This window comes from Mesorhizobium sp. M0244 (assembly GCF_040321795.1).
Lineage (GTDB): Bacteria > Pseudomonadota > Alphaproteobacteria > Rhizobiales > Rhizobiaceae > Mesorhizobium.
Map to the genome: position 1 here is coordinate 1 of NZ_JAMYSE010000042.1, position 55507 is coordinate 55507.

The window sequence follows — 55507 nt, forward strand, 5'->3', positions numbered from 1 at the left end:
CCCCCCCCCCCCCCAGGGGGGTGGGTGGGACCCGGCGCTGGGGGCTGCACCCCGCCGGCGGGGGGGGGGGGGGGTGCAAAATGTCCGGCGGGGGGGGTTTTGGGGGGGGGGGGGGGGCCGCGGTGCACCCTCGCCGACCCCACCCCGTCTCGCAGTCTCCGCTTCGCTCCGACTACTCGCCGACCCTCCCCTCGAGGGGGAGGGTTAGGAGCCGCCTCTCAAATTGCCGCGGTGACGATGATCTCGACCAGATATTCCGGTCCGGCAAGCTTGGCCTCGCCGGTGGCGCGAGCCGGCGTGTGGCCCTGCGGCACCCATTTGTCCCATTCCGCATTCATCTCGGCAAAGGTGCTCATGTCGGCCAGCCAGATGATCGCCTGCAGGATCTTGGTCTTGTCGGTGCCGGCCTTGGCCAGCAATTCGTCGATCGCCGCCAGGATGTCCCTGGTCTGGGCGCCGACGTTTCCGCCCGGCTCGCCGACCTGACCGGCCAGATAGACGGTGTTGCCGTGGATGACGATCTGGCTCATGCGCGGGCCTACATCGATGCGACGAATGCTCATTGGATATTCCTTCTCTTGTCCGGCCTTCTCTTGTCGGCTGCGCCTGTTTAGGGTCCGGGTTCGCCGGGGGCAAGGCCGCTCGAGCGGAACTTCTTGAGCCAAGCCAAAGCACACAAGACGACGGCCCGGTCGCAATTCCGCCCGATTGGCTTGTTGACTAATGTAATAACATCACATATCGAATCGGCCGCTGCCCCGCCGCACCGATCATCGTTCCAACGGGTCGTCACATGAGCCAAACCTGCCTGACCTTCCGCGACCTGACGCTCGGCTATAACAGCCACCCGGCCATCCATCACCTCGACGGCACGATCCGCAAGGGATCGCTGACGGCGATAGTCGGCGCCAACGGCTCCGGCAAGTCGACCCTGATGAAGGGCATCGTTGGCGTTCTGAAGCCGATGGCCGGCGCGGTGATCCGGGCGCCCGGCGTGCGCGCCGCCTATCTGCCGCAGCAATCCGAGCTCGACCGTTCCTTTCCGGCCCGGGTCGTCGATCTGGTTTCGCTTGGGCTGTGGCCACGGCGCGGGCTGCTCGGCCGCTACACCAGGGAAGATCGCGATTCGGTCAGCAAGGCGCTGATGGCCGTCGGCCTCGGCGGCTTCGAGAAGCGCCCGATCGACACCTTGTCGGGCGGCCAGCTGCAGCGCACGCTGTTTGCCCGCGTGCTGTTGCAGGATGCCGAGCTCATCCTGCTCGATGAGCCGTTCAACGCCGTCGACTCGAAGACGGTCGGCGACCTGATCGCGCTGATCAAGCGCTGGCATGGCGAGGAACGCACCATCATGGTCGTCGTCCACGATCTCGACCTGGTGCGGCAGAATTTCCCCGAAACACTGCTTCTGGCACGCCAGCCGATCGCCTGGGGCGAGACCAAGGAGACGTTGCGGCCAGAGAATTTGTTGCGCGCGCGCCGCTTCCACGAAGCCTGGGAAGACAACGCGCCGTGGTGTGAGCCTGGCGAACACGATCTTGGGCACAGTGGGCACGAGCACAGTGGCCACGAACATCCCCATGACCACGACCATCATCACGGCTCCGGGCCGAGGGCGGCATGATGGACGTGCTTTACGGTCTGTTCGTCGCCCCTTTCGCCGACTACGCCTTCATGCAGCGGGCGCTCGCCGGCTCACTGATGCTGTCGCTCGGCGCCTGCCCGGTCGGCGTGTTCCTGATGCTGCGGCGCATGAGCCTTTCCGGCGACGCCATGGCCCATGCCATCCTGCCGGGCGCCGCCGCCGGCTTCCTGTTCTATGGCCTGGAGATCCTGCCGATGACCGTCGGCGGACTGATCGCCGGCATCATCGTGGCGCTCGGCGCCGGCGCCGTCTCGCGCTTCACGATCCAGCGCGAGGACGCCTCGATGGCGGCCTTCTATCTGATTTCGCTGGCCATCGGCGTGCTGATGGTGTCGATCCGCGGCTCCAGCGTCGATCTCATGCACGTGCTGTTCGGCACCGTGCTGGCGCTCAACAACGAGGCGCTGACGCTGATCGGCGGCATCGTCGTGGTGACGCTGGTCAGTCTCGCCATCTTCTGGCGGGCGCTGGTCGCCGAATGCCTCGACCCGCTGTTCCTGCGCTCGGTCAGCCGGCTGGGCAGCCCGGTGCATTTCATTTTTCTCGGCCTCGTCGTGCTCAACCTCGTCGGCGGCTTCCAGGCGCTCGGCACATTGCTGTCGGTCGGGCTGATGATGCTGCCTGCGGCGGCGGCCCGTTTCTGGACCATGCGCGTCGAACCGATGTGCGTGCTGGCGGTGCTGATCGGCTTTGCCTCATGCGTAGCCGGGCTGTTGTTGTCCTACCATGCATCGCTGCCCTCCGGCCCGGCCATTATCCTGTCCGCCGGCGTCGTCTATTTCGCCTCGATCCTGTTCGGCACGCGCGGCATCCTGCGCGCCCGCATCGTCCATCACCGCCACAGAACCGCCTGATCCCAACAAAGGAGACCTGTCCATGCTGAAATCGATCCGCGCCGCTTTGGCCGTGAGCGTTATAACATTAACCGCCTTTAGCGCATCGTCGGCCTTCGCAGAGCCGTTGAAAGTGGTCGCCAGCTTCACGATCATCGCCGATTTCGCCAAAAACGTCGGCGGCGACCGGATCGATTTGACCACCATCGTCGGGCCGGACGGCGACGCCCATGTCTACGAGCCGAGCCCAGCCGATGCGGTGGCGATGGCCAAGGCCGACATCGTGCTGGTCAACGGCCTGCATTTCGAAGGTTTTCTGCAGCGCCTGGTCGACGCCAGCGCCACCAAGGCGACTGTCGCCGTGCTGACCAAGGGGGTCACGCCGATCAATTTCAAACCCGAATTCGCCGAGGCCGACGCCGCCGAAGGCGCGGATGCCGGTGGCGGCAAGACGGTCACCGATCCGCACGCCTTCCAGTCGATCGCCAATGCGAAAATCTATGTGAAGAACATCGCCGATGCCTTTTGCACGGCCGACGCTGCGGGTTGCGACAGCTACAAGGCCAATGCAGCCGCCTATACGCAAAAGCTCGATGCGCTCGAGGGCGAAGTGCAGGCCGCAATCCAGTCGATTCCGCAAGAGAAGCGCGTCGTCATCACCTCGCATGATGCCTTCGGCTATTTCGAGCAGGCCTACGGCTTGACCTTCCTGGCCCCGGAAGGAGTGTCGACTGAGTCGGAGCCCTCGGCCGCCGACGTCGCCAAGCTGGTCAGACAAGTAAAGCAGGACAAGGCGGCTGCGATCTTCGTCGAGAACATCACCAATCCACGGCTGATCGAGCAGATCGCCAGCGAGACCGGCATCAAGGTAGGCGGCACGCTCTATTCCGATGCGCTGTCGCGGCCCGACGGCCCGGCCTCGACCTATATCGACCTGATGCACAACAACATCGCCCAGATCAAAGGCGCGATCCTCGGAAGCTGAGCGGTCCAGTCACTCCATCCGGTCGGGCTGAAATAGCCCGGCCGGATTTCTATCTAATGGCGGTTGCCGACCGGGTCCGGGAGTGGCAAGACTGCCGCTAGCCAGATTGCGAGGACACAGCTATGGAATATCGTCAGATCAGCGAGGACTATTCGGTCTCCGGCCAGATCCAGCCCGAGGATGTCGCCACCATCAAGGCGGCAGGCTTCAAGAGCGTGATCTGCAACCGGCCGGACGACGAGCAGCCGGGCCAGCCATCGGCCGACACCGTCAAGGCGGCGGTCGAGGGCGCTGGGCTTGCTTTCCGCTACATCCCGGTCATCAGCGGCCAGATCACCGCAGAGAATGTCGAGGACCAGGCCGAAGCGCTCGACGAACTCGAAGGCCCGGTCTTCGCCTATTGCCGTTCCGGCGCCCGCTGCACAAATCTGTATGGACTGATCCAGCAGCAAAAGGGGTGACGTAAGTCCGGTCTTGGAATCCGTCAGCCGGCTGGCTAGCGACGTCGCCTTGCTATGAGTTCATGCAGGCCGAAGAAGGCTCCAAACAAAGCGGTGTATAGGGCGAGATCACCGAGCGGGATCGTGCTGACCAACAGCAGGATGAAGCCCGCGAGACACGTTGGAAAGCCGATGCCACACCACCAGCGCGACTTCGGATGAGTGAGTTCGACCCAGCCATAGGGCCACGAAGGCCAAGGATTAACCCGAAAGCTCAGGTCCAAGGCCTCCGGATTATGCGCGATGTGGATTAAGCTACCAATGGCGTAAGGAACCATCCCGCCTATAAAAATGATGAAACCAGCGATCTGAAAGGTGGTCATGGCTTGAACTCAAATCGGCAGCGCGCCGGTTTCCTTCAGCGTCTCCAGCACGATCGCGGTCTTTACGTGCTGCACCGATTCGTGCGGCAGGAGCACGCCGTTGACGAACTCCGACAATGATTTGAGATCGGGCGTCACCACTTTCAATATGTAGTCCATCTCGCCGGTCAGCGCGTGCGCTTCCTGCACCTGCGGCAGTCGCGCTACCAACTCGCCGAAACGCCGCGCATTGTCGCGGTTGTGGGTGGCGAGCGTCACCGAGATGACGTTGACGAGGGAAAAACCGAGCTTGTCGCGGTCGAGCACCGCCCGGTAACCCTTGATATAGCCGTCCTCCTCCAGCCGCTGGCGACGACGCGAGCACTGCGACGCGGACAGGTTCACCCGTTCCGACAGATCGTTGTTGGTCAGCCGCGCATCACCTTGCAGCAGAGCCATTATCTTGCGGTCAAACTGATCAATGCGCGCGTCATCCATAAATTTCCGCTCCACTATGCACAACTTGCGCATGATCAGATCATTTCAAGTGTTTGAATGCAAGCAATGTGCGCTCGCTCCGCGCTATAATTGGGCTCAGATATGGCCGACGCAGCCAATGCCAGATTTCGGAGCAATGCCATGGGTCCCTTCCCGCACGACGCACCGCCCGCCAAGATCAGCAAAGCCAATCCCGCCGGTACCGACGGCTTCGAGTTCGTCGAGTTCGCGCATGCCGAGCCGGAAAAGCTCGCCGAGCTTTTCACCCGCATGGGCTATGTGCGGGTGGCCAAGCACCGCAGCAAGAACATCACCGTCTGGCGGCAGGGCGACATCAACTATGTCGTCAATGCCGAACCCGGTTCGCATGCAATGAAATTCGTCGACAAGCACGGCCCTTGCGCGGCCTCGATGGCATGGCGGGTGGTCGATGCCAGGCACGCGTTCGACCATGCCGTTGCCAAGGGCGCGACGCCTTATGAAGGCGCCGACAAGACACTCGATGTGCCGGCGATCGTCGGTATCGGCGGTTCGCTGCTCTATTTCATCGAAACTTACGGCGAGAAGGGCTCGGCTTATGACGCCGAGTTTGACTGGCTCAGCAAGCGCGACCCCAGGCCGGAAGGCGTCGGGTTCTATTATCTCGACCACCTGACCCACAATGTCTATCGCGGCCAGATGGACAAATGGTGGGATTTCTACCGCGACCTGTTCGGCTTCAAGCAGATCCATTTCTTCGACATCGACGGCAAGATTACCGGGCTGGTCAGCCGCGCCATCACCTCGCCTTGCGGCAAGATCCGCATCCCGCTCAACGAGTCCAAGGACGAGACCAGCCAGATCGCCGAATATCTGAAGAAGTACAATGGCGAGGGCATCCAGCACATCGCCGTCGGCACCGACGACATCTACGGCGCCACCGACAGGCTGGCCGCCAACGGGCTGAAGTTCATGCCGGGCCCGCCCGAGACCTATTACGACATGTCCTTCGCCCGCGTGAATGGGCACGAAGAGCCGATCGAGCGCATGAAAAAGCACGGCATCCTGATCGACGGCGAGGGCGTGGTCGACGGCGGCACGACCAAGATCCTGCTGCAGATTTTTTCGAAAACCGTGATCGGGCCGATCTTCTTCGAATTCATCCAGAGGAAGGGCGACGAAGGTTTTGGCGAGGGCAATTTCCGCGCCTTGTTCGAATCGATCGAGCAGGACCAGATCAAGCGCGGCGTGCTGAAGGTGCAGGCGGCGGAGTAGGCCGCACCGGACTTCTTGCGATTCGGTCAGTAATAGCTGAGACTCTGGCCATGAGCATTCCGATCGCAGAGGCCAAGGCAAGACTGTCGGAACTCGTCAGCCGCGCGGAAGCCGGCGAAGAGATCGTGATTACCCGTCACGGCAAAGTCGCGGCTCGCCTCGTAGCGCCCGCGAAGCCCGACCGCTTGCCTCGCATCGCTGCTTTGAAGGGCAAAATCCGGATCGCAGACGATTTTGACGAACTGAGTCGCGAATGGGACGGATGTGCCAAGTGACGGTTTTGGGTAGCTGTCCGTTGCTACGATGTCGCGTTAGCCTGACTGCCCAAACATAGCCTTTCCACCTCCGCTTTCCTGAGTTTCAGATCATAATCGAGGAAGAATTCGTCGAGTTGCGGCGGCTTCACCGACGTGCCGGACAGCATGGCGTGCACCTGCCCGCGATGATGGATGTCGTGGATGAAGAGATGGGCGAGCAGGTCGCCAATGCGCTCCGGTATTTTTCCATCCTCGCGCCGGTCGGTGGCGACGCGGCGATCGAGATCGTCTGCCGACAGCCCGGCGCAAAAGGCGATCAGACGCCGGTCGGTCGCCACCCGCTTGCCAAAGAGCGCGTCCGCTTCGTCGAAGAGCATGAACTCATCATAGGCGGCGGCGCCGACGCCACCCTCTTCGAGAAAATCGAGATAGAGATGATCGACCGCCAGGATGTGATTGAGCGTTGCCTTGATCGACGGAAAGAAGCCGGTTCTTTCAGCCTCGAATTCACCGGGCTCAAGCTGCAGCACGGCGCGGTAGAGCCGGTCGTTCGACCAGAGATTGTTGGCTGCCATGCGGCGGAAATGGTTCAGCAGGTCCATGACTTCACGCCGCTGACCGGATCAAATACAAGCCCGCCCGCCCACATGAGCACGAATCCGGCGATGACGATCAGCAGAAGCCGGATCATGCGCCGCCGCATGCCTTGCGTTTCCTGGTCCCGTGCGACATTCGTGTTGGTGACGGCATGGAACATCATTGCCTTGCGTGGCAGGCCGCTGCGGTTGGTCACGTCGGGCGAGCGGGCCTCGATGCGGTAGCTCAGCCTGATTGCCTGAATGAAGACCGCCAGCATGGCAAGAGCCCAGACACCGCACAGCAGATAGAATGTCTGGCCTGTCATTTCCTCATCGCCTCCATTTAGCCCGCGTATTTCTCGACCTTCTGCTCGATGGCGCCGAAGATCGAATGCCCGCCCCTGTCCTTCATCTCGATACGCACGGTATCACCAAAGCGCAGGAACGGAGTTTTCGGTTCGCCGGCTTCGATGGTTTCGATCATACGCAACTCGGCGATGCAGGAATAGCCGGCGCCGCCCGCCGAGACAGGCTTGCCCGGCCCGCCGTCGAGCTTGTTGGAGATGGTGCCCGAACCGACGATGGTGCCGGCGGCCAGCGGCCGCGTCTTGGCGGCGTGGGCAATCAGCGCCGGAAAATCGAAGGTCATGTCGATGCCGGCGTTCGCGCGGCCAAACGGCTTGCCGTTGAGGTCGACCAGGAGCGGCAGGCTGACCTTGCCACCGTCCCACGCGTCGCCTAGTTCGTCCGGCGTCACTGCTACCGGCGAAAAGGCCGATGACGGTTTCGACTGGAAGAAGCCGAACCCCTTGGCAAGCTCAGGTCCGGTCAAGCCGCGCAGCGTCACGTCGTTGACCAGCATGACCAGCCGGATCGCCGCACGCGCCTCATCGAGGCTTGCGCCCATCGGCACATCGTCGACTATGACCGCGACCTCTCCTTCCATGTCAATGCCAGATGCCTCATCGGCCATCGGGATCGGGTCGCGCGGCGCGAGGAAGGCGTCCGAGCCGCCTTGGTAGATCAGCGGATCGGTCCAGAACCTTGCCGGCATCTCGGCGCCGCGCGCTTTCCGCACCAGCTCGACATGGTTCACATAGGCCGAGCCATCGGCCCATTGGTAGGCGCGCGGCAGCGGTGAATGGGCGTCATGCTCGTGAAAACGGGCCGACGGCACCGCATTGTTCTCCAGCGATTCGGCCATGGCAGCGAGATGCAGCGCGATTCGACGCCAGTCGTCGAGCGCGGCCTGCAGCGTCCGCACTAGGAACGAAGCATCGGTAAACCGCGTCAGGTCGCGCGAGACAACGACGAGCTTTCCGTCGCGCGTCCCGTCCTTCAATGTGGCAAGCTTCATGCGGTTTCCTCTCCTGGTGCAGCTTTGGCGCTGCTTAATCCCACAACAAGGCCGTCGCGGGCGATCGTCAAGTCGCCGACCCATGTTTTCCTGACGGCGGCAATCCAGTCGGCCTCGCCGATCTCGGGATCGTCGGCCGGAATGAGGTGGTTGAGGACCAGTCTTTTGACGCCTGCATCACTGGCGATGCGCCCCGCCTCCCCAGCAAAACTATGGCTGGCAAGCAGGTGTTCTCTCAGCCTTGCACCATTGCCGGTCTTCGCAACCAGCCGCTCGATGCCCTCTTCCAACATGGCCTCGTGGACCAGTATGTCGGCGCCTTCGGCGAAATCCGCCAATGGCGGAAAGAACGCCGTATCAGACGAGAAGACGATGCTTTGCCCCGCATGATCGAAGCGCAGCGCAAAGCAATCTGTCACCGGCGGGTGGTCGACGCGCAAGGCCGAAACCTTGAGGCCGCGCTCTTCGGTCACTCGGCCTCCGCCAAACTCGACGATCGAGACCAGGTCGCGGATATCCGGCCGGCCTTCGTCGGCGATGCGGATCTCGATGTCGAATTCCATCGCCTGACAAAAGCGCTGCCAATAGTAGCCGATGCCGGGCGGGCCGAACACGGTGACCTTTGTCCCCAGACCGGTCGTCCATGCGGTGTGGATCAACGGTCCGAGTTCCAGCACATGATCGGAATGCAAATGCGTGATGAAGATCAGGTCGAGCGCTTTCAGGCTGATGCCGGCGTCCGTCAGCCCGCGCGTCACGCCAAGTCCGCAATCGACGACGATGTTGCGGCCGCCGAATTCCAGCAGCGACGAATTCGGCCACGGCCCTCCCGGCCGCAGCGCCGGACCTCCCTTCGAGCCGAGAAGCACCAGACGATCCGTCATGCGACGGCGCTCAAGACCAGTCGCCCTCGGGCGTGCCGTTGAAGCGTTTCTTCAGATCGGCCCAGCAGTCGATGTAATCGTCCTGCCGGGTTTCGAGCTCGGCGCCATAGCGTGTCACCATCTGCGGAAAGCGTGTCTCGAACATGAAGGCCATGGTGTTGTCGAGCTTGACCGGTTTCAGCTCCGCGCGCGAGGCCTTTTCGAAGCCAGGCGCATCGGGCCCGTGGGCCAGCATCATGTTGTGCAGGCTGATGCCGCCGGGCACAAAGCCCTCCTCCTTGGCGTCGTACTGGCCATGGATCAGGCCCATGAACTCGCTCATGATGTTGCGGTGATACCAGGGCGGGCGGAACGTATCTTCGGCAACCAGCCAGCGCGGCGGGAAGATGACGAAGTCGATATTGGCCGTGCCTTCCTCGCCGCTTGGCGCGGTCAGCACGGTGAAGATCGATGGGTCGGGATGATCGAACAGGATCGCTCCGACCGGCGAAAAGGTCGCAAGATCATATTTGTAGGGCGAATAATTGCCGTGCCACGCCACCACATCCAGCGGTGAATGATCAATCTCGGTGACATGGAACTGGCCACACCATTTCGCGATCAGCCGGCAGGGCGTCTCCTTGTCCTCGAACCACGCACAGGGCGTCTTGAAATCGCGCGGATTGGCCAGGCAATTGGCGCCGATCGGGCCGCGATCCGGCAGCGTCAGCTTGGCGCCGTAATTCTCGCAGACATAGCCGCGCACTTCGGCGTCCACCAGTTCGACCTTGAACACCAAGCCGCGCGGCAGCACGGCGATCTCGCCCGGCCGCAATTCGATGACGCCCATCTCGGTGACGAAGCGCAAGGCTCCAACCTGCGGCACGACCAGCAACTCGCCGTCGGCGTTGAAGAAATGATCGTCGACCATCGAGCGGTTGGCGACATAGACATGTGCCGCCATGCCGGTCTGGCCAAGCACGTCGCCGGCGGTGGTGATGGAGCGCATGCCGGCGATGAAGTCGGTTGGCTCCTTCGGCATCGGCACCGGGCTCCAGCGATACTGGCCGAGCGCCAGTTCGTGATCGCCGAGATTAGGCGCGCTCTTCCACAGCGGACAATTCACCGGCTTGAAGCGGCCGGTGTGCCTGACGCTCGGCCTGATGCGATAGAGCCAGGAGCGTTCATTGGTGCCTCGCGGCGCTGTGAAAGGAGAGCCCGAAAGCTGCTCGGCATAGAGGCCGTAGGCTGGCCGCTGCGGCGAGTTTCGCCCTTGCGGCAGCGAGCCCGGCAAAGTCTCGGTCTCGAAGTCATTGCCGAAACCCGGCATGTAGGAAAAAGCCATCGCATCCTCCCGAATTAAGTTCCGGAGCATCCCTTTGCACTTCGAAAGGTGCCTCGGATTGACCAAACTGGTTTCATTTGTAACCATCGAAAATGTAACCATCAAACGGTGATTTCGGCATGACCCGCCAGCCTGCTCCGTCTGGGCCAACCAGGGAACCGGAAATCCTGGAGCTGGAATCGTTCCTGCCCTACCGGCTCTACCGTCTCTCCGATGCCGTCAGCCGCGAATTCTCGAGGGTCTACAAGGACCGTCACGGCCTGACCCGGCCCGAATGGCGCACGTTGGCCGGGCTCGGCCAGCACGGCACGATGACGGCCACGGCACTTGGCGAGCAATCGGCCATGCACAAGACCAAGGTCTCGCGCGCCGTCTCCGAACTCGAGCGCCGGCGCTGGCTGACCCGCACGCCCGATGAAAAGGATCGGCGGGTCGAGCATCTGGTGTTGACCAAGGCAGGCCTTGCCGCCTATTGCGAAATGGTGCCGTTGGCTAAGGCGTTTGAAAGGGAATTGCTGGCGAGACTTGGTGCGGAAGAGCGGGCGGCGATTGTCGGTGGGGTAGCGGCGCTGGAGGCAAAACTCACCTTGGGTTGAAAATCCTCCCTCAGCTTCGACCGTCGCAGAAATCAGGAGGCTACGGCGGCAGGCGACGCTCCTAAACCGTAATAGGCGCGCTCGGCTTCAATGATGCCTCTGACATAGCTTCGAAATGCTACCGGATCATCAATGTAAGTCAGGATCACCTGCGCCTGCGAAGCCGCGTGTCTTCGAGCGCTTTCAAACAGCCGCCTCGCTGTTTCAAAATCACCTGCCAAGCCGGCCGCCACCCCGGCATTGAGAGCGGGCCATTCGCCGTACGCACCCGGCTGCAATTCATTCACGAGGATCGTCGCCGCCGCATGGACGGAAGGGAACATCGATCGGTGAGCCTGATCGATTTCGACTGCCTCCCTGGCCATTTGACCTACCAAGGGGAAAACTGCTCTGGGCTCTCGAACTCAACAAAGGAGCCAACGCGCTCAACCCGATCGAATGTCAATGTGTATGGCGGCAAACTCCAAAGCCAGTGAACCGCCACGTTCAGGTAAGTGCCTTTGGACCAAGAGCTGGGCTGAAATTCGACCACACTCAGCCAGAAGCCACGATCAGCGATCCAGACACGTGACCGTCCCCTTCGCCGAAATCCGGCCGGCTGCAATGCAGTTTTTGCCTCCGAAGCAATGATACGTCCGTGCTCGTTTTCCGCCATTTTGGGACTCGCGTGACTCACATAAAGGCAGCAAGCTTGGCGCTCACCAATCCATCACCACCTTGCCCGAATTGCCGCTCTTCATTGCCTCGAAGCCGGAAATATAGTCGTCGATGCCGATGCGGTGGGTGATCAGGCCACTGACATCGAGAGGACCCTGCACCAGCGCAATCATCTTGTACCAGGTCTCGAACATTTCGCGGCCGTAGATACCCTTCAGATGCAGCATCTTGAAGATGACCTTGTTCCAGTCGATCTCGAAGCCGGTCGGCGCGATGCCGAGAATGGCGATCTTGCCGCCATTGTTCATGCTGTCGATCATGTCGCGAAAGGCGGGCGCTGCGCCCGACATTTCAAGGCCGACGTCAAAGCCCTCGGTCATGCCGAGCGCCGGCATCACGTCGCGCAGCTTTTCCTTCGATGCGTCGACGACATGCTGAACGCCGAGCTTTTTCGCCAGTGCCAGGCGTACCGGGTTGATGTCGGTGATGACCACTTTTCGCGCACCGACGCATTGCGCCACCAGTGCGCCCATGATGCCGATCGGCCCGGCGCCAGTGACCAGCACGTCTTCGCCGACGAGGTCGAAGGACAGTGCGGTGTGAACGGCATTGCCTAAGGGATCGAAGATCGCCGCGATCTCGTCCGGCACGTCGTCGGGGATCGGCACGACATTGTGCTGCGGGATCGCCAGATATTCACCGAAGGCGCCCGGCCGGTTGACACCGACGCCAAGCGTGTTGCGGCAAAGGTGCCCCCTGCCCGCCCGGCAGTTGCGGCAATGGCCGCAAACGATATGGCCCTCGCCGGATACGCGCTGGCCGACCTTGTACTCGGTCACCGCCGCGCCGAAATCGGCGACGGTGCCGACGAATTCGTGGCCGGTCACCATCGGCACCGGCACGGTCTTTTGCGCCCACTGGTCCCAATTATAGATGTGAACATCTGTGCCGCAGATCGCGGTCTTCCTGATCTTGATCAGCACGTCGTTGGGGCCGATCTCCGGCACCGGCACCTCTTCCATCCAGATGCCCGGCTCGGCGCGGGCTTTGACGAGGGCCTTCATCATGTTCGACATTCTGTAGTCCCTTGAAAGTCTTGATCGGGGATGGCTTTTCGATTCCGGCCGTTCAGGAAATCACGCCGAGTTCGCGACCGACTGCGGCGAACGCCTCAACCGCACGATCGATGTCGGCGCTGGAATGGGCGGCCGACATCTGCGCGCGGATGCGCGCCTGGCCCTTCGGCACCACCGGGAAGGAGAAGCCGATGACATAGATGCCGCGCTTCAGCATGCGCGCCGCCATCTCCTGCGCAAGCGTCGCGTCGCCCAGCATCACCGGGATGATCGGATGGTCGGCGCCGGCCAGCGTAAAGCCGAGCCTGCCCATCTCGGAGCGAAACCGCGCTGCATTGGCATATAGGCGCTGACGCAACGCATCGCCATTGCGGATCAGCTCGAAAACCCGGATCGAGGCGCCGGCGATCGCCGGCATCAGCGTGTTGGAAAACAGATAGGGGCGCGAGCGCTGGCGTAGCCAGTCGACCACCGGCTTCCTGCCCGACGTGTAGCCGCCCGACGCGCCGCCCAATGCCTTGCCGAGCGTGCCGGTGATGATGTCCACCCTGCCCTCGACGCCGCAATGTTCGGCCGAGCCGCGGCCGTTCTTGCCGACGAAGCCGACCGCATGGCTGTCGTCGACCATCACCATTGCGTCGTACTTCTCGGCGAGATCGCAGACGCCCTTCAGATTGGCAATGATGCCGTCCATGGAAAATACACCATCGGTAGCGATCAGCCGAAAACGGCAATCCATTGCCTCCTTCAGCCGCGCTTCCAGATCGGCCATGTCGTTGTTGGCGTAGCGGAAGCGCTTTGCCTTCGACAGCCGCACGCCGTCGATGATCGAAGCGTGGTTCAGCGCATCGGAGATGACCGCATCCTCCTCGCCGAGCAGCGTCTCGAACAGGCCGCCATTGGCGTCGAAGCAGGAGCCGTAGAGGATCGTGTCCTCCATGCCGAGGAAGCCAGAAATCGTCGCCTCGAGCTGCTTGTGTTCTTCCTGTGTGCCGCAGATAAAACGCACCGACGCCATGCCGTAGCCGTAGCGGTCGAGCGCCTGCTTGGCCGCGTCGCGCAATTCGGCACTGTCGGCGAGGCCGAGATAGTTGTTGGCGCAGAAATTCAGCACCTTCTCGCCGCTCACCTCGATCTCGGCCGACTGCGTCGAGGTGATCACCCGCTCGGATTTGTAGAGACCGGCCGATTTCAGCCCTTCAAGCTCGCTGTCGATGTGGGAGAGGAATGCTGTGGTCATGACCAGGCCCTGTTGAGATCGATGAGGACTGTCGCGCCGCGCGGACGAAAAATCCATCGCAAAAGCGACCGCTTCGGTGGCGCGGCAATGGCACGGCAGCGGCAACGATGTTCAAATGCAGAGGTGCCGCGAAAGATCGCAATAACCATTTTGCGAGCTTTCAACCGTCGCCGCTGCTGCCGGCCTGTTGCTTTCCCGAACCTGTTAACACTTTGAAGCCAAGGTTCTCGCACAAGAATTCGTTAGCGAGAGGGGCCGCCTCAAAAATGTCGCAGCAGCCGGTGCACGCCGTTTCGGGCAGGCTCATGCTCCTGATCAAGTCCGGCTACTGGCTGGCTCTGCTGATCATCGCCGCCATGGTAGTGGCCTCCTTCATCCTGCTGCAACAGATGATGGCGGCCCAGCAGCACAACCAGGCACTGCTCGATGTGGTCAGCACACAAAAAGCCCTGTCGCAACGCATCGTCTTCCTTGCCGGCGCGACCGGCACCGCCTCACGCGACCAGCAGCCGGCCCTGGTTAGCGCGCTTAAGCAAGCGACGGTGGAGTTCGAGAAGAACTACGATCTTCTGCTCGAACGGACCGCCGCCGATCCGGCGTCGCCGGCAAAGTTCGATCCGAAATCGATCGAGAGCGTGCTTTTCGCCAAGCCGTACCATCTCGACTATTTCTCGGTCGGGCTTATCGCCAACGGCGAACGTCTGATCTCGTCATTCGAATCGCGGCTCAACATGGCCGGCAATGGTGGCTACAAGGGCGGAGAGGAGCGCGTCAACCTGAACGCTTCCGTTGCCAACGCAACATTGTCGGGCTATGCCGCACTTGGCCAGCACATCAGCGCCTTTGCAGACCAGCGATCCGAAACACTTCTCGATCTTAACCGCACATTGTTCTACTCGACCATCGGCGTCATCCTGCTGGTGGCGCTTTTCATTTTCAGGCCGATGTCGAATGCCATCCTGCGCAGGACGCGCGAGCTGGTCGATGCGCGCAATTCCATGGCCTTTATTGCCGTGCATGACGGGCTGACCGGCCTCCACAACCGCACCTTCCTGACCGAGCATTTCGATACGCTGATCAATGCCGCGCAGCGACGGCGTGAACGGGTTGCCGTGGTGCAGTTCGATCTCGACCGGTTCAAGCAGATCAACGACACGTTCGGCCACGCCGCTGGCGATTATGTGCTGGTGGCGGCTGCGCAACGCATGCGTGATTCGTGCCGTACGTCGGATCTCAACGTGCGTCTCGGCGGCGATGAATTCGTCATGATTCTCAACGGCACCGGCAGCACCGAGGACATCGATACCGTCGCCAGGCGCATCCTGACCAAGCTCAACAAGCCGATCGTCTTTCGAGGCACGACGATCCGGGCGTAAGTGCCGGGATTGCGGTCTATCCGGTCGACGCCGATAATGCGCAGGATCTGCTCGTCCATGCCGATCTGGCGCTGTATTCCGCCAAGAAGCACGGCGGCGGCAGCTTGTCGTTCTTCTCCGAGGAGCTGAGACGCGAACTCGATTATCGCAAGCAGCTCGAGCTCGACATCAGGACCGCCATCTCGGAGAAGGCGTTCGAAGTCTATTTCCAGCCGCAGGTGTCGCTGTCGAACGGCGCCATCAGCGGCATCGAGGCTCTGGTTCGCTGGAGACATGCCGAGCGCGGCATGATCGCGCCGGGCGAGTTCATTCCGGTCGCGGAAAAATGCGGTCTGATGCCCGAGATCGGCCGGATCGTCATTGCCAAGGCGATCAACGAAGCAGCCGAATGGAACCGCGCAGGCATCGGCTTCGGACGGATCGCCGTCAACGTGTCCGGTTCGGAGCTGCGCGAGACAGATTTCGAAGTCTTCCTGTTCGGTACGCTGGAAAGGGCCGGCCTGCCCGCGCACAAACTATCGCTGGAGATCGTCGAATCCGTCATTCTCGACGACGAGAAGACCGGTATCGCGGCAAAGCTGCGGCACATCCGCGCCGCCGGCATCCATCTTGAGCTCGATGATTTCGGCACCGGCTACGCATCGCTCAGCCATGTCAATCCAAATGAGATCGACCGGCTGAAGATCGACCGCCGCTTCGTCCAGAACATCAACGAGAACAGCGGCAACACCAAGATCGTGCGTGCCCTCACCGAGCTCGCTCGCGGTCTCGGCATCTCGATCGTTGCCGAGGGCGCCGAAACCGAAGCCGAGCTCGACTCACTGATGGCGATCGGCTGCGACCAGGTGCAAGGCTATTCCATCGCTTTCCCGATGCCGCCGGACAGCGTGCGCGAATGGCTGGTGGCACGAGCACCGAAGAAGGCCAAGCTGACGGTTCTGCAGGGCCGCCTGGCGTAGATCCGTCACAGGCTGGCTTTGCGAACCGACCCGACGAGCCGAGGCGGAAGGTAGTCCCTGTCAGCGGGAAAAGCCGCCAGCACTGGGCGCACGTGCCAGGCTTTCATAGTCCTGGAACGACAAAATGTCCGCCTGCTTGCGGCCATGCCGCGTTATGTGGCCGGCTCTCCCGCGGACGACCTGATCGAGCATCGCCGAGAGTGTAGCCCTGGCATCCTTCAGCGAAATTTCGCGCACGGCGTTTTCCTAGCCTAAATTTCTAGCCTTCGACATTGGCCCGCAGCGCAGCCAGCACCTCTGCAAATTCCGCCAGCCTTTCGTCGGACAATCCCTTCCGCAGCCGTTTGTCGAAGGCGAACGCGGCGGTGCGCAATTTCAGGAACAACGCCTCTCCGGCTGGGGTCAGCTCCACCTGGTGAACCCGGCGGTTCTCGGGATCGCGGCGCCGGATCAGCAGGCCTTGCGTCTCCATGGCGTTGAGGTGGTGGGTCAGCGTTGCGCCCCGGATGCCGATCATGCCGGCGAGCTCGCGTTGGTTGGCCAGCTCCCGCGACTTGACCGACAGCAGCGTGACCCAGACCGGCAGCGTGCCGCCGACCTCGACGAGGGCAGCGTCGAAGGCCTGCGCGACCAGCTTGGCGGTGCGGGCGAGATTCATCCCGATCGGCGGACGGTCAAAGGGCGTCATGATCCGACACTAGAACAAGGGCAAAGCCTATGGAACCGGCTCGAGCTTATACATTGACATCTAATCATTTGATATCTATCCATATGGTTAGCGGTGGGCAAGAGAGGAAATGCGGTCATGCAATATGTCTACATCATCGTCCTCGGCCTTCACGTCATGGCGGGTGTGTTCTGGGCCGGCACCACCATCGCGGTTGCCCGCGAACCGGAGATCCGGGCGGAACGTTTCTTCCGGCCGCAAATGGGCGCGGCCGGCGTGGTTTTCCTCACTGGTTTGCTGCTCTGGTATTTCTTCCACAACGGCTCTTTCGGCTCGATGGAGAAGGTCCTGGCGCTGGGCATCTTGACTGCCTTGATTGCCGCCGGAGTTCAGGGCGCACTGGTAGGTTCCGCCATCAGGCGGCTGGCTAGCGCTGATGTGGCGACGCAAACCCAGTTGCGCGCGAAGATGACAAAAGGCGAACGCATCGCCGGCGGGCTGCTGGTCATCACCGTGTTCTGCATGGCCACCGCCAGAATGTTTTGAGCGGGGCTGCCAACAACAATCGCCAGATCGTACGGTGCCCGGCGGTAGCCGGCGGCGTGCGCGGCGCGCAGAACGAGCCAAAGTACCGTGGTGGCTCTCCGTACGGAGGTTCGGCTGCGCGCCACCAACCAATCCAAAATATTCTTCAGATCCGCAAGCCGAACCTGATGCCGTCATAAATCGCAGCGTGGATATTGCGTGAGGCTACCGCGTCGCCGATGCGAAAGACCACGAAACCGCCTTGCGGATTGCGCGCAGGAAAGATGTCACCGCCATTGACCAGCCGCTCGTAATCGATCGCGCCGCCGTTCTTCGACAGCGGCTTCAGCGCCAGGTAGAGATCGTCGAGCGGCAGCGTGCCGTGCTCGACCACCACCTGGTCGACCCGCCGCTCTCCGCGCCAGCCATCGGCGAAGTCGGAGCCGAGCTCCGCAACCAGCTGATTGCCCTCGCGCCGCACCGAATGCAGCCGCGTGTTGATGGTTATGGTGACGCCTTTTTCCTGGAAGGCGCGCATATAGGGCACATGGTTCATGCCGCCCATTTCCGGGGCGAAGAAGCGCTCTGGTGAAACCAGCTCCAGCCTGGCGCCGCTATTGGCGATCAGTTCGGCAGCACCCATGCCCTGATGGCCGCCATTGTCGTCATAGAGCAGTACATTCTCGGCCGGCTTGATGCTGCCGGCCATGATGTCCCAGCTCGAGGTGACGAGATGGTCGCCCGCCGTTAGAGGCGGGTTCTGCGGCAGCCCGCCGGTGGCGATCACCACCACGTCCGGCGACAACGCCAGCACGTCGTCCTTCTCCGCCCAGCTGTCGTAGCGGATCTCGACGCCGAGCCGGTCGAGTTCGGCCAGCCGCCAGTCGATGATGCCGATCAATTCCTTGCGGCGCGGGTTCTGCGTTGCCAGCCGCACTTGCCCTCCGGCTTGGCTCGATGCTTCCAGCATTGTCACCTGGTGCCCGCGCTCGGCCGCGACACGCGCCGCCTCCAGCCCGCCGGCGCCTGCGCCGACCACGATCACCTTCCGCTTTGGTCCCTGGGTCCTCGGGATGATGTGCGGGATATCAGCCTCGCGGCCCGTTGCCGCATTGTGGATGCACAGCGCCTCGCCGCCCTCATAGATGCGGTCGAGGCAATAGGTGGCGCCGACGCAAGGGCGGATCTCGTGCTCGCGGCCCTCCATCACTTTTTTGACGATGTGTGGGTCGGCGATGTGGGCACGCGTCATGCCGACCATGTCCAGCTTGCCGGTGGCGATGGCGTGACGCGCGGTGGCGACGTCGGAAATCCGCGCCGCATGGAAGGTCGGGAATTTCGTCGCCGCCCTGATCTCGCCGGCAAAGTCGAGATGCGGCGACGAGCGCATGCCGGTCACCGGAATGACTTTGGTCAGCGCCGCGTCGGTCTCGATCGAGCCGCGGATGATGTTAAGGAAATCGACCTTGCCGGAACCAGCCAGCCGCCTGGCGATTTCGACACCCTCCTCTTTCGACAGGCCTTTCTCGAAATCCTCGTCGGCGACCATGCGGATGCCGACGACGAATTTTTGGCCGACCGCCGCCCGCACCGCGTCGAGCACCATGCCGGTGAAGCGCAAGCGGTTGTCGAGCGAGCCGCCGAAATCATCGTCGCGCTGGTTGGTGGCCGGCGACCAGAAGCCATCCATCAGATGGCCGTAGGCCTCGAACTCGATGCCGTCGAGGCCAGCGGCCTGGCAGCGCTGGGCGGCCGCGGCGTAGTCGACGACGATGCGCTCGATGTCCCAGTCCTCGATGGTCTTGGGGAAGGCGCGATGCGCCGGCTCGCGCACCGGCGAGGCCGACAGCACCGGCAGCCAGTCGGCCTTGTTCCAGCCGGTGCGGCGGCCGAGATGGGTGATCTGGATCATCACCTTGCAGTCATGCTCGTGGCAGGCGTCGGTCAGCTCGGCGAGCCACGGCACGATGCGGTCGTCATAGACATGCAGGTTGCCGAAGGCAGCCGGACTGTCGCGCGAGACGATCGCCGAGCCGGCGGTCATGGTCAGCGCCATGCCGCCCTTGGCCTTTTCGGCATGATAGAGCCGGTAGCGCTCTTTCGGCATGCCGTCCTCGGAATAGGCCGGCTCATGGCTGGTCGACATGACCCGGTTCTTCAGCGTCAGATGCTTGAGCTGATAGGGCTGGAGAAGCGGATCGTTGCTGGTCATCGTCTTCCTGCTGTTTCAAATTGTGCTAATGAGCGGCAAATTTTGTTTTTACGCATGTCGCTGTCCCAAATCCGCTGCACAGTTTTGGGCGACATGCAGCAAGGAACCTGCTCATGACCGATACGAAAAACCTCACCCAGCTCGGCGCCAACGTCGAGGCGCCACAGAGCCCTGAAGCGGCCGTCCTGGAAACCGTCCCGTTTTCGCGCGGCGACGGCCCGCCCGCCATCGTTCGCTTCACCTGCCCGGAATTCACCTCGCTGTGCCCGGTCACCGGCCAGCCGGACTTCGCCCATATCGTCATCGACTACGCACCCGATGCGCTGCTGGTGGAATCGAAGTCGCTCAAGCTGTTCATGACCTCGTTTCGCAACCATGGCGCCTTCCACGAAGAATGCACCGTCATGATCGGCCGCCGCATCATCGCCGCAACCAAGCCATTGTGGTTGCGCATCGGCGGCTACTGGTATCCGCGCGGCGGCATTCCGATCGACGTGTTCTGGCAAACCGGCGCGCCGCCGGAAGGTGTGTGGCTGCCCGACACCGGCGTCGCCCCCTATCGCGGGCGCGGGTGAGCCTGAGTTTCTAAGGAAAATACGTTGCATCAGTTGAGCGGCAGCCGCCGGTAGCGGCTAGGGTTGTTCGGGTCGCTGAAATGGTGCATCGGCCCGTGTTCGGCGAAGTGCGCTGACCAGCGTTTCATTGCCGCCGGGGCGAGCTCGACACCCAGCCCGTCACCTTCCGGCACGCGCACCGTGTTGGCGATCTGTTTGAACGGGCCGTCCTTGATCACGTCGCCGATCTGCCAGCGAAACAGCGATTGCGACGCCTCGCTGATCCATGGCGTTGCCGCCACGACGTGCAGATAAGCCGATGTCATGATGCCGAGATCGTTCGAATAGCACCAGAACCCCTTGCCCATCGCCTCACAGGCGGCGATGAATTTCAGAGTTTTCGACAATCCGCCGAGTGCTGCGAAATTGCAGACGAAGTAATCCGGCGCACCGAGCGCGACTGCCCGTCTGAGATCCGGGATGTGCGTCGAGAACGGAATGCGCGAATGCTGGCGCAGCGCAGCCATCTCCTCGAAGGTCGCGACCGGATCCTCGTAGTTGCGGATGTTGAACGGCTCAATCTCGCGCAGCACCCAGCGCGCTGTGGTCAGCGACCACTGCATGTTTGAATCGAGTTTGATCTGCGCTTTATCGCCAAGCGCCTCGCGCAGCATGCGCACTGTCCTGATCTCGAGCTCGGGATCGCCCATGATCAGCTTGCCCTCGAAGATCGTCGAGCCGTGCTGTTCTCGCATGCCGAGACAGTAGTCGACGATCGCTTCGGCGGTCATCTCGCCACCGGCTCCGCCTTGAGCGGGGCGAAAGGCGAAATATTCCGAAAACGGAATGTCCTTGCGCACCGCGCCGCCGAGCAGCTTGTAGAGCGGCATGCCGAAGACCTTGCCTCTTATATCCCACAGCGCCAGTTCGACGGCGCCGAACGCCACCGTGGCTGCATTCTCGCCGGTGTTGGCGGTAATCTGCCAGGGCGGCACGCAGCGCGCCTCGCAGTCGGCGATGTCGAGCGGATCGGCGCCAATCAGCGCCGGCGCGATCTCGGCCTTGATCACCTCGCCGAAATGCCACCATGGCGCCTCGCCCAGTCCGACCACGCCTTCGTCCGTCTCGACCTCGATGATCGATTTCGAGGCGCCGCCGTAGAGACCAGCCGTCCACCAGAACGGAGCATCGAGCGGGACGTTGACGTGGGTGACGCGGATGTTGGTGATCTTCATCGGTTCCGTTCTCACTCGCACTGGTATTGGCTTAGCGCCCATTCGCCTGTCACCGAGAGCAGGTCCGATATCTTCCAGTCGCCATCGACTTTCCTGAATTTCCACTCCAGCCGGTGCGGGTTGCCGGCGACGATGAAGGCGACGACGACCTTGGCCGCATCGCCCTTGACCGCTTCGATGGTCTTCAGGCTCTTGTCGATCTCGGCCTTGTCGTATTCGGCATTGTCGAGCGCCATGTTGGGATCGAGGCATTCGCCCTGCCCCGACTTCCGCAGCGCATCGCTCTTGTCGAGCACCGACTTCGCCGGATCGGTGAAATGGCCCCGCTGAGCCGGATCGACCTCGAGCCCGGCATGCTCGTAGAACGGCTTCACCACCGCCGTCGGCGAGCCAGGCTGCACGGGTGCGGCCGGTGCGTTTTCTGGCGGCGGCGACGCTGCCGGCGGAGGTGCCGCATTGTCGGCCGGCGCGTTTGCGGGCGGCGCGCCGAACAGGCCCTGAGCGGCGGCGCTGCTCAATCCGGCCAGCAGGCACGCAGTCGCCAGAACCCAGGGACGGCAGCAGAGCACGGCATCACTCCGGGGGCTGCCCGGCCAGGCATTCGAGCGCACTCAGTGTCCAGCCGCTGGTCTTCGAGGTGATGTCGGCGATCTTCCACTGGCCGTCGATCTTCTTGAGCGACCAGACCATTTCGCGTTTGGAACCATCGCCTTCCGGGAAAAGATTGAACGTCGCTGTCACTTGGGCGCTGTCGCCATCCAGCGTTTCGGCCAGCGTCAGCGTCTTGGCTACGGTCTTCTCGTCATAGTCCTGCGCATCGAGACCAGGAGCGAAGTCGATGCAAGGAACTTCATCTGGATGGTTCTTTGCCGCATTGTCGTTCAGTTCGAACAGTTTCGTCACCGGCGCGGTGAAGCGGTCGCGATATTGCGCATCGGCCTCGAATTTGACCGACGGGACATAAAAGAACTTCACGGCGTTGGCAGCAGGGCCGGCAAGCGCGGCCGCCGGCAAGGCAATCGAAAGCGCGGCAACAAAAAGTGGCTGTTTCATGCGTGTCCCCGATTGTTCACTGACAGAAGCTATCAGTACCACGCATCTTGCCTGTCGGCTTTCTTGCGGTCCATGAAATCCTGCAACGCTTCGTCGGCTGGCATAGGTGACTGCCTTGGGGAGTTAACTCAGGCGTCTAGCCAGACGTTCTGGAGATCCATCTCGAAGGTCTGGTGGACACCGTAGTTTTTCACCTTCTTGTTCGTGTGGCTGAACAGCTTCTGCCAGAACGGCTGAACGATAACGCCCGAATCCTGCAGGATCTGCTCGACGTCCTTCATGACCTCGCGGCGCTTCTCCACGTCGATGAGCGAGAGAGCCTGCTTGAGCTTGGCGTCGAAATCAGGATTCGAGTAGCCGGTTTCGTTCCAGGCCTCGCCGGTGCGATAGCCCAGCGCCAACACCTGGACGCCAAGCGGGCGCATGTACCAGATGGTCATCGAATAGGGGTATTTCGTCCAGTCGTTCCAGAAGGTCGAACCCGGCAGCACGGTGCGCTTCACCTTGATTCCGGCGTCGCGCAACTGGCCGGCAATCGCGTCGCCGGTGTTCTTCTGCCAATCGTCCTCGACGGTGATCAGTTCATGCTCGAAGTCGGCCTGCCCAGCCTCGGCCATCAGCTTCTTGGCGCCCGCGGCGTCGCGTGTCTTCTTGGGCAGCGCGTAGTATTCCGGATGAATGGGGCTGACGTGGTGGTTTTCACCAACGGTGCCTCGCCCGGCATAGCCGAGTTCGAGCACCGCTTTGTTGTCGACGGCCATCTGGAGGGCGTTGCGGACGCGCTTGTCGTCGTAGGGTTTGTGCGTGACGTTGGTCCGGGCAACGAGCGTGGTCGCTGTCGCGACCTCCGATTTTACCAGCCCCATCTTGTCCAAGATGTCTATGAAGTCGGCGGGCGTCTCGAAGTTGAGATCGATTTCGCCGAAGTCGAATGCATTTATCGACGCGTTGAAATCGGTTCCGTAGTCGATGAATTCTACGCCGTCGAGAAGCGCTTCGCCGCCCCACCATTTGCCATTCTCACGACGCTTGACGACCGCTTTCTGACCGACCGAATAAGACACCAGTTCGAACGGCCCGGTGCCAATCGGCTTCTCGATCGGATTGGCGCCATCAGCGTCGAAGTTGCGATGGACCACGAGCGCCGGATAGTCGGTGAAATTCGGGATCAGCGAGATGTCCGGCTCGTTCAGCTTCAACTTCACCGTGTTGTCGTCGACCTTGGCGATCGCGCCATCCCTCGCCTTGCCGGTTTTTGCGTCGATCAGCGCACCGACGCGCGCGGCCATGGAATTGCCGGCGGCAGCCTTCTCACACCAGCGCGTCAGATTGTAGACCACATCATCGGCGCTGAAAGCATCGCCGTTGTTCCAGGTGATGCCCTTACGCACGTGCAGCACATATTCGGTGGCGTCGTCGTTGACCTCCCAGCTTTCGAGCAGGACCGGCTCGAATGTGAACTGGCGGGTGTAGCGGACAAGCGGCTCCAGCCAGCAGCGTGAAATGTTCGCAAGTTCCACCCAGTCGTAGGTGCGCGGATCCTTTTGTGCCTTCACCGACATCGAAACGTGCAGCGTTCCGCCTTTCTTCGGCTCGTCAGCCAAAGCCCGTTCTGGGACGGCAAGACCGATCATGCCGTAGGCAAGGGCCGTCGATGCGCCGAAGGCGCTTGCCAGCGCCAGAAACTCGCGCCGGTCCACACGACCTGCACGAACGTCGCTGGCCATCGCTTCGATGGCGCTCGGTATCCGATCACCGTTGCTTCTGAAGAGTGTCATTTTTTCCTCCGTCTTTCCGCATTATGCGACGTGCGGCGTTGATCGCCATCTGATGTTCAGTACCAGGCATCCGTCATTTCGTTCTTTTTGCGGTCCATGAAATCCTGCAGCGCCTCGTCTATTGCCTGGTCGAGCGGCGGCGGCTGATATTCGGCCAGCGCCTTCTTCCAGCGCCGGTTGGCGCGGATCGCGGCATCTTCCGATCCGGCTGCCTCCCATTTCTCGAAGGGTTCGTTGTCGGCGATTTCGGAATCCCAGAACGCAGTCTCGTAATTGGCCAAAGTATGGGCCGAACCGAAGAAGTGGCTGCCCGGCCCGACCTCCCTGAAGGCGTCGAGTGCCAGCTGGTTGTCATCGATCTTGACGCCGTCGAGATAGGTGTGCAGCGCGCCGCAGAAATCGGCGTCCATGACGAACTTTTCGTAGGACATCGACAGAAGGCCGTCGAGAAAGCCGGCCGAATGCAAGATGAAATTGGCGCCGCAATGCACCGCCGCGAGCATCGACATGGTGGCTTCGTTCATCGCATGCGCGTCAGGCAGCTTCGAGGTGGTGAAATTGCCGGAGCACCGCAGCGGCAGGTTGAGCCGCCGCGCCAACTGGCCGATGACCATCGAGCCGATCGCCGGCTCCGGGGTACCGAAGGTCGGCGATCCCGAACGCAGCGACATCGACGACAGGAAATTGCCGAAGATCACCGGCGCACCGGGCCGCTCCAACTGGGTCAGCGCGCAGCCGGCCATGGTTTCGGCGAGTGACTGAGCAATGGCGCCGGCATTGGTCACCGGACCCATGGCGCCGCCGAGGATGAACGGCACGATCACCGCCGCCTGGTTGGCGCGGGCATAGGCGCGCAGCGCCGTCGTCATCGTCGCGTCCCAGACCAGCGGGGAGTTGACATTGACGTTGCCGAGGATGACGCAATTCTGGTCGACAAAATCGCGGCCAAAGACGATGCGTGCCATGTCGATTGAATCTTCCGCCCGGCTTTCGGCCGTCACCGAGCCCATGAAGCCGCGGTCGGAATATTTGATGTGGCTGTAGACCATGTCGAGATGGCGCTTGTTGACCGGCACATCGACCGGCTCGCAGATGGTGCCGCCGGAATGGTGCAGCCAGGGCGAGGACTGCGCCAGCTTCACGAAGTTACGGAAATCCTCGATCGTGCCGTAGCGGCGGCCCTTGTCGATATCCATGACGAAGGGCGAGCCATAGGCTGGCGAGAAGACGACGCTTTTGCCGCCGATCTCGACCGAATTGGCCGGGTTGCGTGCATGCTGGGTGAAGCTTGCCGGCGCGGTCTTCAGGATCTCACGCAGCATGCCGGGCTCGAACCTGACCAGCGCGCCATCGATGGCGGCCCCTGCCCGCTTCCAATGCGCCAATACCACGGGATCGTCGCGAAATTCGATGCCGATCTCGGCCAGGATACGATCGGCCGTCGCCTCGATGCGCAGCAGGTTTTCCTCCGACAGGATGTCGTAGGTCGGAATGTTGCGGACGATATAGGGCCGGCTGAGCCCTTCCGAGCCATGCGAACGCAGCTCGCGCCGGGCGATGCGGCCACCACCGCGCTCGCGGCGTTTGGCCGGTTCGGTCGTCGTTTCAACCGCCGGTGCGTTCATGCAGGCTCCATCTTGCTGTTGGCGACCAATCTAGCCGGACAAAATGCAGCTGTGACGCTGGAAAATCCTGATCTCTTGTATAAGCTCAGCTTATGCGGAGCTTGCGCCATCTGCTGCCCTCGGCCGGCAGCCTGATCGTTTTCGAGGCCGCCGGGCGGCTGTCGAGCTTTACCGCCGCCGGGCGGGAGCTCGGCATTACGCAGGCTGCCGTGTCCTATGCGATCCGCGGGCTTGAAGAACAGCTCGGCGCGAAACTCTTCCAGCGCCGCCATCGACAGGTCAGTCTTACCGAAGCCGGCGATCGCTTTCATGCCGACGTCTCGCTCGGCCTGTCGCACATCCGCAAGTCGGCGGAGGATCTGCGCCAGATCGTCGTCGGCGCTCATGTGACGCTCTCCGCCTCAACCGCCTTCGCCTCGTTCTGGATGATGCCGCGCCTGCAGCAGTTTCGCGACGAATTGCCGGGGATCGACCTGCGCATCCAGACCGCCGACCGCGATCTCGACATCATCGCCGAAGACATCCCGCTCGGCGTTCGTGGTGGCGAGCCCAAGGACTGGCCGGATTATCATTCGCTGCCGCTGGCCGATGAGGAAATATTCCCGGTTGCGGGCGCGAGCTATGTGGCACGGTTCGGGCTGCCCGAGAGCGTCGCAGATCTTCCATCGCACCGTCTCATTCATCTCGAAGAGCCGTTTCGCGAGGCCGCCAGCTGGGACGAGTGGTTCCACTCGGCCGGTGTCGACATCGCCGATGCCGGGCGTGGCTTGCGCATCAACGACTATGCCTTGGTGATCCAGGCAGTCATGGAAGGGCAAGGCATCGCGCTCGGCTGGGGTCACCTCGCCGAGCGGCTGTTGGCATCGGGGCTGCTGGTGCGCGTAACCAACCACACGATGACGACCGGCAAGGGCTTTCATGTCATCTGGTCGAGAAACCGCGAGCTCAGCGACAATGCTCGCAAGGTGCGAGACTGGCTGGCCGCGCAGGCGTGAGGCTATCCCATCAATGCCCGGTCAAACCGTCACGACAATCTTGCCGAATTGTTCGTTCGACTCCAGAAAGCGATGCGCCTCGACGATCTGGTCGAACGAAAAGGTCCTGGAGATTACCGGCTTTAGCGATCCCGACATCAGGCCATCGAAAATGAACGCCTTGGCAGCCTCCAGCTTCGCCGGATCGCTAGTGATTTCGTGGACGAGATAGCCGCGCAGCGTCAGCGTCTTGGCCAGCACGGCGAACAGCGGGAACGGTGTCGGCTCGGGACTCAAACCGCCATATTCGATGAGAATGCCACCCCGTGCCATCGCAGCCGTCAGAGGCTCGAAAATCGGGCCGCCGACTGCGTCGAACACCACTCGGATGTCCTCCGGGCCGGCGATTTCCTTCAGCCGGGCTTCCAGATCTTCTTCCGCTGAAGCAATGACATGGGCGGCGCCGACCTCGAGCAGAGCCCGCTTCTTGGCAGACGTCCGCGTGACCGCGATCGGGGTCGCGCCAACCATGTTGGCGATCTGGATCGCGGCAAGTCCGATACTGCTCGATGCCGCGGTGATGACGACAAAGTCCTCCCTGCCAAGTTTGGCAATGTCGATCAGCGCACCATAGGACGTGAGATATTGCATCCACGCGGCGGCTGCCTCTTCCAAGCTCAGCGATGGCGGGTGCTTGACGACGAGCTCGGCGGGGTATGTGGCAATCTCACCATAGGCAGGCCAGCGGACCATCGACAATGGCGGCACGACGCTGACGGCATCGCCCGGCGCAAACCCGTCCACGCCTTCGCCGACCGTTTCAACGATACCCGCCGCTTCAAGCCCAAGGCCGGAAGGCGACGGCGCGGTCTGGATGTAAGTGCCCGAACGCAGCAGTGCCTCGGCCCGGTTTATGCCAAACGCCTTGACACGGATTTGGACCTCGCCCGGCCCAGGCGCAGGCATGTCGACATTCTCGATGCGCAGAACCTCGGGACCACCAAGCTCATAAAAGCGAACAACACGCGCCATCGGTCACAACTCAAAAATATTTGAACTGAATATGCTATGCCAGCGGCAGTGAGGCGGATAAATAGCCGCTTGAGTAGAGCAGTAGAAACTGGAAGTTTTGAATCATGGATCGCCTTACCAGCATGGCCGTGTTCGTCAAAGCCGTCGACCTGGGCTCGTTCGCGGCCGCGGCGACCGCTCTCGATCTGTCCGGACCGATGGTCGGCAAGCATGTCCGGTTTCTCGAGGAGCGTCTGGGCGTGCGCCTTATCAACAGGACCACGCGCCGCCAAAGCCTGACAGACTTCGGGCGCGCCTATTATGAACGCTGCAGGCTGGTGCTTACTGAAGCGGAGGCCGCGGATGCACTCGCGGCCGACCAGCTTGCCGAGCCGCGCGGAAAGCTGCGTGTCCTCATGCCGGTGCATTTCGGCCGGCGCTGCGTTGCCCCGATCCTGCTCGGGCTTGCGCAGCAATATCCGGCGCTGGAACTTGACCTGTCGTTCAGCGATGCCATCGCCGATCTCGCAGAGGATGGCTGCGATCTCGCTGTCCGCACGGGCGATCTGGAGGACCAGACCGGGGTGATAGCGCGTCGCATCGCGCGCCAGCACATGGTCGTCTGCGCGTCGCCGTCCTATCTCGATAGGCACGGCCAGCCGCAGGCGATAGATGACCTCGGCCGCCATCATGCGATCATCTACCGCCGTTCCGGGCGTGCCGTTCAGCCGTGGCTGTTTCCGCGCAACGGCCAGCCCGCGGCGGAGGTCAGGCCCGTCAGCAGATTACGGCTCGACGATCTCGATGCCATCGCCGATGCCGCGGCCGCCGGCATGGGACTCGCCTGGCTGCCATACTGGATGGTTCGCGAGCGCATTCAAGCCGGCGTACTCGTCCCGCTGTTGCCGGAACAGCCGAGGTTTCTCTATGACGCTCATGCGCTGTGGTTGCAGACGCCCCACTTGCCGATGAAAGTCCGCCTTGCCGTCGATGCACTGGCGGCAGCGCTGCCCAAACTCATGACTTGAATGCACGAGCGGCCCGTCGCGGCCCGCGGCGTGGATTTCCTCAATTCTGCCCTCCCGCATCGACCACGAATCCGCCTATAGTGCTGCCATGCCCATCCGCCAGCTTTCCGAAACGATGATCAACCAGATCGCCGCCGGCGAAGTCATCGAGCGTCCGGCAAGCGTGGTCAAGGAACTGGTCGAGAACGCGCTCGACGCCGGCGCGACGCGCGTCGAGATCGTCACCGCCGGCGGCGGGCTAAACCTGATCCGCGTCAGCGACGACGGCTCCGGCATTCCGGAAAAGGAACTGGCGCTGGCGATCGCGCGCCACTGCACCTCCAAGCTCGCCGACAACATCCACGACATCCGCTCGCTTGGCTTTCGCGGCGAGGCCTTGCCGTCGATCGGCTCGGTGGCGCGGCTGTCGATCCGCTCGCGCACCGCGTCGGGGGACAGCGCCGCCGAGATCGGCATCGACGGCGGTCGCGTCTCTGCCGTGAAGCCGGCCGCCGCCAATCGCGGCACCACGGTCGAGGTGCGCGACCTGTTCTTCGCCACGCCGGCGCGGCTCAAATTCATGAAGGGCGAGCGCGCCGAAAGCTCGGCCATCGGCGACGTGGTCAAGCGCATCGCCATCGCCTTCCCCGCCGTGCGCTTCACGCTGGCCGGGCCGGACCGCTCGACGCTGGAACTGCCGGCGACCGAGGGCGGCCCCGAAGGCCGGCTGCGCCGGGTGGCGCAGGTGATGGGGGCCGACTTTCCGAGCAATGCGATTGCCATCGACGCCGTGCGGGACGGTGTGCATCTCGCCGGCCATGTCTCGGTCCCCTCCTTCACGCGCGCCAACGCGCTGCAGCAATACGCCTATGTCAACGGCCGGCCGGTGCGCGACAGACTGATCGCCGGCGCTATCCGCGGCGCCTTTGCCGACGTGCTGCCACGCGACCGCCATGCGGTCACCGTGCTGTTCCTGACGCTGGATCCGGCAATCGTCGACGTCAACGTCCACCCGGCCAAGGCAGACGTCCGCTTCCGCGCTCCGGGGCTGGTGCGCGGGCTGATCGTCGGCGCCATCCGTGAAGCGCTGGCCAATGCCGGCATCCGCGCCGCCACCACCGGCGCTGCCGGCATGATGGCGGCGTTCCGGCCAGGGGCTGCCTCCTATGCGCATGGCGGGCCGGCCAACGGCCACCGCAGCTACGAGGCGGCCTATCGGGCTTCCGGCTTTGCCGGGTTCGATCCCGCCCGTTCGCCGCAGCGTCCGCTGGACACGCGTCTTGGCGATGCTGCAAATGGCGGATTCGGCGAAGACGATCAAGCGGCGTTCGACGCCGGCCCGCTGCACAGTGCCGACGCGCGTGCCGGGCAGGACCAGGCGGCAGAGACGCTGCTCGGCACGGCATTGGGCGCCGCGCGCGCGCAAGTGCATGAGAACTACATCGTTGCCCAGACCAGGGACTCGCTTGTCATCGTCGACCAGCATGCGGCGCATGAGCGGCTGGTCTATGAGGCCTTGAAAAATGCGCTGCATTCGCGCGCCGTGCCGTCGCAGATGCTGCTTTTGCCCGAGATCGTCGACCTGCCGGAGGAAGATGCCGAACGGCTCGCCATGCACTCCGAGACGCTGGCCCGCTTCGGCCTTGGCATCGAGCGCTTCGGCCCGGGTGCCGTCGCGGTGCGCGAGACGCCGTCGATGCTCGGCGAGACCAATGTCCAGCAGCTGGTGCGCGACCTTGCCGACGAGATCGCCGACAACGCCACGGGCGACACGCGGAAAGGGCGGCTGGACAAAATAGCCGCGACCATGGCCTGCCACGGCTCGGTGCGTTCCGGCCGCCTGCTCAAGCCCGAAGAGATGAACGCGCTGCTGCGCCAGATGGAGGCGACGCCGGGCTCCGGCACCTGCAACCACGGCCGCCCGACCTATATCGAGCTCAAGCTGGCGGATATCGAGCGGCTGTTTGGGCGGCGATGAGGGGATCGCATTGAGCGGCCTCCAAATGGACGGCTCTAGGCATCATCTGGGGGGTCGAACTTCTCATAGACAAACTTCCCCTCACTTCGAAAAAAGGCACTTCCGCAAGGCGCCTCTAGACAAGGGGTAATGAGCGGGTCGTAGTTCGCAATTGTGTTAACATCGAATAGGCTTAAGTTATTCGGATTGTTGACATATTCGTCAGATTCATCACCAGAAAAAAAGCGCCAGCCGCTATCAATCGGACCGTCTGGTGTTTCACGATACAGATAGCCGACTTGTGTGCCATCTACGGTAATGCGATCTGACGCGATACAACTACCGTAACCGACCGCTATTGGGCGAAACGTTGACGCGTCCCGAAAAAACGTCTTGGGCATTCTAAGCTCACTGATGGCGCCCTTATTCCTAATCAGGATCAGCTGCCATGTGTAGTCAGCGGTCAAGCATTTGAGGTAATTACCTCTTCAAATTCACCACGATGACGCCACCCAGCGCCAGCGCGCCGCCGATGATGCCGAGCAAGGTCGGCACTTCGCCCAGCCAGAAGAAGCCGATCAGGGTGGCCACCGGCGAAACCAGATAGAGGAAGTTCGAAGCACGCGCGGCGGACAGGCGGGAAAGTGCCGTTGCCCAGGCGGCGTAGGCGATCAGGCTGGGCACGATGCCGAGAAAGATGACAGCGCCGAGACCGGCGGTATCGGCGACCGCCGCCTGCGCAAGGCCGCTCGGCAGGAAGGGCGCCAGGCAGAGCGCGCCAAGCACCATGTTCGAGGCCGAGATCGTCAGCGGGTGATGGCGCGCAAACAGCGGCTTCTGGACGATGGTGTTGACGGCCGAGCACAGCGCCGAGCCGAGGACAAGCAACGCGCCATTGTTGAAATGCAATCCTTGCCCCTCGCCCATGGCGATGATGCCGATACCGGCGAAGGACAGGAATGTGCCGGCCCAGGCAAGGCCTGAGAAGCGTTCGCCGAGCAGCGCCATGGCCATGATGGCGGTGAAGATCGGGCTGACATTGATGATGAAGCCGGCGGCACCGGCCGAAACGGTCAGCTCGCCAAAATTGAGCATCACCGTGTACAAGGCGACGAAAATGGAGCCGCCGAAAGCAAAGCGCCAGAGTTCGTCGAGCCTGGGCAGAGCCGGCCGCTTGATGGCAAGGAAGATCGCCGCCGGAACCGCAGCGATGGCAAAGCGCAGCGCGCCAAGCTCCAGCGGCCCGAAGGCGGCGAGGCCGGCGCGGATCGCCGGAAAAGCAGAGGCCCAGCCAACCACCGTCAGCGCCACCGCGATGACCGCTGTGGTATCCATCCGCTGTGTCGGATTCAACGTGCCGGTGTAAACGCTCATCTCGGTGTCCCCACGATTCAATGCCATGAAACAGAGAAAACGCCATAGTGAGCCGGTTGACAAACGAACAAATCGAGGATCACCTGTGACTATGGATCACAGCTTAGACCCGATGCTGCCGCTTGAAACCTTGCGCGCCTTCGATGCCGCGGCGCGCACCGGCAGCTTTTCGGCGGCGGCCGAGAAGCTCAACATCACCCATGGCGCCGTCAGCCGGCAGATCGCCAAGCTCGAGGGCTGGCTCGGGCTGAAAGTGTTCGATCGCGGCGCGCGCGGCGTCTCGCTGACCGTCGAGGGCAATCGCCTGCATCTGCGCACCACCGAAGCCTTCGCCCTGATCGCCAGCAATTCGGATCGCTGGATCGAGCCGCGCGGCACGGCGGTGGTGCGGCTGACCTCGATCCCCTCGGTCAGCGGGCTGTGGCTGATGCCGCGCATGGCGGTGCTGGAGAACCACCCGTCCAAGCTGCGCATCGTGCTCGACGTCGACATCCGCCAGGGCGATCTTGCCGACGAGGGTATCGACCTTTCGATTCGCTGCGGGCGCGGCCGCATTCCGGGCCGGATCTCGGTGCAACTTTTCGAGGAATATGTGTTCCCGGTCGCCTCCCCGGAATTGGCCAAGGAGATCGGCCGCGGAGATCCTGCCCGGCTGCTCAAATTTCCGGTGATCAACGATTCCGACGCTTCGGCCTGGCGCGCCTGGTTTGCGGCGCAGGAAATGGACTATCGGCCGCGGCCGCACGATCGCCGTTTCGAGGATTACAATCTCGTACTCGACGCCGCCGCGCACGGGCTCGGCATTGCGCTGGCGCGTCCGCCATTGACGGTGGATCAGTTGAACTCGGGCCGCATCGTCGCCGTAGACGAACGCAGTGCGCTCAGCCCGATATCCTACTGGCTCGACCGGCCGCTGGGGCGGCCGCGCGCTGCCGCCGCCGAGCTCGCCCGGCGCATCGCAGTCCAAGCCGGGCTGGCAGCGGAGAAGATCGGGCAGTTTATCACGGCTGAGGAATGAGATGCCGGGCATCCGCTTTGCCGGCTTGTTCGAGCAAGTGTCACGGGAAACAGAACCAAGCAAGGCCAACCAAGCTTGACCTCGCCGCAATTTGTGGCGATGACATCGTCATGAATTTCGGCACCACCCCATGATGAACCGGTTCGAAGGCCCCGGCGGCAAGGAAGCCCGCATCCGCTACCTCGACGGCGACTTCCAGGTGACCAGCCCCGGCGCCTTCGTGCGCTGCGCGGTGACCGGCGAGAGCATTCCGCTCGACGAGCTCAAATACTGGAGTGTCGCCAGGCAGGAACCCTATTTGAATGCCGCCGCCTCGCTGCGCCGTGAGATCGAAGCGCATCCGGAACTGCGCCGCCGACGGTAGTCTGACGCAAATGGAAGTCGCCCCGCTGCGATCCTTTGCGCCCCTCTCTGCCCCGAAGTCAGGCCGACAACACCGGCCTCAGAGGTTATCTCACAACAAAAAACCCGCCTCGGGGCTCGAGCGCGGGTCGTCGGCGAATCATCACCATGTCCAAATTAGTAGCATAGCTGCATTAGTAGCATAGCTGCCGGCACAAAGCAAGAACAAAATATGCCGCGACCAGCGGAAAGATGCAAAATCCCCGTCCCCGCATCGCCTCGGTGCTCAGCTGCTGGTCAGCCTCTCAGCCGGCGCTGCCGCCATGCATCCAGTGTCTCGTCGATGATGCGTTGCGGCACGTGGTCGAGCTCGAAGACGGTGTCGATCTCCAGCACGTCGAGCCGGTCGAGGAATTCCGGCGGCGCTGCGCCATGACGCAGGCGGGCAGCGTCCTTGGCGGTGGTAATGAGGCCAAGCCCGGCTTTACGCGCCGTCGCCGCCAATTCGGCAAGTTCGTCCTCGCCATAGAAATGATGGTCAGGAAACGATTTGGTCAGCGCAAGCTCGCCGCCGGCCTCGCGGACAGTGTCGAAAAACTTGTCGGGATGACCGATGCCGGCGAACGCCAGGAACCGCCTGCCGGCCAGCGTCACCTTGCTGCTCGGGGCGGTGTGCGCCTCGAAGATCGGCCTCCCGGCGCGCGCTGCCTGGCGCACGACCGTGTCGGCCGCGGTGCCCTCGCCCATCTTCAGCAACGCGCTGGTGAAGACCAGCTGGTCGACGATGTTTGCCCGCAGCGGCCCGCCGGGGATGACGCTGCCGTTGCCGATGCCATAGCGCGCGTCGACGACGACCAGCGCATAGTCGATGTGGATGCGCGCGCTCTGAAAACCGTCATCCATGATCAGGAAATCGCAGCCGAGCTTTTCCAGCAGAAGTCTGGCGCCGGCGGCCCGGTTCGGCGTCACCGCGACCGGCGCGTGTTCGGCCAGAAGCAGCGGCTCGTCGCCGACATGCTTGGCGGCGTCGTGGTGCGGATCGACGATATGCGGCTGCGCAAAGGAGCCACCATGGCCGCGCGACAGGAAACCGGGATTGAGCTGCATGCGCCGGGCCTGTTCGGCCAATGCGATCGCCACCGGCGTCTTGCCGGTGCCGCCGACGGTGAAGTTGCCGACGCAGAGCACCGGCGCCTCGACCTTTTCGCGCGGCGCGTGCCGCATGCGGCGACCGGCGACAAGCGCATAGACGGCGGAGAGCGGCGACAGCGCCGTGACCCGCCAGTCCGGCTCTTCCCACCAGAAGGGTGGCGCTTCCGAGGTCACGTCAGCGCCCGTTTGCGCCCTTCAGGCGCGACTTGACGACCAGCGGCTGGATATAAGGCTCGAGCGACCTAAGCGTGTGTGCCAGCGCACCGCGCATCTCGTCGACGGTCGCCGCACCCGCCGCCATCATCTCATGGCGGGCCGCCTCGTTGGTCAAAAGGAAATTGACTGCGCCGGCCAGCATATCACGGTCGCGCACCAGCTTGGCGCCGCCACTGTCGAGCAGGCGCTGATAGGCCTCGCGAAAATTCTGGACGTTGCGGCCGGCAAGCACCGCCGTCTCCAGCATGGCCGGTTCCAGCGGGTTCTGGCCGCCCTCGGAAGTGAGCGAACGGCCGACAAAGGCGATTTCCGTCAGCCTCAGATAAAGCCCCATCTCGCCGATCGTGTCGCCGAGCAGGATATCGGTATCGGCGGTGATCCTGTCGCCCTTGCTGCGCTGCGCCAGCTTCAGGCCCATGCCGGAAATCTGCGCGGCCAGCTGCTCGGCGCGATCGGGATGGCGCGGCACGATGATGGTTAAAAGCCCGTGATGCCGCTTGTGCAGCATGGCGTGAACTTCCGCGGCGACCACCTCTTCGCCGTCATGGGTCGAGATCGCCGCCCAGGTCGGGCGGGCGCCGATCTGGCGTTTCAGCGCCGACAGCGCCCGTTCGTCGACCGGCGGCGGCGCGGTGTCGACCTTGAGATTGCCGGATACGGTGACCGGCCGGGCGCCGAGCGAAAGGAAGCGCTCGCCATCGAGATCCGACTGGGCGACGACATGGGCGAGATTTTCGAACAATGCTTCGGCGATGTTGGCGCGCTTCTTCCAGGATTTGAAGGAGCGGTCGGACAGCCTGCCATTGACCAGAACCTGCGGCACGCGGCGGGCGCCGAGTTCCAGGATGGTCATCGGCCAGATCTCCGATTCGGCGATGATCGCCAGGTCCGGCTGCCAATGGTCGAGGAAGCGGCTGACCGCCGGCTTGAGGTCGAGCGGCACATATTGGTGGATGATGCGGTCACCCAGACGTTCTTCGGCGACCTGTGCCGAGGTGACCGTGCCCGTCGTCAGGACGATGTTGACGCCGTAATCGAGAATGCTCTCGACCAGCGGCACGACGGCGATGGTCTCGCCGACGCTGGCTGCATGGATCCAGATCACCGGGCCTTCGGGGCGCTCGCGTCCGGCGACGCCGTAGCGTTCGCGCCGGCGAATGCGATCCTCCTTGCCTCTGGACGTGCGCCAGGCGACATAAGGCCCGGCCAACGGGTAGGCGGCGGCCCCCGCGAAACGGTATGCGGTCAGGAAGGCGCGCGCCCAGCGCACACTCATTTCGAACCGTCCACAAGGCGATAGGCCTCGGCGGTTGCGGCATTGAGCGAGGCCGTAACCTCCTGGCGCTTGCGTTCCATTTCCGTCGCGTCGGCGTTGGCCGGCACGAAGACAGGCGTGCCGACGACGATCGAGGAGCGGCCGAAGGGCAGGTTGATCGTCGTCTTGTCCCAGCTGCCCTCGATCACCTTGCGGCGGCTGGTGGCTATCGCGGCAGGCAGGATCGGCCGGCCGGACAGCCGCGCCAGAAGAACGACACCGAGCCCCGCATCGCGCGGCGTGCCGTGGGGAATATCAGCAATCATGGCGACGTTCTTGCCGGTGGCGAGCGACTTTTTGAGGGCGATGAGCGCCTTGGCGCCGCCCTTGTCGAGATGCCTTGCGCTTTCGCGCCCGCCGGAGCCGCGCACCGCCTCGATGCCGAATTTCTCGACCATCAACGCGTTGAGCTCGGCATCGGCGCTGCGCGACACCATGGCAACCAAGGGCCGTCCTTTGGGATAATAGGCCGGGGTCAGCAGATGCTGGCCGTGCCAGAGCGCGATGATCCCGGGCTCGAGCTGCGCATAGGCGCCGCCGGAAAATTTCGCCGATCCGTCGACCATGCGGTTGGTCAGGCGGACAAGGCGGACGAAATACGCAAACAGGGCGGCAATGGCATTCTTGACGAATCGCGACTGCGCCAGCGGTTCGCGGATCTTGCGCCAGAACGTCTTCGGCTTGCGACGTCTGACCGCCGACCGCGGGGCTGATCGCTTCACCGATTCATGGTTCATCGATATCAACCGGCAGCCTTGTTTTCGGGGTCGAGCAGCCGGTGCAGGTGAACGACGAAATAACGCATATGGGCATTGTCGACGCTGGCTTGCGCCTTGGCCTTCCAGACGGCGTGCGCCGATTGATAGTCCGGATAGATGCCGACGATGTCGAGCGCGTCGAGATCGCGAAATTCGGTGCCGCCCAGCTTCTTGAGTTCGCCGCCGAACACCAGGTGCAACAGCTGTTTCTTTCCGTCTTCAGCGGCCATGTCGATCCTTCACATATCGTGAGTTGGGACAGGTCTAGACCAAAGCTGCCGACTTTGGAACCGTTGATAATGTTCAATTGTCCAGCCCGGCGATGACGCCGGCGAGCACGGTGAGGAGTTCGCCACTGCCGGCGGCGAGCGACCCGTGGCGGATCACCTCGCCGGCATAGAGCGGTGCGCGGCCGTGCCGATCGAGCAAGGCGCCGCCTGCCTCGCGCAGGATGAGGTCGGCCGCGGCGATGTCCCAGTCATGCGCGTTGGCCTTGACGAAGGTGGCATCGAGCTGGCCGCCGGCGATCATCGCCAGCCGGTAGGCGAGCGAAGGAATATAGGGCACGCGCTTCAGCCGTTTGTGCCATCTCGCCGGCATCAGGTCGATCATCGGCTTCGGTCCGGCGATTTCGGCCGTTTCCGTCGGCGGACGCACGCCGATGCGCTTGCCGTTCAGGAATGCGCCCTCGCCGGGCAGCGCCCAATAGATTTCGCCCTTCGCCGGGCAGTCGAGCACGCCGGCAAGCGTGCGGCCGTTCTCGACCACCGCGACGCTGACGCACCACGTGGGCAGGCCCTCGAGGAAGCCGCGCGTGCCGTCGATCGGATCGACGACGAAGGTGCGGCGCGCGACAAGCCTTACCGGGTCGTCGACGGTTTCCTCCGACAGCCAGCCATAGTCCGGCCGGGCCGCCAGCAAGGTCTCGCGCAGATATTTGTCGGCGGCGTGGTCGGCTTCGCTGACCGGCGAGGTGCCGCCCTTCATCCACACTTGCGGGTTGTTGTTGAAGTAGCGCATAGCGATGAGGCCCGCCTCGCGGGCAGCGTCGCGCAGCAGCGGCAGGTCTTCAGCAGCGCCGGCCGAGACGACCGGATCAAGCTCCGGCAAGGGTCATTCCTTCGATCAAAAGCGTGGGTGCAGCGGTGCCGAAATTGCGGTCGAGATCACTCGCCGGAACCATGTTGAGGAACATGGTCTTCAAATTGGAGGCGATGGTCACCTCAGCAACGGGATAGGCCAGCTCGCCATTTTCGATCCAGAAGCCGGAAGCGCCGCGGCTATACTCGCCTGTCACCATGTCGACGCCCTGGCCGAACACTTCGGTGACGTAAAAACCGGTCTTGAGCGACTTGATCAGCTCTTCCGGCGTGTTTTCGCCGGGCTCAATGGCGAGATTGGTCGATGACGGCGAGACCGAGGAGCCGTTGCGCGAGCCGCGCCCATTGGTGACGAGGCCTAGTTCCCGCGCCGCCGAGGTCGACAGGAACCAGTGGTTGAGCACGCCCTTGTCGACCATGAACAGTTTTTCGCCCTCGACGCCTTCGCCGTCGAATGGGCGCGAGGCCTGTCCGCGGCGCCGGAGCGGCTCGTCGCTGACGGTGATTGCGGCCGAAGCTACTTTCTTGCCCATCATGTCGCGCAGAAAGCTGGTCTTGCGCGCCACCGCGGCGCCATTGATGGCACCTGCGAGATGGCCGGCAATGCCGCGCGCCACGCGCGGATCGAACACCACGTCGACCGGCCCGGTCGCAGCCTTGCGCGCGCCAATGCGGCGTACGGCACGCTCACCGGCCTTGCGGCCGATGTCTTCCGGCGCGTCGAGATCGGAAAAATGCTGGCGCGAGGAGAATTCGTAATCGCGCTCCATGCCGGTGCCCTCGCCGGCGATCACGCTGGTCGAGCGCGAAAAGCGCGAGGCGACATAATGGCCGACAAAACCGTGCGAAGTGGCGAGCACCAGCCCGCCAAGCCCGGCACTGGCACCGCTGCCGGCCGAATTGGTGACGCCCTTGACGGCAAGCGCCGCCGCCTCCGCGGCAAGGGCTGCTTCCTTCAATCGGTCGGCCGAAACCTCGGTGGCATCGAACAGATCGAGGTCGCGTGGCTTCTTGACCAGCAGGACCGGATCGGCGAGACCCTGATAGGGATCCTCAGGCGACACTTTGGCCATGGCGACGGCGCGCTCGGCCAGCATGTTAGGGTCGGACGCGGCCGTTGCCGAGACGCTCGCCACCCGCCTGCCGACGAAGACACGCAACGAGACGTCCTCGCTCTCGGACGCCTCTGTGCCTTCGACCTTGCCGAGCCGGACCGACACGCCGGTCGAACGGCCGCGCACCGCGACCGCATCGGCGGCATCGGCGCCGGCCCGTTTGGCAGCCTCGACCAGGGCCGCGACGCGATCGGTCAATTTCGCTGCGTCGAGCGTATCGGTCATGCACATAATCCTGTTTATTTGCGGCCGGCTGCAGGGGCAACCGCTGATGCACCATCTATTGTCCCGGTGCGCTTTCTGCAATGGGAGAAGGCAATCAGATGCATCGGCTGAGGTCGGCGCGACCGATCTATAGCGCCGTCCGTTCTTCTTGACGCACATAAAGACCATGTAGATCTTTGATCTTGCGCATTAGGCTGGTCTGATCAACCGGAAGGCGTGACCTTCGATCGGTCAGGCGCGGAAGCGATCAGCCGAAAACGTCGCGACACGCCCTGGATCGCCGCGACCACTGATCCGCTCGGCAACCAGGCGTGCAGTGATCGGAGCGAGTGTCAGGCCGAGGTGGCCGTGACCGAAAGCGTGGATCACCCTGGAGCTGGCGCGCGACGGACCGATAACCGGCAGGGAATCGGGCAGCGACGGCCGGAACCCGAGCCATTCGGATGAGGGCTGGCCGAGTTGGGGAAAGAATTGCCGGACACCGCGATCGAGCAGTGCCAGCCGGCGCGGATTTGCCGGCGCTGCAAGCCCGCCGAGTTCGACTGTTCCGGCAACACGCAGCCGGCCGGTCATCGGCGTCATGTAGAAGCCGAGATCGACAGGACAGACCGGACGATTGAGCACAGGCGCTTCGGTCGGGAATTCGAGATGATATCCGCGTTCGGTCTCGAGCGGGATCCTGTCGCCGGCCTGCATCGCCAACGCCTGTGATTTCGCGCCCGCGGCGATCACCACCGTGTTCGCCTTGACGCGAAAGCCGGAACCGCTGAGCCTGACACCGTCCGCCTCGACCCGCAGTCCGGTTATCTCAGCCTGCGCCACCGAAACGCCGCTGTCGGTCGCGGCATTGAGCAACCGCCGCATCATTTTCTTCGGATCGGTGACATTCATCGAGTCCGGGAAGTACAGTCCGCTGGCCCCGGTTGGGGGGAGGCCGGGCTCCAGCGCGGCCACCGCTGCTGGCGTCAGAACGTCTTGATGGACGCCAAACCCGGCGCGTAGCGCCCTGCCGCCGGCAGCCTTGGCGAAATCGCTCTCGCGACGATACAAGTACAGACAGCCATTGCGTCGCAGCAGGTCTGCCATGCCGGCCTCCTCCACCATCTCCTCCCGGGCGGGCAGGGCTTCGGCAAGAAGCCCCGCGAGTGCCAGCGCATTGGCGCGCGTGGCGGCTGGAAGCGACTGCCGCACGAAGCGGAGCAGCCAGGGTGCGACCTGGAAAAATGCTGCCCAGCGCAGCGCGAAGGGGCTGTCCGGATCGAGAAGCAGTTTTGGCAACGAGCGCAGCACGGCCGGATTGCCTACCGGCATGCAGGCATATTCGGCAAGCGTTCCAGCATTGCCGAAAGAGGCGCCGGAGCCCGGCTCATTGGCGTCTATGAGCAGGACTTCGCGACCGTCAACTGCGAGCCGGAGTGCCGTCGCCAGTCCAACAACGCCGGCACCGATGATGGCGATGTCAGTGGTCTCAGATGTTGCCACCACCGTATCCTTGACCATGATGTTCCGAAACCCTGCTCCCACCTTTTGGGATCATGATCTAGACGAAGCCAGGCAATTGCAGATGGCCGGCCGATAACAGTTCGGCCATCGTGTTCAGGGCCGTGCGCAGATCGTCGAGCGAGCGCGCGGCGCCGACATTGATACGCACGCCGTGCTGTACCGGCTCGCGCCCAACCGCGAAGGCATCACCCGGGAGCACGGCAACGCCACGTTCCAGGCAGGTACGAGCGAAACCCGCGCCCCGCCACGGCTCCGGAAGGCGCAGCCAGGCATGCGTCGAGGTTGGGTGGTTCTGGACATCGTAGCGGCCGAGGATTTCGGTGAGGATGGCCTGGCGCTGGCGAAGCTCCTGCTTCTGCGTTTCTATGATGCGCGCCGCCAAGCCCTCTTCTATCAGCCGCGCGCCGATCAGTGCAGTCAAAGGACTGATGCTCCAGCAGTTGATGCGCAAAGCCGCTGCAACCTGGCCGGCTATGGCGCGTGGCGCGATAACAAAACCGAGCCGCAGCCCTGGGGCAAGGCATTTCGACAAGGCGCCGACGTGAACCGTCAATTCGGGCTCGAGGCTGGCAAGCGATGGCGGCGGATTGTCTGCCAGCGGGCGGTAGACATCATCCTCGATGATGAGGACGTTGTGGCGGCGGGCCACAGCCACCAGCTCGTGCCGGCGTTCCTCGACCAGCGTGATGGTGGTCGGATTGTGAAGCGTGGGGACCAGGAAGACCGCGCGTGGGCGAAGCTGCGCGCAGGCCGCGTCGAACGCGTCGGCCCGCATGCCGCCACGGTCCATGGCGACGCCTCTCAGATCGAGCCCATGCACCCGGCACAGTGCATTGATGCCCTGATAGGTCACTTCGTCGGCGAGCACGACCTCGCCCTGCCTGGTCACCGCCCCAAGTACGCAATCCAGCCCATGCTGGGCGCCCGCCGCCAGCACCACGCGGCCGGGATCGCCTTCCCCCGCCACCGGTCGCATCCACTCGGCGATTGCCGCCCGCGCCCAAAGCGGCCCCTCGGGCGGGTGATAGTCCTGAAGCGTGGCGTAGTGCCGGTCCTTGGACAGGCGCGGCAATAACAGCCCCAACGCGTCGAGATAGGCCGACGTCGCAGGTCTGTTGACGGAAAGATCGATGACGCCGGTGTCGTCGCTCGGCGCTGACACGAAACCTGGCCTTTCGCCGCCGTTGCGGGCAGCGACCGTTGTGCCGCGTCCGGGCCGCGCGTCGAGCAGGCCGCGCTGCTGGAGCGTCGACAATGCGCGCGTCACCGTGGTGACATTGATGCCCAGTGCGCGGGCGATCTCGCGCTGTGGCGGCAGGCGGTCGCCAACCGCAAGCGTGCCGGACGTGATTCGTTCGGCAATAGCGTCGGCAAGGCGGCGATAGACCGGGCCTTCATCCGAGGCGAGTTGCAGGTCCTGAAGCATGCGGATTGGCGGATTCGGTGTGTTGACACTTTGGCTACCGGCGCATCTAGCATAAGACAACGCTCCGGACAATAGCGCTTGTCTGACGCCTACTCTCAAAATCCGATCGAAAAATCTCACACAACTTAGAAAAAATCGGCTTGACGGCCAAACTTGTCTGCATCTATGGTTCTTTAGAGATCGATTGTGTGAGCATACAAGTTTGGTTTGCCGCCATTGTGCGGCAGCGTCATGCGAGACCGACACATGCACGGCAAGCACCACCTCGTTTCAACAAGCAGCCTCTGCCGCAGCTCGACGGATTTCCGTTCGTGACCGTCCAACCGGCAGCGCTGGCAGGCGCCGATTCGGCAGCGGGCGCCGATGCCGGCAGCCATGGATTTGTCGAGTTTGTCGGCGTCGAGAAATCCTATGACGGCCGGACCTTCGCGGTAACGCGGCTGAACCTCGGCGTGGCGCGCGGCGAGTTCCTCACCCTTCTCGGCCCCTCCGGTTCGGGCAAGACGACGACGCTCAACATGCTTGCCGGGTTCGAACGGCCGACCAGCGGCGTCATCACGCTTGAAGGCCGGTCGGTCGACAGGCTGCCGCCGTATCAACGCAACATCGGCATGGTGTTCCAGAACTACGCCCTATTTCCTCACATGAGCGTCGAGGAAAACGTCGCCTTCCCGCTTTCCGTCCGCAAGATCACCAAGGCGGACATTTCCTCCCGCGTCGGCCGCGCGCTCGACATGGTGCGGCTGCGGCAGTTCGGCGACCGGCGGCCGGCACAGCTTTCCGGCGGTCAGCAGCAGCGCGTCGCGCTTGCCCGCGCGTTGGTGTTCGAGCCGAGCCTGGTGCTGATGGACGAGCCGCTCGGCGCGCTCGACAAGAAGCTGCGCGAGCACATGCAGCTCGAAATCAAGCAGCTGCACACAATGCTCGGCGTCACCATCGTCTATGTGACACACGACCAGAGCGAGGCGCTGACGATGTCGGACCGCGTCGCCGTCTTCAACAATGGCGGGATTGCCCAGCTCGGTTCGCCGGATGATCTCTACAACGCGCCGCAAACTTCGTTTGTCGCAAGCTTCATCGGCGAGAACAATACGCTGCTCGGCAAGGTCGAACGCGTCTCTGGCAAGGAGTGCCGCGTCGCGCTGGACGGTGGTGGTTCGATCACAGCGCTCGCCATCGGAGTTGCGGAGGGCGCAGCCTGCCATGTCGCCATCCGCCCGGAGCGGCTGAAGCTTGCACCCGCTTCGAAAGGAGCAAATGGGCTGGCCGGCACGGTCGATGGCCGCATCTATCTCGGCGACCACCAGCGTCTTTTGGCCAGGCTGGAAAACGGACAGGTGCTGACCGTCAAGGTCGGCCCCGAAACGACCATGGGCAACGGGGAACCGGTCACGGTTTCCTGCGCGCCCAACGACTGCCGTGCCTTTCCGGCCGATGCCGGAACAGGCGGTTCCATCTCGAAAACAGGGGAATAAGAACAATGAAAATCACAAAAGCCCGGCTGTTCGCCTTCGCGGCAGCCACAGCATTCATCACGTCAGGACATGTCGCCTTCGCCGACGAGCTTTCGATCATGGCCAGCGGCGGCGCCTGGCAGGATGCCCAGCGCAAGGCATGGTTCGAGCCGTTCAGCAAAGAGACCGGTGCCAAGATCGTCGAGCAGGAATATCTTGGCGATCTCGGCAAGGTCAAAGCCATGGTCGATACCGGCAACGTGCCGATCGACCTGGTGACGGTCGAGACCGCGACCGTGCTGCAGGGTTGCGACGCCGGCATTCTCGAGCGCCTCGACTATTCCAAGATCGCGCCGCGCGAAAAGTTCCTCGAAGGCTCCGCGCTCGACTGCGGCGTCGGCCTCGACGCCTATGGCGACGTGCTCGCCTATGACCCCAACGTGCTGAAAGAGGCCCCGACCTCGGTGCTCGACATCTTCGACACGACCAAGTTTCCGGGCAAGCGCGCGATGCGCAAGTTCCCGGCGCAGAATTTGGAATGGGCGCTGATGGCCGATGGCGTCGCGCCGGCCGATGTCTACAAGGTGCTGGCCACGCCGGAGGGCGTCGACCGCGCCTTCAAGAAACTCGACACCATCAAGAAAGACATCGTCTGGTGGGATGCCGGCGCACAGCCGCCGCAGCTCCTCGCATCCAAGGAAGTGGTGATGACCACCGCCTGGAACGGCCGTATCCAGAATGCGATCGACAAGGACGGGGCGCCATTCAAGATCGTCTGGAACAACCAGATCCTCGAATACGACATGATCGCCATTCCGAAGGGCGCCAAGAACCCAGAGCTGGCCTACAAATACCTTGCCTATATCAGCCAGCCGGAAAACAACGCCAAGCTCGCCAGCTACATCACCTATGGGCCGGTGCGCACCGATGCAGCTTCCTTTGTCGCGCCGGACGCCCTGCCCAAATTGCCGAACGCGCCTGACCACATGACCGCTTATCTGGTCGCCGATACCGAATTCTGGGGCGACTATGGCGAGGATCTGGTCAAGCGTTTCAACGCCTGGCTCGCGCAGTAGGAAAAATGACGGCGCTTGAGCCCACGAAGCTGGACCGGCCGCACATCGCGCGCGACCGGCCGGCCGCCGATGCCAACGCGGCGAAATCCGTCACGGCAAAACTTCGGCGCGCCGAGTTCGGCGACCGATTGCGGTCGCTGGTGCTGGCGGCGCCTTTGCTGGTGCTACTGGCGCTGAGCTTCGGCATCCCGATCGTCCTGCTTCTGTCGCGCGCCGTCTATGATCCGACGATTTTCGACGCCTTGCCGCAGACCAGCCAAGCGCTGCGCGGCTGGAACGGCGCGGGACTGCCCGGCGACGCCGCCTTCCTGGCCCTTGCCGCCGACCTCCGCGACAATCAGGCCAAGGGCACCGCCTACGAACTTGCCAAGAGCCTCAACGCCCGCCTGCCCGGTGCGCGCAGTCAGGTGCTCAAGACGGTACGCCAACTTGAGGCTGCCGACAGGCCCCCGCTTGAGGTGATGAAAGCGGTGCCGTTCTGGTCGGCGCCGGGCACGTGGCCGGTCATCGAGAGCGGCACCCATAGCGTGACGTCGTTCTACTTGCTGAGCGCGCTTGATCTGCGCTGGAACGCCGATGGAGGCATTGAAAGAGTGCCGCCGGAACAGGCGATCTTCCTGCAGGTATTCATGCGCACATTCTTCGTCGCCGCGGCGGTGACGCTCGCCACGCTGATTCTGGGCTTTCCCCTCGCCTACCTCATCGCCTCGGTGCCCAAGGGCCTCGCCGCCATCCTCATCGTCGCGGTGCTGCTGCCATTCTGGACGTCGATCCTGGTGCGAACCGCGGCCTGGACCGTGCTCCTGCAGAAATTCGGCCTGGTCAACGACCTGCTGCTGTGGCTCGGCATTGCCGACGACCGGCTCGACCTGATGTACAGCCGCGTCGGCCTGATCATCGCCATGACCCACATCCAGCTGCCGTTCACGCTGCTGCCGATCTACAGCGTCATGCGCACGATCCAGCCGTCGCAGATGAGGGCCGCCTATTCGCTTGGCGCAAAACCCTTAACCGCATTCCGCCGCGTCTACCTTCCGCAGGTCTTTCCGGGCGTGATGGCGGGCTGTTTGCTCACCTTCATCCTCTGCCTTGGCTACTACATCACCCCGGCGCTGATCGGCGGCGCCAGCGACCAGTTGATCAGCAACTTCATCGCCAACTACGTCAATGTCGAACTGAACTGGGAGATGGCGGCAGCGCTGAGCTTCATCCTGCTCGTCTTTACCGTGGCGCTGTTCGGCATCTTCGCCCGTATCCTCGGCCTCGACCGCCTCAAGCTGGTATAGCCATGTTGTTGTCTCCCTATCCAACCCTTGGTGAGCGCGTCCGCATCGGGCTGCTGTGGCTGTGGTGCGGCATGGTGATCCTGTTCCTCCTCGTGCCGATCCTCATTCCCGTCCCCTTGTCGTTCAACAGCGGCGCCTTCTTCATCTTTCCGCTGGAGGGATTTTCGACGCGCTGGTACGCGGTCGTGCTCGGAACCCAACGCTGGCAATCGGCGATCGGCAACAGCCTGATCGTTGCGTTCGGGACGACGCTGATCGCAACGATACTCGGTACGTTGACGGCGATTGCGCTTTCGGACGAAAAGTTTCCCGGCCGCCGCATCGTCATGCCGCTGCTGCTGTCGCCGCTGATCGTGCCGGTGGTGATCACCGCCGTCGGCTCATATCTGTTCTATGCCCGCGTCGGCCTGGCCAGCACCTATGCCGGCATCATCCTGGCGCACACCGCGCTCGCCAGCCCGTTCGTCGTCATCACGGTGGGAGCGAGCCTCACCGGCTTCGACCGCAATCTGATGCGCGCTGCAGCCATCTCCGGAGCAAAGCCCATCACATCGTTCTTCAGGGTGATGCTGCCGCTGATCCTGCCCGGCGTGCTGTCAGGGGCCGCTTTCGCCTTTGTCACCTCGTTCGACGAGGTCGTCGTGGTGCAGTTCCTGGCCAGCGCCAATCAGCGCACCATGCCGCTCGAAATGTTCATCGGGCTGCGCGAGAAGCTCTCCCCGGCAATCACCGCCGCCGCCACGCTGATGATGGGGCTGTCGATCATCCTGCTCGTCGTCGCTAATCTTCTGGCCCGCCGTGGCAGGCAGCGACCGCGCATCGAGTGAAGGCATACGAGCCCTATCAGGCGGGCGCCGCGACGGCGGCACCGCTGGCGGCGTCGGCGCTAGTCGAAGATGCGGCGTGTGCGACAGTCAGCCTGTAGAGTTGGGATCGGCTGGATCCACCCACGGGCGGCCCAATCGTGTCACCATCGCCGCGTACCCAACGGCACCTGCCGCCCAAAGGAAGATGCCAAGCTCTTTGACAGCGTCTTCGGCGATGTCGACCGCCGAACCCGGGCTAGGAAACAGCTCTCCCAGCTGGTCGATCGCTGCTGACATCGCGAGTAAGAAGCCTGCGGCCACAAATACCATCGTGCCGTCGAATGTCTTCCGTCGCAGCCGAAAGAACCAGAACAACCCGGCGACGGCGTAGGCAATCATCGTAACAATCTCTGGTATCGCAACAACCGGCAGCACGTCCTCATGGATCAACAACAGGTCATCGAGGCCCATGACCAGGGTAAGGCCGCCGAGAAACGTGCAATCCCATCGGTGCGTGAGCAGGCCAGCAAACAGGGTCGCCGCGCCGGTGCCGATCCATAGTGAAGCACCGAGGGACGAAATCCACCCCGTATAGAAGCCGACATCGGCGGCTGCAGATGGATCTCGATAGAAGATTGTAGCGTCCAGACCAAGAATTTGCGCGACGAACAGCGCGGCCAAGAGCATCACAACGTTAATCGCTGCGGCCGCAAGTATGACCAAGCGCCAGGACATTGTCCATTCGCCGCCATGCTTTGTGTTCAGCGCGTTCTTGTCTGGCATTGTGCCGAAGGCCATTCTGAGTACGATGGCGGCTAGCTCCGCTGCGCCGAGAACTCCGCCAGCACTATGCCGGCCCACCAAGAGCGCGGCAACACACGGAAGGGTTGCAGCGCTTCGCCCATGACGAGGTCGTCATGGTGCAGTTCCTCGCCAGTGCCAACGGCCTGCGCGAAAAGCTCTCCCGGCAGTCACCGCCGCCGCCACGCTGATGATGGGTCTGTCGATTATCCTGCTCGTCGTCGCTAATCTTCTGGCCGACGCAGCCAGCGGCGGCCTGGCCTGACCATCTAATTGGTTGCAAATCTGATGCGTCGGTCAGCCCAACCTGTCGTCAGGAGCCGGCCACCGGCGTCCAGATCACGTCGTCGATCCTGAGCGCGCCGGTGGCGAGCATCACCAGCCGATCGAAACCGAGCGCCGCGCCGCTTGCTTGCGGGATTATGGCGAGCGCGGCGAGGAAATCCTCGTCGATCGGGTAGCGTTCGCCATAGACGCGCTGCTTTTCGTCCATTTCGGCGGCAAAGCGCCGGCGTTGCTCGGCTGGGTCGGTCAACTCGCCAAAGGCGTTGGCGAGTTCGACGCCGCAGCAATAGAGCTCGAAGCGCTCGGCGGTGCGCGGATCGTCGGCGCTCGGCCGGGCCAATGCCGCCTCCGAGATCGGATATCCGAAAAGGATGGTGGCGCGTCCCTGCCCCAGCGCCGGTTCGATTTTCTCGACCATCACCCGGCTGAACAGGTCGGCCCAATTGTCGTCCGGCGCGGTCCGCAACCCGGCCTGGACCAGGGCGGCGTGCAACCCCGCGCGGTCGGTGCTGCCATCGGCTGCCACCGTCGCCAGCAGATCGATGCCGGCATGGCGCATGAAGGCTTCGGCGACGCTCAACCGTTCCGGCTCGGCGAACGGGTCGGCCTCGCGGCCGCGGAAGCCGAAGCGCTTTGCGCCCGCCCGTTCGGCCGCCAGCGCGACGAGCTCGGCGCAATCGTGCATCAGGCTCTCATAGATCTCGCCGACGCGGTACCATTCGAGCATGGTGAACTCCGGATGGTGCAAGGGGCCGCGCTCGCGGTTGCGCCACACAGCACCGAGGCTGAAGATGCGCTCCTCGCCGGCGGCAAGCAGTTTCTTGCAGGCGAATTCCGGCGAAGTGTGGAGGTAGAGCGGCTGGCGCGCGCCGTCCGGCCCGATCGCCTCGGTGGCAAAGGCCGACAGATGCGCTTCATTGCCGGGCGAGATCTGGAGGGCCGATGTTTCCACCTCGACGAAGTCGCGGCGGGCGAACCAGTCGCGCATGCTGGCGGCAATGGCATTGCGCAGGATCAGCCGCGGCCGGCGGTCGGCGTGGACATGCGGTGTCCACCAGGGCGAGGCGGCGGTCATCGACTTCAGGGGAATTGCACAGAGGGCTGGCGATTGCTGCCAAGATGCGCTAGGCCGCACGCAACGGCCTCTCCAGCCGATTTGCGCCAACAAATTTTAGCAGGATGGAAACCCGTGAAGGTCATCGCCAGCTCCTTACGTAAAGGCAACGTCGTCGAAAAGGACGGCAAGCTCTATGTGATCCTCTTTGCCGAAAACATTCATCCTGGCAAGGGTACGCCGGTCACCCAGCTCGACATGCGGCGTATCTCTGACGGGGTAAAGGTTTCCGAGCGTTACCGCACCACCGAGCAGGTCGAGCGCGCCTATGTCGAGGAGCGCGAGCACACGTTCCTCTATCGCGACGGCGAAGGCTTTCACTTCATGAACCCGGAGAGCTACGACCAGGTCGCGGTGCCGGAAAGCGTGGTCGGCGACATGGCCCCCTATCTGGTCGAAGGCATGCCGGTGCAGATCTCGCAGTACAACAACATCGCCATCTCGCTGGTACTGCCGCAGCGCGCCACTTTCGAGGTGGTCGAGACCGAGCCGGTGACCAAGGGCCAGACGGCGTCCTCATCGTATAAGCCGGCAACGCTGTCCAACGGCGTGCGCACCCTGGTACCGCCACACATCAGCGCCGGCACCCGCGTGGTGGTGATGACTGCGGATGGCGCCTATGTCGAGCGCGCGAAGGACTAGAGCGCGGCGGTCTTCAGACCGGTCAATGGCTTGTGCTAGCGCACGCCAAAGCGAAGCTCGCCGGCGGTCTCCTGACAGTTCGCGCTTCGATGCGGAAGCCCATCACCTCGTTGAGAACCGGTATTCTATCCAGAACTGGCTAAATTAGCAGTTTCTTGCATACCTTTGGAACTTTGTAGCTTTCGTTCCATTTTCAACCGCATGCGAGAGTCTGTGGTCCATGGCCCTGGAATGACGGTGAACAGGTCACCGCCTCGCTACTCGCTGGTCCTGCCCATCTACAATGAAGAACAGGTGCTGCCTCGGCTGATCGAGCGGATCAGTTCGCTTATCGGTCGGCTGGACGGCGAAACGGAGGCCATCTTCGTCGATGACGGAAGCCTCGATGGAAGCGTCGAATACCTCCAAAAGGTGGTTGCCGCCGAGCCGCGCTTTCGGCTGATCGAATTTTCCCGCAATTTCGGTCACCAGGTGGCGATTACCGCCGGTATGGACGCCGCTGCGGGCGATGCCGTCATCGTCATGGATGCCGACCTGCAGGACCCGCCGGAAGTCGTTCTCGATCTGATAGCTAAGTGGAAGGAAGGCTTCGAGATCGTCTATGCCCGCCGAGTCAAGCGCGAGGGCGAATCCTGGTTCAAGCGCTTTACGGCAAGTCTTTTCTATCGCCTGCTGGAGAAAATGACTTCGGTCGATATTCCGCGCGACGTCGGCGACTTCCGCCTGGTCGGCCGCAAGGCACTGGAAACCTTCAAGCGTATGCCCGAACATGACCGCTTCGTCAGGGGCATGTTCGGCTGGATGGGCTTCAAGCAGACGGCAGTGCCATTTGAGCGCCACGCGCGAACCCTGGGCCAGACCAAATACCCATTCTGGAAGATGATGCACCTTGCGGTTCACGGCATCGTCAGTTTCTCCGAGAAGCCGTTGCGCCTGGCGCTCTGGGGCGGACTGGCCATTTCCGCGCTTGCGGTGGTCTTTGGTGCCTACGCCATGTTTGCCTGGTTTTTTGAAGCCGGCATCATTGCCGGGTGGACATCCACGGTGGTGATCGTGTCGCTCCTGTGCGGCATTAATCTTTTCATGACCGGCGTGGTCGGGCTCTATGTTGGCAGCATCCACGCCGAGGTGAAACGCCGCCCGCTGTACGTGATCGATCGGCTCACCGGCTTCGACGAGGCGATGCGTGCCGTCTCTGGTGAGCGCCGCCGATCGTTTCACAAGCCCAGGAGTGGAGTCCCCGCCAATGGGCGAACTCTTCGACAGCTATAATTCCAACTATGGCGAGGCGGTCGAAGGGTCCATCCGGTTTTCCGGACTCAGGCACGACTTCTTCCTTGTCGCCAAGGCGGACCTGCTGCGGCGTCTGGTGGTCGAGCGAAAGCTTCGGCAGGGTGGGTCGGCTGTAACGGCGCTGGATGTCGGCTGCGGCGTCGGTTCGCTCCACCCCTACCTCGACGGCGCTTTCGACAGCCTCGATGGTTGCGACGTCTCGCAAGACTCGATTTTGCGCGCCAGCCAACACAATCCGCGTGTGGCCTACAGGACCTGCAGCACGCAGGGGCTGCCTTATGAGGACGGCACGTTCGATCTGGCTTTCGCCAGTTGTGTCGTCCATCATGTCTCGCGCGCTGTCTGGCTCGATTTCTTCCTGGAAATGCGGCGCGTCGTGCGGCCAGGCGGCGTCGCCTGCATCATCGAGCACAATCCCTATAATCCACTGACGCGTCTTGCGGTGTTTCGGTGTCCGTTCGACCACGACGCGGTCCTCCTCAACGCCGCCACCGCAGCGTCCCTCTTTCGGGCGACCGGCTTCACGGACATCCGATCCGAGCATTTCCTGCTGCTGCCGTCGGCAAGGCCCTTGGCCAGAAGAGTCGAGCGCGTATTCGCGCCTTTGCCGCTTGGAGCGCAGTATGCGTGCAGTGCGCATGTCTGAGCGCCGTTCGACCGGCGACGCCGGGCTGAGACTGCTGGCGCGCTTCGGGTCCGTCGGCATCGCCGCAACGATCCTTTATGCAGTGCTGGCCACCGCTTTGGCAAAATGGCAACGGTTCGGCCTCTCGCCGGTCGGTGCCTCGCTCGCGGCTTACACCGCAGCCGCCCTGTTTTCTTATCTTGCGCATAAGTTGGTAACCTTCGCATCGAGCGGATCGCATCGATCGGAAGCTCCGCGTTTTTTCTTGCTGACGGCGACAGGCTTCGCTGTGGCCTACGCCGCGCCGGCGCTTTTGACGGCCAAACTCGGCCTGCCGCCGATCATTGCCATTCTGGTTACATGCTTGCTTGTTCCAGCGGTCAATCTTCTCATGCTCGACCGGTGGGTTTTTGCGCAGCGAAGACCTGGCCAGCAACGTGATCGCCCGCCCTGACCCGGCTCAATGGGATCGAGCCGGAACGATAACAATTTGATGGAGCGCTTATAGATGTTGCTGGCGGCCGGACTTGGCGGAATGCCGTCGAGGTAGTCGAAGGCGATGTCGAATGTCTTGGCCTCGGCGAGGACCGCCGGTGGAATGACGAACGTGACCGTGCGTGGCTCTTTGCCAGACAGCGTCACCGCATGCACCCGAACGCCGTTCACCGAGATCACAACCCTTTGCGTGATCTGTGGTGGACGAATGACGGCGGCCATTTGCAGCGTGGCCGTCAGGCTGTCGCGGAGCGGCGGTATCTCCAGGCGAAGCCGCGAGGTCTCGCCCAGCGAATGGGTGCCGTCGGCTACCGGCCCCGACCAGCCACAGACCATCATGCCGGTTGCCTTTTTGGCTCCGTCGGACCGGAACGACACCGTCTCGCCATGTGTGTAGCTGCCGACCGCATCGCGATTGAGGCAGGTCGTCGTCCGATCAATGTAATAGGCGCGATAATCGGCATTGACGTTTGGATTGAGAGCAAGCGCAAGGATGATGATTTCCGCCCCGGCCAGAACCGCCGCCAGCGTGTAGCCGCCAAGCGAGGCCGCGCGCCGATGCGGGCCCGGAGTGCTAGACCAGGGCAAGATAGCCCCCGATCCACGCCACGGTCATGAAATAACAGGCGCTGAGGAAGAGGCCCAGAGCCGCAAGATAAGTCAGCTTCGACGCCGACAGCAGCATGGCCAACACCATTGTCAGAGGCGCAAGCCCAACGACGTATCTGACCATCGAGGCCAGGTTCGTGATCAGCGGCAGGATGATGCAGCAGGCGCAGAACAGCGCGGCGCCATATTGCCTGCGAACCGCCAGAACCGCCGATAGCGCCAGTCCTATGAGTGCGGCGAGCGCGCTCCATTGCGGCGCCGTGGGCAGCCATCCGTCCGTCGGAACGGCCGAGAGCCCATCCCATATAAAGCCGAGCGGATTGCCGGCCACCCGTCCAAACGCGCGCTGGACGTGCAGGAAGGCAAAGCCGTCCCCGACCGTCAGGTAGAGGAACAGGACGTAGGCGAATAGACCGGCAGGCGAGATGAAGATCGCGACGAGCAGATCCGGTCGGCCAAGCAGCCAATGGGGGAACGACAGCGTCGATCCGCCCTTTGCCCGGTAATCCCTGAACATCTGAATGACGGTCGCAAATACAACGAGCACTCCGACGAGCCTGGTTGCCGACAGGAGAGCCGATGACAGTGCCGCAGCCAGATAGCTGGAGCGTTTGAGCGCCAGAAAAACGCACGACGTCAGGAGCACGAAAAGAGGTTCGGTCAGGAAAGTCGTAAAATGAAAGGAGAACGGGCCGCTGAGCAGAAAGGCGCAATACAGCACATAAGCGCGCATGTTCTTCTCGAGCAGCGGCCAGGCCACCAGACAGGCGGCGTAGCTGCACGCAATCGACGTGATCGATGCGACCAGTATCGTCGGGAAAGGGAAAACAGACCGGATCGCCGCCACCAGCATCGGATAGAGCGGGAAGAAGCCCCAGCGTCCGACATTGCTCTGGTTTGGGACGGGAAAGCGCTCATAACCGTGTTCGGAAATACCGACATACCACGCGCAATCCCACCGGCAGAGCGCCTGGGCATAGGACGCGAAGCCTGGTTCCGCCGAGACCGAAGTGAATGCGGCATAGCGGATGGCCAGTCCACTGACGACGAACAGCAGCGGCACCGCCGCGACGGCTACCGCAATAAAGCGGCCGCCGGCGTTCGGACGCGCGACAGCTTCGAGCGCCAAAATCTGCCTCCACCCGTTCAAGTGGCTGGCGCCACTCAACGCTAGATGACGCGCGCCCCGGCGAATTCAAGGCATGCAACGCGGCTCAAATGGCGATACCGCTATCCGGCGCTTCTGAGCCAGACCAGCATCTCGCCGGCGTCGCGGTTGTCCCAGGCGAAATACGGCACGGCGGTGACTTTCGCTTCCTCCACCGCCGGCGGTTCGGTGCGGTAGAGTCCCTCTTCCCAGTTTTCGAATGCCTCCTTTTTGGCAATAGCCGAAAGTGTTACGACGCCGCCCAAAAGGTTCGGCTGCTCATGCGCCTCGATGTCAGCTGTTCGCGGCAAAGCGATGCGGTGCAGTTGGCTGGAATTGTCGGTCTCCTCGACGCAATAGATCAGCGGACCGCGCGCCAGCGCCACGCGGCCTATATCCTGCCGCACCTGCGGGTTGGCGTAGAGGCGGTCGATGGCCATTTCGAGATCGAGCTCGACACGGTCGCCCTTGCGCCATTCGCGGCGGATCGCGGCATAGCCGTCGCTGGTGATATCAGCCAGATCGACATCTGCGCCATTCACCCTGAGCGTTGCCTTGCGGCACCAGGCCGGCAGGCGCAGATGCAAGGTGAACTCGGTCGGCGCTTCCGGTTCGACGCTGATCGAGGCCGCGCCGTCCCATGGATAGTTGCTGGTCTGGGTCAGCTCTATTTGCGTCCCTGCGATTTCGAAACGAGCCGTGCTGTTTCCATAGAGATGGACGGCCAGTGCATCGTCCGACAGGCCGTAGAAATAGCTGCCGATCGAGGCGACCATGCGCCCGACATTGGGCGGGCAGCACGGGCAGCGATGCCATTTCCAGCGATGGTGGGCGCCGCGGCTCTCGAGCGGATTTTCGTAGAAGAACAGCGAGCCGTCGAGCGACAGGCCCGAGATCGAGCCGTTATAGAGCGCCCGCTCCATCATGTCGGCGTAGCGCGCGTTGGGGCCCATGCCGAGCATACGGCTTGCCCAGAACACCAGGCCGACCGAAGCGCAGGTTTCGGCATAGGCGGTGTCGTTGGGCAGGTCGAAGTCGGCGGTAAAACCCTCATTGTGCGAGGACGGCCCGAGGCCGCCGGTGACGTAGAGGTTCTTGGTCATGAGATCGTCCCACAGGCGGTCGAGCGCCACCCGCAGCGTGTCGTCGCCATATTCGGTGGCGATGTCGGCCATCCCGGAATAGAGGTACATCGCCCTCACCGCATGGCCGACGACCTTGTCCTGCTCGCGCACCGGTCTGTGCGACTGGTTGTATTCGTAGGTTTTGAAATGATAGGCCTTGGGGTCGGCGCCGCGGGCGCGCGCCTCCTCGTCGAAATAATGCGGCTCAAGGCCGCGCTGGTCGATGAAGTATTTGGCAAGCTCCATATATTTGCGCTCGCCGGTCACCCGCGCCAGCTTGACCAGCGCCA

At 63.0% G+C, this 55507-nt stretch carries 58 protein-coding genes and 2 pseudogenes (1 of these 60 cut by a window edge); 24 read left to right on the forward strand and 36 right to left on the reverse strand.

Annotation, left to right across the window (positions count from 1 at the left end):
• Nucleotides 1–218 precede the first annotated feature (218 nt).
• Nucleotides 219–563: a RidA family protein gene (locus NKJ08_RS22545; protein ID WP_095496140.1), complete on the reverse strand. Its 345-nt coding sequence runs from the start codon at nt 561–563 to the stop codon at nt 219–221.
• Between the two features lie 230 nt (nt 564–793).
• Between NKJ08_RS22545 and aztA the strand changes: the two genes are divergently transcribed.
• From aztA to NKJ08_RS22565, 4 genes are all read left to right on the forward strand, one after another.
• Nucleotides 794–1621: a zinc ABC transporter ATP-binding protein AztA gene (aztA, locus tag NKJ08_RS22550; RefSeq protein ID WP_352525395.1), complete on the forward strand. Its 828-nt coding sequence runs from the start codon at nt 794–796 to the stop codon at nt 1619–1621.
• The gene (aztB, locus tag NKJ08_RS22555) at nt 1621–2496 is read left to right on the forward strand and encodes a zinc ABC transporter permease AztB (RefSeq protein WP_352525475.1); all 876 of its coding nucleotides are present in this window, start codon (nt 1621–1623) and stop codon (nt 2494–2496) included. The genes aztA and aztB overlap by 1 nt, the downstream gene beginning before the upstream one ends.
• A gap of 22 nt (nt 2497–2518) precedes the next feature.
• Nucleotides 2519–3460, forward strand: a complete 942-nt coding sequence (aztC, locus tag NKJ08_RS22560) for a zinc ABC transporter substrate-binding protein AztC (protein WP_352525396.1) — start codon at nt 2519–2521, stop codon at nt 3458–3460.
• 122 nt (nt 3461–3582) lie between these two features.
• On the forward strand, nt 3583–3921 hold the full coding sequence (locus NKJ08_RS22565; protein WP_352525398.1) for a protein tyrosine phosphatase family protein: 339 nt from the start codon (nt 3583–3585) through the stop codon (nt 3919–3921).
• Between the two features lie 35 nt (nt 3922–3956).
• Here the strand turns inward: NKJ08_RS22565 and NKJ08_RS22570 are convergent, their stop codons facing one another.
• Nucleotides 3957–4283 (reverse strand): hypothetical protein, encoded by a 327-nt coding sequence (locus NKJ08_RS22570; protein ID WP_352525399.1) that lies wholly within the window; start codon nt 4281–4283, stop codon nt 3957–3959.
• A 9-nt stretch (nt 4284–4292) separates the two neighbouring features.
• Entirely contained in the window at nt 4293–4760 is a 468-nt protein-coding gene (locus tag NKJ08_RS22575; protein WP_352525401.1) for an Lrp/AsnC family transcriptional regulator, read from the reverse strand.
• A gap of 141 nt (nt 4761–4901) precedes the next feature.
• On the opposite strand from NKJ08_RS22575, the gene hppD reads away from it, so the two are divergent.
• A complete protein-coding gene (gene hppD / locus NKJ08_RS22580; RefSeq protein ID WP_352525402.1) occupies nt 4902–6014 on the forward strand; it encodes a 4-hydroxyphenylpyruvate dioxygenase in 1113 nt (370 codons plus the stop codon).
• A 50-nt stretch (nt 6015–6064) separates the two neighbouring features.
• Complete coding sequence (locus NKJ08_RS22585) at nt 6065–6289, forward strand: type II toxin-antitoxin system Phd/YefM family antitoxin (protein WP_352783385.1); 225 nt, start codon at nt 6065–6067, stop codon at nt 6287–6289.
• 23 nt (nt 6290–6312) lie between these two features.
• On the opposite strand, the gene NKJ08_RS22590 is transcribed toward NKJ08_RS22585, so the two are convergent.
• Genes NKJ08_RS22590 through hmgA form a run of 5 tightly spaced genes read right to left on the reverse strand, consistent with a single transcriptional unit; the run spans nt 6313 to nt 10414 of the window.
• The gene (locus NKJ08_RS22590) at nt 6313–6873 is read right to left on the reverse strand and encodes a DinB family protein (RefSeq protein ID WP_352525404.1); all 561 of its coding nucleotides are present in this window, start codon (nt 6871–6873) and stop codon (nt 6313–6315) included.
• Nucleotides 6861–7175 carry a hypothetical protein gene (locus NKJ08_RS22595; RefSeq protein WP_352525405.1) on the reverse strand — a complete coding sequence of 105 codons (315 nt, stop codon included), beginning with the start codon at nt 7173–7175 and terminating at the stop codon, nt 6861–6863. Before NKJ08_RS22595 ends, NKJ08_RS22590 begins: the two co-directional genes overlap by 13 nt.
• A gap of 17 nt (nt 7176–7192) precedes the next feature.
• Nucleotides 7193–8206 (reverse strand): fumarylacetoacetate hydrolase family protein, encoded by a 1014-nt coding sequence (locus NKJ08_RS22600; protein WP_352525407.1) that lies wholly within the window; start codon nt 8204–8206, stop codon nt 7193–7195.
• Nucleotides 8203–9090 (reverse strand): MBL fold metallo-hydrolase, encoded by an 888-nt coding sequence (locus NKJ08_RS22605; RefSeq protein ID WP_352525409.1) that lies wholly within the window; start codon nt 9088–9090, stop codon nt 8203–8205. The genes NKJ08_RS22600 and NKJ08_RS22605 overlap by 4 nt, the downstream gene beginning before the upstream one ends.
• A gap of 10 nt (nt 9091–9100) precedes the next feature.
• Nucleotides 9101–10414, reverse strand: coding sequence for a homogentisate 1,2-dioxygenase (gene hmgA / locus NKJ08_RS22610; protein WP_352525410.1), 1314 nt, complete (start codon nt 10412–10414; stop codon nt 9101–9103).
• Nucleotides 10415–10533: 119 nt separating this feature from the next.
• On the opposite strand from hmgA, the gene NKJ08_RS22615 reads away from it, so the two are divergent.
• Nucleotides 10534–11010 (forward strand): MarR family winged helix-turn-helix transcriptional regulator, encoded by a 477-nt coding sequence (locus NKJ08_RS22615; protein WP_352525411.1) that lies wholly within the window; start codon nt 10534–10536, stop codon nt 11008–11010.
• A 32-nt stretch (nt 11011–11042) separates the two neighbouring features.
• On the opposite strand, the gene NKJ08_RS22620 is transcribed toward NKJ08_RS22615, so the two are convergent.
• From NKJ08_RS22620 to NKJ08_RS22635, 4 genes are read right to left on the reverse strand one after another with little or no spacing between them, the layout of a single operon-like run.
• Complete coding sequence (locus NKJ08_RS22620; RefSeq protein ID WP_352783389.1) at nt 11043–11375, reverse strand: hypothetical protein; 333 nt, start codon at nt 11373–11375, stop codon at nt 11043–11045.
• 5 nt (nt 11376–11380) lie between these two features.
• Nucleotides 11381–11665 carry a DUF4304 domain-containing protein gene (locus tag NKJ08_RS22625; protein ID WP_352783392.1) on the reverse strand — a complete coding sequence of 95 codons (285 nt, stop codon included), beginning with the start codon at nt 11663–11665 and terminating at the stop codon, nt 11381–11383.
• Between the two features lie 43 nt (nt 11666–11708).
• On the reverse strand, nt 11709–12743 hold the full coding sequence (tdh, locus tag NKJ08_RS22630; protein ID WP_352525415.1) for an L-threonine 3-dehydrogenase: 1035 nt from the start codon (nt 12741–12743) through the stop codon (nt 11709–11711).
• Nucleotides 12744–12795: 52 nt separating this feature from the next.
• A complete protein-coding gene (locus NKJ08_RS22635; protein WP_352525416.1) occupies nt 12796–13983 on the reverse strand; it encodes a glycine C-acetyltransferase in 1188 nt (395 codons plus the stop codon).
• Between the two features lie 998 nt (nt 13984–14981).
• On the opposite strand from NKJ08_RS22635, the pseudogene NKJ08_RS22640 reads away from it, so the two are divergent.
• Together NKJ08_RS22640 and NKJ08_RS22645 are read left to right on the forward strand one after the other, a co-directional pair.
• Nucleotides 14982–15397, forward strand: a pseudogene (locus tag NKJ08_RS22640) (diguanylate cyclase domain-containing protein); the annotation flags it as partial.
• 66 nt (nt 15398–15463) lie between these two features.
• Complete coding sequence (locus NKJ08_RS22645; RefSeq protein WP_352783420.1) at nt 15464–16318, forward strand: putative bifunctional diguanylate cyclase/phosphodiesterase; 855 nt, start codon at nt 15464–15466, stop codon at nt 16316–16318.
• A gap of 60 nt (nt 16319–16378) precedes the next feature.
• Here the strand turns inward: NKJ08_RS22645 and NKJ08_RS22650 are convergent, their stop codons facing one another.
• Together NKJ08_RS22650 and NKJ08_RS22655 are read right to left on the reverse strand one after the other, a co-directional pair.
• Complete coding sequence (locus NKJ08_RS22650) at nt 16379–16555, reverse strand: type II toxin-antitoxin system Phd/YefM family antitoxin (RefSeq protein WP_352525419.1); 177 nt, start codon at nt 16553–16555, stop codon at nt 16379–16381.
• Between the two features lie 22 nt (nt 16556–16577).
• Complete coding sequence (locus tag NKJ08_RS22655; protein ID WP_352783396.1) at nt 16578–16976, reverse strand: MarR family winged helix-turn-helix transcriptional regulator; 399 nt, start codon at nt 16974–16976, stop codon at nt 16578–16580.
• A gap of 186 nt (nt 16977–17162) precedes the next feature.
• Here NKJ08_RS22655 and NKJ08_RS22660 point away from each other — a divergent pair, with 186 nt between their 5' ends.
• Nucleotides 17163–17531 carry a hypothetical protein gene (locus tag NKJ08_RS22660; RefSeq protein ID WP_352776778.1) on the forward strand — a complete coding sequence of 123 codons (369 nt, stop codon included), beginning with the start codon at nt 17163–17165 and terminating at the stop codon, nt 17529–17531.
• A gap of 145 nt (nt 17532–17676) precedes the next feature.
• On the opposite strand, the gene NKJ08_RS22665 is transcribed toward NKJ08_RS22660, so the two are convergent.
• Nucleotides 17677–19722: an oxidoreductase gene (locus NKJ08_RS22665; RefSeq protein ID WP_352776777.1), complete on the reverse strand. Its 2046-nt coding sequence runs from the start codon at nt 19720–19722 to the stop codon at nt 17677–17679.
• Between the two features lie 113 nt (nt 19723–19835).
• Here NKJ08_RS22665 and queF point away from each other — a divergent pair, with 113 nt between their 5' ends.
• Nucleotides 19836–20297, forward strand: a complete 462-nt coding sequence (gene queF, locus NKJ08_RS22670; protein ID WP_352525424.1) for a preQ(1) synthase — start codon at nt 19836–19838, stop codon at nt 20295–20297.
• 29 nt (nt 20298–20326) lie between these two features.
• Here queF and NKJ08_RS22675 read toward each other — a convergent pair whose 3' ends face one another.
• The 5 genes from NKJ08_RS22675 to NKJ08_RS22695 form a co-directional block, all read right to left on the reverse strand.
• Nucleotides 20327–21511, reverse strand: coding sequence for a mandelate racemase/muconate lactonizing enzyme family protein (locus NKJ08_RS22675; protein WP_352525426.1), 1185 nt, complete (start codon nt 21509–21511; stop codon nt 20327–20329).
• Between the two features lie 11 nt (nt 21512–21522).
• Nucleotides 21523–22080, reverse strand: a complete 558-nt coding sequence (locus tag NKJ08_RS22680) for a hypothetical protein (RefSeq protein ID WP_352525428.1) — start codon at nt 22078–22080, stop codon at nt 21523–21525.
• A 4-nt stretch (nt 22081–22084) separates the two neighbouring features.
• The gene (locus NKJ08_RS22685) at nt 22085–22564 is read right to left on the reverse strand and encodes a DUF3828 domain-containing protein (protein WP_352525429.1); all 480 of its coding nucleotides are present in this window, start codon (nt 22562–22564) and stop codon (nt 22085–22087) included.
• Between the two features lie 128 nt (nt 22565–22692).
• The gene (locus NKJ08_RS22690) at nt 22693–24342 is read right to left on the reverse strand and encodes an ABC transporter substrate-binding protein (protein ID WP_352783402.1); all 1650 of its coding nucleotides are present in this window, start codon (nt 24340–24342) and stop codon (nt 22693–22695) included.
• 56 nt (nt 24343–24398) lie between these two features.
• Complete coding sequence (locus NKJ08_RS22695; protein ID WP_352525431.1) at nt 24399–25967, reverse strand: trimethylamine methyltransferase family protein; 1569 nt, start codon at nt 25965–25967, stop codon at nt 24399–24401.
• A 92-nt stretch (nt 25968–26059) separates the two neighbouring features.
• Between NKJ08_RS22695 and NKJ08_RS22700 the strand changes: the two genes are divergently transcribed.
• Entirely contained in the window at nt 26060–26962 is a 903-nt protein-coding gene (locus NKJ08_RS22700) for a LysR substrate-binding domain-containing protein (protein WP_352525432.1), read from the forward strand.
• 21 nt (nt 26963–26983) lie between these two features.
• Here NKJ08_RS22700 and NKJ08_RS22705 read toward each other — a convergent pair whose 3' ends face one another.
• Complete coding sequence (locus NKJ08_RS22705; RefSeq protein WP_352776775.1) at nt 26984–27973, reverse strand: zinc-dependent alcohol dehydrogenase family protein; 990 nt, start codon at nt 27971–27973, stop codon at nt 26984–26986.
• A gap of 104 nt (nt 27974–28077) precedes the next feature.
• Here NKJ08_RS22705 and NKJ08_RS22710 point away from each other — a divergent pair, with 104 nt between their 5' ends.
• On the forward strand, nt 28078–28980 hold the full coding sequence (locus NKJ08_RS22710; RefSeq protein ID WP_352525434.1) for a LysR family transcriptional regulator: 903 nt from the start codon (nt 28078–28080) through the stop codon (nt 28978–28980).
• An 88-nt stretch (nt 28981–29068) separates the two neighbouring features.
• Nucleotides 29069–30937, forward strand: a complete 1869-nt coding sequence (mutL, locus tag NKJ08_RS22715) for a DNA mismatch repair endonuclease MutL (RefSeq protein ID WP_352783406.1) — start codon at nt 29069–29071, stop codon at nt 30935–30937.
• 35 nt (nt 30938–30972) lie between these two features.
• Here the strand turns inward: mutL and NKJ08_RS22720 are convergent, their stop codons facing one another.
• Together NKJ08_RS22720 and NKJ08_RS22725 are read right to left on the reverse strand one after the other, a co-directional pair.
• On the reverse strand, nt 30973–31317 hold the full coding sequence (locus tag NKJ08_RS22720; protein WP_352776774.1) for a DUF2185 domain-containing protein: 345 nt from the start codon (nt 31315–31317) through the stop codon (nt 30973–30975).
• A gap of 79 nt (nt 31318–31396) precedes the next feature.
• On the reverse strand, nt 31397–32290 hold the full coding sequence (locus tag NKJ08_RS22725; RefSeq protein WP_352783409.1) for a DMT family transporter: 894 nt from the start codon (nt 32288–32290) through the stop codon (nt 31397–31399).
• Nucleotides 32291–32381: 91 nt separating this feature from the next.
• On the opposite strand from NKJ08_RS22725, the gene NKJ08_RS22730 reads away from it, so the two are divergent.
• Together NKJ08_RS22730 and NKJ08_RS22735 are read left to right on the forward strand one after the other, a co-directional pair.
• Nucleotides 32382–33308, forward strand: a complete 927-nt coding sequence (locus NKJ08_RS22730) for a LysR family transcriptional regulator (protein ID WP_352525440.1) — start codon at nt 32382–32384, stop codon at nt 33306–33308.
• A gap of 130 nt (nt 33309–33438) precedes the next feature.
• Nucleotides 33439–33672 carry a DUF2093 domain-containing protein gene (locus NKJ08_RS22735; protein ID WP_031193470.1) on the forward strand — a complete coding sequence of 78 codons (234 nt, stop codon included), beginning with the start codon at nt 33439–33441 and terminating at the stop codon, nt 33670–33672.
• Between the two features lie 275 nt (nt 33673–33947).
• Here the strand turns inward: NKJ08_RS22735 and lpxK are convergent, their stop codons facing one another.
• From lpxK to NKJ08_RS22775, 8 genes are all read right to left on the reverse strand, one after another.
• The gene (gene lpxK, locus NKJ08_RS22740; RefSeq protein ID WP_352776772.1) at nt 33948–34976 is read right to left on the reverse strand and encodes a tetraacyldisaccharide 4'-kinase; all 1029 of its coding nucleotides are present in this window, start codon (nt 34974–34976) and stop codon (nt 33948–33950) included.
• Between the two features lies 1 nt (nt 34977).
• Nucleotides 34978–36294, reverse strand: coding sequence for a lipid IV(A) 3-deoxy-D-manno-octulosonic acid transferase (gene waaA, locus NKJ08_RS22745; RefSeq protein WP_352525442.1), 1317 nt, complete (start codon nt 36292–36294; stop codon nt 34978–34980).
• Complete coding sequence (locus NKJ08_RS22750) at nt 36291–37070, reverse strand: lysophospholipid acyltransferase family protein (RefSeq protein WP_352525443.1); 780 nt, start codon at nt 37068–37070, stop codon at nt 36291–36293. Before NKJ08_RS22750 ends, waaA begins: the two co-directional genes overlap by 4 nt.
• 5 nt (nt 37071–37075) lie before the next feature.
• Nucleotides 37076–37321, reverse strand: a complete 246-nt coding sequence (locus tag NKJ08_RS22755; protein ID WP_352525444.1) for a DUF4170 domain-containing protein — start codon at nt 37319–37321, stop codon at nt 37076–37078.
• 73 nt (nt 37322–37394) lie between these two features.
• Nucleotides 37395–38201 carry a 3'(2'),5'-bisphosphate nucleotidase CysQ gene (locus tag NKJ08_RS22760; protein ID WP_352525445.1) on the reverse strand — a complete coding sequence of 269 codons (807 nt, stop codon included), beginning with the start codon at nt 38199–38201 and terminating at the stop codon, nt 37395–37397.
• Nucleotides 38188–39531 carry a TldD/PmbA family protein gene (locus NKJ08_RS22765; protein ID WP_352525446.1) on the reverse strand — a complete coding sequence of 448 codons (1344 nt, stop codon included), beginning with the start codon at nt 39529–39531 and terminating at the stop codon, nt 38188–38190. Before NKJ08_RS22765 ends, NKJ08_RS22760 begins: the two co-directional genes overlap by 14 nt.
• 231 nt (nt 39532–39762) lie before the next feature.
• Nucleotides 39763–41013, reverse strand: a complete 1251-nt coding sequence (locus NKJ08_RS22770; protein WP_352525447.1) for an NAD(P)/FAD-dependent oxidoreductase — start codon at nt 41011–41013, stop codon at nt 39763–39765.
• A 58-nt stretch (nt 41014–41071) separates the two neighbouring features.
• Entirely contained in the window at nt 41072–42460 is a 1389-nt protein-coding gene (locus NKJ08_RS22775; protein ID WP_352525448.1) for an aminotransferase-like domain-containing protein, read from the reverse strand.
• A 332-nt stretch (nt 42461–42792) separates the two neighbouring features.
• Between NKJ08_RS22775 and NKJ08_RS22780 the strand changes: the two genes are divergently transcribed.
• From NKJ08_RS22780 to NKJ08_RS22795, 4 genes are read left to right on the forward strand one after another with little or no spacing between them, the layout of a single operon-like run.
• Complete coding sequence (locus NKJ08_RS22780; protein WP_502896107.1) at nt 42793–43935, forward strand: ABC transporter ATP-binding protein; 1143 nt, start codon at nt 42793–42795, stop codon at nt 43933–43935.
• Between the two features lie 5 nt (nt 43936–43940).
• A complete protein-coding gene (locus tag NKJ08_RS22785; RefSeq protein ID WP_352525451.1) occupies nt 43941–44990 on the forward strand; it encodes an ABC transporter substrate-binding protein in 1050 nt (349 codons plus the stop codon).
• 5 nt (nt 44991–44995) lie between these two features.
• The gene (locus tag NKJ08_RS22790; protein WP_352525452.1) at nt 44996–46276 is read left to right on the forward strand and encodes an ABC transporter permease; all 1281 of its coding nucleotides are present in this window, start codon (nt 44996–44998) and stop codon (nt 46274–46276) included.
• Between the two features lie 2 nt (nt 46277–46278).
• A complete protein-coding gene (locus NKJ08_RS22795; protein WP_352525453.1) occupies nt 46279–47103 on the forward strand; it encodes an ABC transporter permease in 825 nt (274 codons plus the stop codon).
• Between the two features lie 87 nt (nt 47104–47190).
• Here the strand turns inward: NKJ08_RS22795 and NKJ08_RS22800 are convergent, their stop codons facing one another.
• Both NKJ08_RS22800 and epmA read right to left on the reverse strand, forming a co-directional pair.
• On the reverse strand, nt 47191–47865 hold the full coding sequence (locus NKJ08_RS22800; RefSeq protein ID WP_352525455.1) for a DUF8692 domain-containing protein: 675 nt from the start codon (nt 47863–47865) through the stop codon (nt 47191–47193).
• A gap of 331 nt (nt 47866–48196) precedes the next feature.
• Entirely contained in the window at nt 48197–49243 is a 1047-nt protein-coding gene (gene epmA / locus NKJ08_RS22805) for an EF-P lysine aminoacylase EpmA (RefSeq protein WP_352525457.1), read from the reverse strand.
• 114 nt (nt 49244–49357) lie between these two features.
• On the opposite strand from epmA, the gene efp reads away from it, so the two are divergent.
• From efp to NKJ08_RS22825, 4 genes and pseudogenes are all read left to right on the forward strand, one after another.
• A complete protein-coding gene (efp, locus tag NKJ08_RS22810) occupies nt 49358–49924 on the forward strand; it encodes an elongation factor P (protein ID WP_352452293.1) in 567 nt (188 codons plus the stop codon).
• A 231-nt stretch (nt 49925–50155) separates the two neighbouring features.
• The gene (locus NKJ08_RS22815; protein WP_352525458.1) at nt 50156–51196 is read left to right on the forward strand and encodes a glycosyltransferase family 2 protein; all 1041 of its coding nucleotides are present in this window, start codon (nt 50156–50158) and stop codon (nt 51194–51196) included.
• Entirely contained in the window at nt 51171–51863 is a 693-nt protein-coding gene (locus tag NKJ08_RS22820; protein ID WP_352525460.1) for a class I SAM-dependent methyltransferase, read from the forward strand. Before NKJ08_RS22815 ends, NKJ08_RS22820 begins: the two co-directional genes overlap by 26 nt.
• Nucleotides 51856–52194: pseudogene (locus NKJ08_RS22825) on the forward strand (GtrA family protein); the annotation flags it as partial. The gene NKJ08_RS22820 and the pseudogene NKJ08_RS22825, both read left to right, overlap by 8 nt.
• On the opposite strand, the gene NKJ08_RS22830 reads toward NKJ08_RS22825, so the two are convergent.
• The 3 genes from NKJ08_RS22830 to NKJ08_RS22840 form a co-directional block, all read right to left on the reverse strand.
• Nucleotides 52137–52925, reverse strand: a complete 789-nt coding sequence (locus NKJ08_RS22830; RefSeq protein ID WP_352525461.1) for a hypothetical protein — start codon at nt 52923–52925, stop codon at nt 52137–52139. The pseudogene NKJ08_RS22825 and the gene NKJ08_RS22830 sit on opposite strands and share 58 nt — an antisense overlap.
• Nucleotides 52912–54075, reverse strand: coding sequence for a hypothetical protein (locus NKJ08_RS22835; protein WP_352525463.1), 1164 nt, complete (start codon nt 54073–54075; stop codon nt 52912–52914). The genes NKJ08_RS22830 and NKJ08_RS22835 overlap by 14 nt, the downstream gene beginning before the upstream one ends.
• A gap of 101 nt (nt 54076–54176) precedes the next feature.
• Nucleotides 54177–55507 carry the 3' portion of a glycoside hydrolase family 127 protein gene (locus NKJ08_RS22840; protein WP_352525464.1) on the reverse strand. The gene runs 664 nt beyond the window's last position, so only the last 1331 of its 1995 coding nucleotides appear in the window; its start codon lies beyond the right edge, outside the window; it ends in the stop codon at nt 54177–54179.

Coding starts and splice junctions, on each gene's coding strand:
- NKJ08_RS22675 (WP_352525426.1), bottom strand. CDS start 21,511: ATGAAGATCACCAACATCCGCGTCACCCACGTCAACGTCCCGCTCGAT.
- NKJ08_RS22755 (WP_352525444.1), bottom strand. CDS start 37,321: ATGGCCGCTGAAGACGGAAAGAAACAGCTGTTGCACCTGGTGTTCGGC.
- NKJ08_RS22710 (WP_352525434.1), top strand. CDS start 28,078: ATGGATCGCCTTACCAGCATGGCCGTGTTCGTCAAAGCCGTCGACCTG.
- hppD (WP_352525402.1), top strand. CDS start 4,902: ATGGGTCCCTTCCCGCACGACGCACCGCCCGCCAAGATCAGCAAAGCC.
- NKJ08_RS22600 (WP_352525407.1), bottom strand. CDS start 8,206: ATGAAGCTTGCCACATTGAAGGACGGGACGCGCGACGGAAAGCTCGTC.
- NKJ08_RS22765 (WP_352525446.1), bottom strand. CDS start 39,531: ATGACCGATACGCTCGACGCAGCGAAATTGACCGATCGCGTCGCGGCC.
- NKJ08_RS22565 (WP_352525398.1), top strand. CDS start 3,583: ATGGAATATCGTCAGATCAGCGAGGACTATTCGGTCTCCGGCCAGATC.
- NKJ08_RS22725 (WP_352783409.1), bottom strand. CDS start 32,290: ATGAGCGTTTACACCGGCACGTTGAATCCGACACAGCGGATGGATACC.
- NKJ08_RS22785 (WP_352525451.1), top strand. CDS start 43,941: ATGAAAATCACAAAAGCCCGGCTGTTCGCCTTCGCGGCAGCCACAGCA.
- NKJ08_RS22655 (WP_352783396.1), bottom strand. CDS start 16,976: ATGAATCTCGCCCGCACCGCCAAGCTGGTCGCGCAGGCCTTCGACGCT.
- NKJ08_RS22820 (WP_352525460.1), top strand. CDS start 51,171: ATGGGCGAACTCTTCGACAGCTATAATTCCAACTATGGCGAGGCGGTC.
- hmgA (WP_352525410.1), bottom strand. CDS start 10,414: ATGGCTTTTTCCTACATGCCGGGTTTCGGCAATGACTTCGAGACCGAG.
- NKJ08_RS22620 (WP_352783389.1), bottom strand. CDS start 11,375: ATGGCCAGGGAGGCAGTCGAAATCGATCAGGCTCACCGATCGATGTTC.
- NKJ08_RS22690 (WP_352783402.1), bottom strand. CDS start 24,342: ATGACACTCTTCAGAAGCAACGGTGATCGGATACCGAGCGCCATCGAA.
- NKJ08_RS22685 (WP_352525429.1), bottom strand. CDS start 22,564: ATGAAACAGCCACTTTTTGTTGCCGCGCTTTCGATTGCCTTGCCGGCG.
- NKJ08_RS22545 (WP_095496140.1), bottom strand. CDS start 563: ATGAGCATTCGTCGCATCGATGTAGGCCCGCGCATGAGCCAGATCGTC.
- tdh (WP_352525415.1), bottom strand. CDS start 12,743: ATGTCGAACATGATGAAGGCCCTCGTCAAAGCCCGCGCCGAGCCGGGC.
- waaA (WP_352525442.1), bottom strand. CDS start 36,294: ATGAGTGTGCGCTGGGCGCGCGCCTTCCTGACCGCATACCGTTTCGCG.
- NKJ08_RS22735 (WP_031193470.1), top strand. CDS start 33,439: ATGATGAACCGGTTCGAAGGCCCCGGCGGCAAGGAAGCCCGCATCCGC.
- NKJ08_RS22585 (WP_352783385.1), top strand. CDS start 6,065: ATGAGCATTCCGATCGCAGAGGCCAAGGCAAGACTGTCGGAACTCGTC.
- NKJ08_RS22705 (WP_352776775.1), bottom strand. CDS start 27,973: ATGGCGCGTGTTGTTCGCTTTTATGAGCTTGGTGGTCCCGAGGTTCTG.
- NKJ08_RS22590 (WP_352525404.1), bottom strand. CDS start 6,873: ATGGACCTGCTGAACCATTTCCGCCGCATGGCAGCCAACAATCTCTGG.
- aztA (WP_352525395.1), top strand. CDS start 794: ATGAGCCAAACCTGCCTGACCTTCCGCGACCTGACGCTCGGCTATAAC.
- NKJ08_RS22660 (WP_352776778.1), top strand. CDS start 17,163: ATGGCGGGTGTGTTCTGGGCCGGCACCACCATCGCGGTTGCCCGCGAA.
- aztB (WP_352525475.1), top strand. CDS start 1,621: ATGGACGTGCTTTACGGTCTGTTCGTCGCCCCTTTCGCCGACTACGCC.
- NKJ08_RS22575 (WP_352525401.1), bottom strand. CDS start 4,760: ATGGATGACGCGCGCATTGATCAGTTTGACCGCAAGATAATGGCTCTG.
- NKJ08_RS22750 (WP_352525443.1), bottom strand. CDS start 37,070: ATGAACCATGAATCGGTGAAGCGATCAGCCCCGCGGTCGGCGGTCAGA.
- NKJ08_RS22635 (WP_352525416.1), bottom strand. CDS start 13,983: ATGACCACAGCATTCCTCTCCCACATCGACAGCGAGCTTGAAGGGCTG.
- NKJ08_RS22790 (WP_352525452.1), top strand. CDS start 44,996: ATGACGGCGCTTGAGCCCACGAAGCTGGACCGGCCGCACATCGCGCGC.
- NKJ08_RS22625 (WP_352783392.1), bottom strand. CDS start 11,665: ATGGCGGAAAACGAGCACGGACGTATCATTGCTTCGGAGGCAAAAACT.
- NKJ08_RS22800 (WP_352525455.1), bottom strand. CDS start 47,865: ATGCCAGACAAGAACGCGCTGAACACAAAGCATGGCGGCGAATGGACA.
- NKJ08_RS22665 (WP_352776777.1), bottom strand. CDS start 19,722: ATGACCAGCAACGATCCGCTTCTCCAGCCCTATCAGCTCAAGCATCTG.
- NKJ08_RS22695 (WP_352525431.1), bottom strand. CDS start 25,967: ATGAACGCACCGGCGGTTGAAACGACGACCGAACCGGCCAAACGCCGC.
- mutL (WP_352783406.1), top strand. CDS start 29,069: ATGCCCATCCGCCAGCTTTCCGAAACGATGATCAACCAGATCGCCGCC.
- NKJ08_RS22605 (WP_352525409.1), bottom strand. CDS start 9,090: ATGACGGATCGTCTGGTGCTTCTCGGCTCGAAGGGAGGTCCGGCGCTG.
- NKJ08_RS22570 (WP_352525399.1), bottom strand. CDS start 4,283: ATGACCACCTTTCAGATCGCTGGTTTCATCATTTTTATAGGCGGGATG.
- NKJ08_RS22595 (WP_352525405.1), bottom strand. CDS start 7,175: ATGACAGGCCAGACATTCTATCTGCTGTGCGGTGTCTGGGCTCTTGCC.
- NKJ08_RS22700 (WP_352525432.1), top strand. CDS start 26,060: ATGCGGAGCTTGCGCCATCTGCTGCCCTCGGCCGGCAGCCTGATCGTT.
- NKJ08_RS22815 (WP_352525458.1), top strand. CDS start 50,156: ATGACGGTGAACAGGTCACCGCCTCGCTACTCGCTGGTCCTGCCCATC.
- aztC (WP_352525396.1), top strand. CDS start 2,519: ATGCTGAAATCGATCCGCGCCGCTTTGGCCGTGAGCGTTATAACATTA.
- NKJ08_RS22795 (WP_352525453.1), top strand. CDS start 46,279: ATGTTGTTGTCTCCCTATCCAACCCTTGGTGAGCGCGTCCGCATCGGG.
- NKJ08_RS22730 (WP_352525440.1), top strand. CDS start 32,382: ATGGATCACAGCTTAGACCCGATGCTGCCGCTTGAAACCTTGCGCGCC.
- epmA (WP_352525457.1), bottom strand. CDS start 49,243: ATGACCGCCGCCTCGCCCTGGTGGACACCGCATGTCCACGCCGACCGC.
- NKJ08_RS22720 (WP_352776774.1), bottom strand. CDS start 31,317: ATGCCCAAGACGTTTTTTCGGGACGCGTCAACGTTTCGCCCAATAGCG.
- NKJ08_RS22775 (WP_352525448.1), bottom strand. CDS start 42,460: ATGCTTCAGGACCTGCAACTCGCCTCGGATGAAGGCCCGGTCTATCGC.
- queF (WP_352525424.1), top strand. CDS start 19,836: ATGACCGATACGAAAAACCTCACCCAGCTCGGCGCCAACGTCGAGGCG.
- NKJ08_RS22615 (WP_352525411.1), top strand. CDS start 10,534: ATGACCCGCCAGCCTGCTCCGTCTGGGCCAACCAGGGAACCGGAAATC.